Below are 57671 nucleotides of genomic sequence, written 5' to 3' on the forward strand. Positions count from 1 at the left end.
CGCGCCGCGCTGCACCTATGCGACGGAGCGCTGCCGCGTCGAAGCCCCGGAACTGACCATACACGGCGACGATCATGTGGTGGCTTGCCATGAGGTGGCGCGCGTGGCGGCGCAGCCAGCTCCGCAAGCCGCCTCCATTCCGGCGTCCAGCGCCGACCTGACCGGAGTTCAAGCATGAGCGCCCCTATGCAGCAGCCGGCATCGGCATCCACCGCGCCTTTGCTGGAAGTGCGCGACCTGAAGATGCACTACCCCGGCGCGGGCGGCTGGTTTCAGCCGCGCCGCAAGGTCATCCAGGCGGTGGACGGCGTGTCGTTCAATGTGGCGCGCGGAGAAACGCTGGCGCTTGTCGGCGAGTCGGGTTGCGGCAAGACGACGACGGGCAAATCCGTGCTGCGCCTGATCCAGCCGACGGCCGGATCGGTGAAGCTGGAAGGCGAAGAGATCCTGTCGTTGCGGCCGGAACAAATGCGCGACCGGCGGCGCGACATGCAGATCATCTTCCAGGACCCCTATGCGTCCTTGAATCCGCGTATGACGGCGGGCGACATCGTCGGCGAACCGCTGCGCAACTACCCGATGCCTGGCGCCCGTGCCCGGGTGGACGAACTGGCCTGGCTGTTCAGCAAGGTCGGCCTGCGCCCGGAATCCATGAAGAAGTTTCCGCACGAGTTCTCGGGCGGGCAGCGGCAGCGCATTGGTATTGCGCGGGCTTTGGCGCTGCGGCCCAAGCTGATCGTATGCGATGAGCCCGTGTCGGCGCTGGACGTGTCCGTGCAGGCGCAGGTGATCAACCTGCTGATGGATTTGCAGCAAGAGATGGGCATCGCGTACTTGTTCGTGGCGCACGACCTGGCCGTGGTGCGGCACATCAGCCATCGCGTCGCGGTGATGTACCTGGGCCGCATCGTCGAAGTGGCAGACCGCGACACCTTGTTTTCGCAACCCAGGCACCCGTACACCGAGATCCTGCTGTCGGCCGTGCCGGTGCCCAACCCGCACAAGCCGGCGCAACGCAAACTGCTGCAAGGCGATCCGCCCAGTCCCGCGAATCCGCCCAGTGGCTGTCGTTTCCATACGCGCTGTCCGCTGGCGCAACCGATCTGCCGTGAAACGCAACCGGCGCTGACCGAACGGCCCGTGGCATCGGGCGCTGGGCAGCAATGGGTGGCGTGCCACTTCCGATGAACGCGCCTGCATTGTTGGCGGGGCCCCTGTCGTCGTCGTCGACGGATATCGATCCGGTATTCGGCCAATCGATCGGGGCATTGCAGGCGGCGATGGCGGCGGGGAAACTCAGCGCCGTCGACCTGGTGCGTGCGTATCTGGCGCGCATTGCTGCCTACGACCAGCACGGTCCCGTGTTGAACGCGGTGCTGGCATTGAATCCGCGGGCCGAGGACGAGGCCCAAGTCTGCGATGCGCAGCGACGGCACGGCGCGCCGTTGGGTTTGCTGCATGGCGTTCCGATTCTTATCAAGGACAACATCGACGCTGTCGGCATGCCGGCCACGGCCGGATCGCGCGCGCTGGCGCAACGGCGGCCGGCGCAGGACGCCGACGTCGTGCGGCGCCTGCGCCAGGCGGGCGCCATCGTGTTGGGCAAGACCACGCTGCATGAACTGGCTTGCGGCATCACCAACGTGTCTTCCTTGTCCGGCCGTACCCGCAATGCCTATGACGCCGCGCGTGTGCCGGGCGGTTCCAGCGGCGGCAGCGCGGTGGCGGTGGCGGCAAGCTTCGCGGCGGCCGCGATCGGCAGCGACACCAGCGGTTCAATCCGCATTCCGGCGGCGTTCAACCAGGTGCTGGGCCTGCGCCCGACAGCCGGGCGCTGCAGCACGGCCGGTGTCGTGCCCTTGTCCCCCACGCTGGACACCGTGGGCCCGATGGCACGCTGCGCGGACGATCTGGCGCGGTTGTGGTCGGTGATGGCGGGCACGGACCGGGCAACGCCGGCCGCGCCGCGAGCGGGCACTGACTGGCGCGTCGGCACGCTGGATTCGCTCTTTGGAGACGATCCTGGCGAACGCGAAGTTTCAGCGCACGCGCGAACCGTCTTGACGCGTTGGCAGACGCAAGGGGTGCGGATTCAATCCGTGAATCTTCCCGTGGACGATGCGCGCTTGATGGCGGCCAACGTCACGGGCTACGAATTTCGCGATGCGCTCGCGGGCTGCCTGCATGACGCCGGCCTGCCCGTCCGCAGCCTGTCCGATATTCTGGACGGCGCCTACCCCCATCCGGAAGTGATGACCCTGCTGCGCGAGCGCGAGGCGCTGCGCGACCCCGACGGCAGCGTGCGCCAGGCTGTACTAGGGCGCGCGGCGGCGATCCGTGCCGAGGTGCTGGCGGCATTGGCATCCGGCTCGCTGGACCTGTTGGCCTATCCCAGCGTGCGCGGCGCGCCGGTGTTGCTGGGCGAACCGCAGCGCGGCGGCAATGGGCTGCTGGCGGCGGTGACCGGTTTGCCGGCCTTGAGCCTGCCCATCGGCTTCACGCAGAGCGGCATCCCGGTCGGGCTGGACTTGCTGGGTCCGGCGGGTAGCGAGCCGATGCTGTTGGACGCGGCCAGCGCGCTGGCGCGGTTATCTCAGCAGCCGCTCAGTCCCACTTCGCCGCCAATCCTTCGGGACTGACTTCGCGCCCATTGCGTTCCAACGCGGCAATCCGCGTCATATCCTCGTCGCTCAAGCGCAGTTGCTGGGCAAGCAAATTGCTGGCCAGGTTGTCGCGCTTTGTCGATGAAGGAATCACGGAATAGCCCAGTTGCAGCGCCCAGGCCAGCGCCACTTGCGCGGGCGTGGCGTTGTGGCGTTGGGCGATCTGCTGGATGACCGGGTCTTTCAGCACCTTGCCGTAGGCCAGCGTCATGTAAGACGTGACGTGGATGCCCTGTTCCTTCAGGAAGGCGGTCAGCGCGGTGTTTTGCAGATAGGGGCTGAGTTCGATCTGGTTGGTGGCGATGGCGTCAGCGCCCACGGCGGCGATGGCTGCACGGGTTTCGGCGATGGGGAAGTTCGAGATACCGATCTGGCGCGTCAGGCCTTGCGACTTGGCCTCGGCCAGCGCGCCCATGCATTCCGCGATCGACACGCCGTTGCCGGGCGCGGGCCAGTGGATCAGGGTCAGGTCGACGTAGTCGGTGCGCAGCTTGGCCAGGCTGTCTTTCAAGCTGGGTACAAGCTTGGCCTGCGCCATGTTGGGCACCCAGATTTTCGTGGTGATGAACAGGTCTGCGCGCGCCACGCCGGATTCGACGATGGCCTGGCCCACGTCGGCTTCGTTTTCGTAGATCTGCGCGGTGTCGATGGCGCGGTAGCCGACGTCCAGCGCGTTGCGCACCGAATCAATGACGACCTGACCTTGCAGGCGGAAGGTGCCGACGCCAAAAGCGGGAATGCTCATGTAAAACTCCGAATGGGGGGTGAAGATCCAGGCGGCAATGGCCTGGGAATGACGCCAGTGTGCCCGCCTGATCCTTGCTGAAAAAGCCCTGTATTGGCGAAAGACTTTTGATATAACGTCAAACATGAAAACGACGCTCGACGAAATGCAGGTCTTTATCGCCGTGGTGGACAGCGGGTCCATCACCGCTGCCGCCGACGTGCTGGGCCAGACCATTTCCGCCACCAGCCGCACGATGAGCCGGCTGGAAGAGAAGCTGCAAACCACGCTGATGCGGCGCACCACGCGCCGACTGGAGCTGACCGAAGAAGGCCGCGCCTATCTGGAGCAGGTGCGGCGCATCGTGGCGGCGGTCGAAGAAACCGAAGACCTGATGAATGTGCGGCGCAATCAGCCGGCCGGCCTGTTGCGCGTGGATGCCGCCTCGCCGTTCATGCTGCATGTGATTGCGCCGCTGGTGCCGGGCTACCGCAAGCGCTATCCGCAAGTGGAACTGGAGCTCAACAGCAACGAAGGCAATATCGATCTGTTGGAACGCCGCACCGACCTGGCCATCCGCATCGGGCGCCTGAAGGACTCGTCGTTGCACGCGGTGTTGCTGGGCCATAGCCGTGTGCGCGTGTTGGCCAGCCCGGCCTATCTGGCGCAACACGGAACGCCCAAGCGCGTGGCCGACTTGGCCACGCACACGCTGCTGGGCTTCAGCCAGCTGGACGCGCTGAACGAATGGCCGTTGCTGGATACCGACGGCCAAGCCTTGCACGTCAAGCCCGGCGTGCGCGCCCATAGCGGCGAAACGCTGCGGCAGTTGGCGCTGAATGCCGGGGGCATCGTCTGCCTGTCCGATTTCATGACGCGAGCCGACCGTGAATCGGGCGCCTTGCAGCAAGTGCTGCCGCGCCACACGCAAGATGTCAGGCAGCCGATCAATGCGGTGTACTACCGCAACACCGCGATCTCATCACGCATCAAATCGTTCATCGACTATGTGGTTGAAATGGTGGGGCCCAATGGATTCTCGGAGCCGGCCGGACGGTGAGAGATGTGTCTAATCGAGACATGGCAGCGGGCGCGACCAGGGGCAAACGTATACTGCCCCCGTTTTAATTCTGGATAGCCCCAAAACCATGAGCATCTTCTCCCGCTTCTTTGGCCGCAAGGAAGAATCCGCCGACGCTCGCGCGCTGGCCGCCAACCCCGCCATTGAAAACCCGCTGAGCTTGCAGGTGCTGTTCGCCGCGCCACTGGCGCTGAATGAGGACACCCTCAAGGCTGCGTTGAGCGCGTATCACCCGTCAATGAGCGAGGCCCGCGTCGAAATCGCGCCCGACATGCCGGAAGTGCTGGGCCTGGCGGGCTGGGGCGAGCACGTGGTGCGGCTGGTGGGTTTTGATGCGCCGTATCCCAAGGATTCATTGGAAGCCTGCGTGGCGCCGGCCCATTACCCTGGCACGGTCAAGGACGAAGTCCGCGCGCATGCCAGCCACATCATCCTGTACTACGCAGGGTTTGAAAAAGATCCGCTGGAGCAGTACGTGGCGCTGGCCGCCGTGGCCGGTGCGCTAACGGGATTCGGCGCCGTGGCGGTGTTGAATGAACACGCGCACACCTCGCTGCCGGCCGGCGTGTTCGATGCCGAGTCGCTGGGTGAAGAAAGCCTGGATCTGTTGCGCACGCTGCCGCTCACCATGCTGTATTGCGGCTTTGTGAAATATGAAGTGGAAGGCGTGGCGGGCGTGTGGATGCGCACGTATGGCGCCGACTGCTTCGGCCTGCCCGATTTTGCGGCGCTGGCCCGTGGCCATGATGAAGGCGAGTACTACTCGAACATGTTCAACAACATCATGGGCTACATGCTGGAAAGCGGCGCGGAACTGGCCGCCGGGCACACCATGCAGATCGGCGAAAACGCCTATATGAAACTGCGCGAGCCCGCCCAGGAAGAGTATTTCCTGGACGGTCCCGCGCAGGTGTTGGTTGCCGAGATCATCACGGCGGACGAGATCAACGCACCGCAATAATCGCACCGCCGCGAGCGGCCGGCCACACGCGCAGGCCCAACGCCAGGGCTGCCGCGCCGGTTGCCACCACCGTCACGCCGGTCCAGCCCCAATGCGCCAGCGCCAGGCTGCCCAGCGCGCCGCCAGCGGCCATGCCGATGAACACACCAGTCATCAGGATGGCGTTCAGGCGGCTGCGGGCGGCCGGGTCAATGCCATAGACGATGCTTTGATGCGCGATCAGCGAGGTCTGGATACCCAGGTCGAAGCCGATGGCGGCGCCGCCGATCAGCCACAGCGCGGCGTGCGGCGACAGGAACGGCAGGAAGATCATGGCGGCAAACGACACCATGGTCAGGCCCGCACCCAGGCTGGCCACGGCCTTCGGGCCACGGGTGTCGGCCACGCGGCCGGCCAGCGGCGCGGCCAAGGCGCCAGCGGCCCCCGCCAGGCCGAACGCACCCGCCGCACCGGCGCCCAGGTGAAACGGCGCGCCGTGCAGCATGACCGCCAGCGTCGACCAGAACGCGCTGAACCCCAGCGACAGCAAGCCCTGCGCGGTAGCCGCGCGGCGCAGACCCGGGTGTTGGCGCCACAGCGTGGCCAGCGAACCCAGCAACGCCGCGTACGACAACTGAGCCGTCGGCACGAAGCGCGGCAGGCCGCGCCACAGCGCCGCGCCCAAGGCCACGATGGCGACGGCGGCGGCCACGAACATGGCGCGCCAGCCGAATTGCTCGGCCACGAAACCGCTGACCACGCGTGACAGCAGAATGCCCAGCAGCAGGCCGGTCATGACGGTGCCGACGATCTTGCCGCGTTGCTCGGCGGGCGCCAGATGCGCGGCGGCGGGCACGATGTCTTGCGCCAAGGTGGCGGACACCCCCACCACGAAACTTGCCGCCAGCAGCACGCCGATGGACGGCGCCAGGGCGGCCGCCAGCAACGCCAGGCTGAGCACGGCGGCTTTGATCAGGATGATGCGCTTGCGGTCGTGGCGGTCGCCCAGCGGCGCCAGCATCAAGATGCCGAAGGCATAGCCTAGTTGGGTCAGGGTGGGTATCCAGCCCAGTGTTTCGGCGTTGGCGTGGATCTCGGCGCCCAGCACGCCCAGCATGGGTTGGCTGTAATACAGGGACGCAACCGACAGGCCGGCGCCGATCGCGAGAAGGAAGACCAGGCCACGAGACAGCGTGGCGGAGGCGGGGTGGGATGACATGATGAGGTGTCCGTAGGTTCGTGTACGAGGCAGATTCTGGGCGTCTGGACCATGTTTTGGTAGCCGGCGCGGCGGTACATCGGTTATACGGTTGGCGTATGAGCACCTCTGCCAAGACTGTCACATCCGCCGCCAATACCACGGCCGCCACCGCCGGCACCGACCGCCTGCTGCTGATTGAAACGTTCGTGCGTATCGTCGAAGCCGGCAGTTTGTCGGCCGCCGCCGCGCAATTGGGTGGCACGCAGCCCACCGTCAGCCGCCGCCTGCAATTGCTGGAACGATCAATGGGCGTGCGACTGTTGCAGCGGTCCACCCACGCCATCCGGCTGACCGAGGATGGGCAGCGCTGTTATGAACGCGCCAAAGAACTGCTGGCTACCTGGCAGTCGTTTGAAAGCGATGTGCGCGGCGCGGGCGATGAACCCATCGGCACCTTGCGCGTGGTGGCCCCGCATGCCTTCGGCCAGGACCAGTTCGTGGAGCCGCTGGCGCGCTACTTGCAGCAGTACCCGGCGATGCGCGTGGAATGGCTGCTGCATGACCGCATGCCTGACCTGATCGCCGAGAACGTGGATTGCGCCATTCGCGTGGGCGCCGTGACGGACCCGTCGGTGATCGCCGTGAAGCTGGGTGAAGTGCCGCGCATCGTTGTCGCATCGCCCGAACTGTTGCGCGGGGCGCCCGTGCCGCAACATCCGGACGCGCTGGCCTGCCTGCCCTGGCTGGCGCTGCGCACGTTCTATCGCACCGAGGTCAGCCTGACGCATTGCGAAACGGGCGCCACAGAACGCTTCGGCATTCATGCCCGCCTGTCCACCGACGGGCTGTACGCGTTGCGCAAGGCCGCCGTGCTGGGACTGGGCGTGGCGCTGGGGTCGGCATGGGTCATGCAGGACGATCTGGCCGCCGGCCGCTTGGTGCATGTGGCGCCGCAGTGGCGCGCTGACCCGCTGCCGGTGTCCCTGGTGTATGCGCCGTCGCGGTTTCAGCCGGCGCGGCTGCGCCGCTTTGTCGAGATCATGCGCGAGCACCTGCCGCTGGGGCTGGCGGGCGGCTGATGTGTCGCTGATGCGTCGCGGGCGGTGTTCTCATCCGGCGGCCTGGCGGGTGGGCCGCCGATACGCCGCCGCGGCCCGCGCGGCCGGACAGAAGGCGGCGCTTGTTTGCGCGGCGGCTGCCGCGTCAACGGCAAGGGGCGCATTGGCGCGCAGCAGTTCGGCCCGGCAGGGGCGGCCGTACAGCCAGCCTTGGCCGGTGGCTTCAGGCGCGCGTTCCAACACGTAGCGCGCCTGCTCTTCGGTTTCGATACCTTCGACAAGCACATAGATATTCAAACGGCGTGTCATCTCGAACACCGTGTCCAACACCGTGGCCGCCCAATCATTCGCGCTGACCCAGCGGATCAGCGTGCGGTCCAGCTTCAGGCCGTTGACGCGCCACGTGAGCAGATTGTTCAGGTTGGCATAGCCCGCGCCGAAGTCGTCGATGACCACGCGGAATCCCGCTTGAAGATGCTGGGCGATCAGCGTGCGCGGGTCCTCCACCACGAAGGCCAGCGACTCGGTGATCTCAAGCACGATCCTGTCGACCGGAATGTCGAACTCGCGCGCGGTATTCACCATGAACGTCACAAAGGAAGCGTCTTCGATATCGCGGGGCGTGACGTTGATGCTGCCATAGATACCGTCGGCTTCGCGCAGCCTGCCGCGCAGCTCGCTCAAGGCGGTGCGCACGACATGCCGCGTCAACTCGCGCCCCAGGCCGCTTGATTCCGCCCAGGCGAAAAACGTTTCGGGTGGGATGGGCCCCAGGGTTTCGTGCGTCCAGCGCGCCAAGGCCTCGACGCCGACCATGCGGCCCGAGGACATCTGCACCAGCGGCTGATACACCACATGAATATGGCCGCGCCGCATTGCACGCTTCAATCGACGGCGTACCCCGGGCGGCCCGATCGACCAGCGGTAGATCAGCAGACAGAGCAGCACCCCGCTGAAGACGCCACCCAGCGCGGGCAGCCACAGGTCCCACACCTGCCGCGCCGCGGCGTTGTCGCTGTCCGTGTCGGACGCAGGCGTGACCGCGCCCGCCGCCACGCCCAAAACGGCGCAGGTCAGGATAAGCAAGGAAAAGTACGGCAGGAAGGGCCGCAGGAACTGCTGAGAGATTGTCGTCATGGATGCGAACCAGGCGAAAAGATGTCCGGGATTTCGCGGCAAAAAAAACGGATGCCGCGCTTGAATGAAAGCTCGCATCGTGACCATCCGGACACCGTTGCAAGGCCGTGCCGATATGCGCCGACACGCCTTAACTAATTCGCGCTGAAGCGTTGGCTTGTTGCATCGTTAACGTTAATTTGCATTTGAATTACGGCGAATTCTGCGAACATCGCATCGCAAGCAATGATCGGTAATAGGCCGCCGAATCATTTGTGTATCCATCTGTTTGCCGCGCGTATACTCCGCAGCATGGCTCAGACTAGCCGCACGCTCGTGCGACTGGCCCGTTGACCAAAATGGCGAACGACATGCCAAGAGAATTCTCCGCCCGCTTAGGGACTGTGGAATCCGAACTTAGAGCGCTTTGGCTACAAGCTCAGGCCGGAGACGAAGCAGCGTATCGCGATGTGCTGGGCCGCATCGCACGTTTATTGCGAGCCTATTTGCGCAGACGCATGGCGGGCTGGCAGGATGATGTGGAAGACTTGGTGCAGGAATGCTTGTTGGCGCTGCATTTGCAGCGCGCCAGCTACGACCCGGCACAGCCGTTGTCGGCATGGGTATATGCAATCTCTCGTCACAAGCTGATTGACTTCTGGCGCCGCAATAGACGCTATGGTGCCCTTAACGATTCTATTGATGACGTAGATGAATTGCTGCTGGCTGGCGAGGCAATAGAACCGATGTCTCATGTGGATCTTGCCCGCTTGCTGAGCTTGTTGCCCGAGGCGCAGCGACGCGCCATCGAGCTGACGAAACTGGAAGGATTGAGCGTGGCGGAAGCGGCGGCACGAATCGGAATGACAGAGGGCGCCATTCGGGTTCAGGTGCACCGCGGGCTAAAGCGATTGAGCTTACTCGTCAAGGTGGTCATATAGTGAAAACCAAGGACTTCATCGATTTTCTGGCCACCGACGCCGGGCCCGCGCCAGCGTTCAATGTGTCTTTGAAGTTTCGTACCGCCTTGCTTGCCGGGCTGGCCGCCAGCCTGGGTATAGGAATGATGGCGAACGGCAACGCATCCCCCGCTATTTTGTGGGTGGTCCGTTGGTACAAGGTGGCGTATGCCTTGTCGATTCTTGCCTGCGGGTGGTTCATGGTCACGCAATTGGCCCGGCCGATATCGCGCATTGCCAAGCCGCTGTGGGCCTTGGCGCTGGTGGTGCTGGTGATGGCCGGCTTCGGTGTGTCGACCTGGGTGGCCGCGCCCGCGGATCAGGTTTCCGCGTTGTTCCTGGGGCAGACGTGGCAAGTCTGCTCATTGTTGATCCTGGCGTTTTCCTTGCCCGCATTGGCGGCGGCGCTATGGGCCTTGCGCACCTTGGCGCCCACGCGCTTGCGCCTGGCCGGCTTTGCCGCCGGCATCTTCGCGGGGGCGCAGGGAGCCTTGGGCTACGCGGTCATATGCCCCGAGGAATCATTCTTGTTCGTGGCGGTCTGGTATACGCTGGGCATCGCCTTGAGCGCTTTGCTTGGCATGCTGCTTGGACCGAAAGTGCTGCGCTGGTAGGCGCGTGTGGTGCGCGCAGCCTGGCGCATGCGCTCAAGGATGAATGCACGCATATCTTCACGGACCCTGTCGGGTCCGTTTTGTTTTGAGCGGGCTCGGTAACGAAACGGCGTGCCGCGTCGAATAAGAAGACATGCCGACGCACACGGGCCAGCCATGAATACCCAAGAATTCTTCAATGTGTTGACTCAGCATGCGGCAAGCACGTATCGGCCCGCATCGATCGGGGCGCGCGCATCGCTGACCTACAGCGCGTTCTGCGCCGCTGTGAAAGAACGCGCGGCCTGGTACGAAAAATTGTCGGTTCGGGTGTTGTTGACCCTGCAAGACAATGCGCCATGGGCCATCGTCGATGACGTGGCGGCCTTGATGGCGAACGTGGCGCATGTTCCGCTGCCACCGCTTGCCACGGACAGCTTGTTGATACGCGCCCTGGAACGCTGCGGCGTGGACACGGTGATTGCGCCGGCCGCCATGACCGCAAGGCTAGTCCGCTTGGGGCTGCGGCAGTCGGTCACGCTGTCCGGCGGCGATGGCCTGTTTGTGCGGCACGCGCCGGTGCCGCCACGCGAACTGCCGCCAGGCACCGCGAAGATCGTGTTCAACACCGACACCGACGACATGGGCAAGGGCATCTGCCTGGGCGCGAGCGCGCTGCTGTCAACGGCGGCTGCGGTAGCGGCTGCCTTGACTGATCGAGGAATCAAACGGCATTTGATGACCCGCCCCTTGGCAACGCTGCAAGAGTGTGTGATTGGGGTCTATGCAAGCTTGATCTCGGGCGCAACCTGCGTGGCCCTGCCGGGCAGCCATCTTGGGCTGGACGCGATGGGCGTGGACCCCCTGGCCTTGCATGAAGAACTTGAACACCATGGCGCGCAGAGCTTCCTGGCCACGCCACAGGCCCTGGTCGATTACGCGCTCTTTCTACAGGACCGGCGCGCGCGGGCGCCAGTGACGCTGCGCTGTGCGTTGATCGATGGCGCGGCGAACGAACTCGGCATGCGCCGGCTGTTCGAGGCGGCCGGCCTGCCTGTCGTGCCGACCTTCGCGGTGGCGCAAGCGGCGTCGGTGGTGACGATGCACATTGACGGCATGCGCCACGCGGGCTCGGCGGGCAAAGCCCTGCCGCACTTGCAGGTGCGCGCGTCCGAAAGCGGCGAACTTGAAGTCAAGGGTTCGGGGTTCCTGGGCTATGTCGACGAGCCGCCCTTTGTTGGTGAATGGCTGGCCACCGACAAGCACGGAGAGATTGACGACGACGGCCACGTGTACCTGCTGGATCGCGCGGGCCCCGCCATCGTCGCCACGTCGCGCATCGGTCCCGCGCAGGCTAATGCCGAACGCGCCTTGATGGATACCGCGCTGTTCATGCAGGCCGCCGTGTTCGTCAAGCCACGCGTCGGATGCTGCGCGGTGCTGTGGCCCATCGGGCCAACCCTGTCCGACGACGAAATACAGGCCGCCGTCGATCGCTGCAATGCGCGACTGGATGCGCGTTCGCATGTGATGCGCTGGACCCGCGCGAAGGCGCCGTTCTCATTCGTGTCAGGCTTGGCGACCTCGCGTGGTCGGCCTCGCCGCACGATGATCCTGCGTCTGCATGATCATGAGTTCAACGAGGCCATCGCCGAAGACGCCCGTCACGAAGTAGCGCGAGCCGGCATGTGACGGCATCGCCGGTCGCGCGCGTGCCACCACGCGCGTTGCCATTTCCCCTTGATGCAATTGCCCAACCCTTCGCAAGACTGTTGCGCAGGCGTGGCGCGGCTGGCGTTCGCACGCGCGATTTCAAACAGCGTCCAATCGCGAACTCGCGAACACTTGTGTCGATATCCCTAAACTCATTTCCTTAATTTACCGTTCTTAACTATTGACGCCGTAACTGGATGATCCGCGCGGTCGTACTTACAGCTATGGGCCATTTGAACGAGTCTTTCGAGCTGACTCCATACGAATGACCTTCAGGGTTTGGGTAGTTCAACCAGGCGATTGGGTGCGGCGGCCACGTCGTGGCGGCGCAGGCGGATTCAGTCAGGGACGCACGCGAGCGTGCGCGACAAGGGTAAAGAACATGAGCACCATCGTAAGCCTCTGCATCGGCGGCATGCGCCGGCCCAAGATAGAAAAGAAGGCCAGCTTGCACGCCCTGGCCGCTTCCATGGCGGCGGTATTGCTGGCTGGCTGCTCGGTGCAGCCCAAGCAATTCGAAGCCGCCGAAAACCGCGATCGCGCCATCGACCTGATCGCGCGTTCCACCGCCAACCAAGAACCCATCCTGGGCGCGGTGGACCTGTATGAAGCAATGGCGCGCGCCATCAAATACAACCTGGACGTGCGCGTCGAGATGATGGGCGTGGCCCTGGCGCAGCGTGAGCTGGACCTGAAGCACTACGACATGCTGCCGAAGTTTGTCGCGTCGCTTGACTACTCCGGGCGCGACAATTATTCGGGCGGCGCGAGCCAGTCCTTGCTGACCGGGCGGACCTCGCTTGAGCCGTCCACCTCGTCTGAAAAGAACGTGCTGCAAAGCAATCTGCAACTGAGCTGGGACGTGCTGGACTTCGGCCTGTCGTATGTGCGCGCCAAACAAGCGGCCGATCGGGTCAACATGGCCGAAGAGCGCAAGCGCAAGGTCATGAACCGCTTGATTGAAGACGTGCGCACCGCCTACTGGCGCGCCGTCAGCGCGGAACGTCTGCTGGGCAAGATCCGCGAATTGGAAACGGCCACGCAGACCGCGCTGGACCTGGCCGCCGAGCAAGACCGGCTGGGCCTGACCGCGCCGCTGGCTCCCTTGAGCTACCAGCGCGAAATGCTGGGTATTCGGCGCGACGTGCAGGCGCTGGGCAGGGAACTCGGCGTGGCCAAGCAGCAACTGGCCGCCTTGATGAATCTGCCGCCCAATACGCAATACACCATTGCGATACCGCCACCCATGGAAAGCAAGCGGTCGCTGGTGTTGCCCGGCATCGCCGATGACTCGGCCGCCTGGCTGCAAGTGGCGATCGAGAACCGGCCCGAGCTGCGTGAAGTGGCGTATCAATTGCGCGTCAACGGTCAGGAAGACACCGCCGCCTTGCTGCGCTCGCTGCCCAGCCTGAAGCTATTTGGCGGGGTGAACGCCAGCACCAACGACCTGCTCTACAACAGCAACTGGATCGGCTGGGGCGCGGTGGCCAGTTGGAATCTGCTGAACATCTTCCGCCTGCCCGCCGAGAAAGCGCAGATCAAGGCGGAAGGAGATCTGCTGGATCAGCGGCAACTGGCGCTGACCACCGCGGTGGCGACGCAGGTGGAAGTGAGCCGCGCGCGTTACGCGCTGCGCCAGGACGAGCTGGACACGGCGCGACGCTTCTACGACGTGCAGGCGCGCATCGAAGACCAGATCGATTCGGGCTTCAAGGCGGAAAAACTCAGCCGGCAATCCTTGATCCGCGAGCAGATGAATACCTTGGTCGCGCGGGTGCGTTATGACCTGGCGCTGGCGGATCTTCAAAACGCCTACGCCAACGTGTTCGCCTCGCTCGGTATCGACCCCGTTGACACAAACATGAGCACGTCTGACGCGGTGCCCACGCTGGCGGGCAAGCTGCGCGACATGTGGACAGCGCGCGACAACTTCGCCATCAACGAGCAGGACGCCCGCGTGGCGGTCGTTGCACCGACACGCTAACCCCTTTAGGCGGGATCCATCATGAACAAGCAAAGAAGTCTTGCGCCCTTGGCGGGCAGGGCCCGCCGTGTCTGGTTGACGCCCTTGTTGCTGGCTTGCGCCACGGCCTGGGCCGCCGAGCCCGACGTTGGCAGCGGTTCGGCGCGCGGAGTGCTGCGCGCCAGCGCCGAGGCCTCGCTGTCGTCATCGATCTCTGAAAAGATCCTCAGCATGCCGCTGCGCGAAGGCGAACGGTTCAAGCAGGGCGACGTGCTGGTCAGTTTCGATTGCCGTCGCCTGGAAGCCGAGTTGCGCGCCGCGCGCGCGGGCGCGGCGGTGGAAGCGCGCAACGCGAAAGTGCAATCCGAATTGCTGCGCATGGCGGCCACCGGCCGCGCCGACGCCGACATCGCGCGCTTCAAGCACCAGGAGCGCCAGGCGCAGGCCGATGTCATTCAGCAGCGCATGGTCGACTGCGAGGTCGTGGCGCCGTATGCGGGCAGCGTGGTGGAAACGCTGGCGCGGCTGGATGAAACGCCGCCGGCCAATGAAAAGCTGATCTCCATCGTGAGCGATGGCCCGATGGAACTGCATATGGTCGTGCCGTCCAAATGGCTGGTGTGGCTGAAGGAAGGTTCGGACCTGGACTTCATTGTTGATGAGACCGGCGACGTGTTGCCGGCAAAGGTGACGCGCGTGTCGGCGGCGGTGGACGCCGTCAGCCAGACCATCAAGGTGGTGGCGCGCGTGGAGGGGGCGCCCGCGAGCGTGCTGCCCGGCATGAGCGGACGCGCCACCTTGGAAGGCGCCACGGCCGCGCCGGGCACCCCGATGGCGTCGACGCCCGGGCCTGGACATGGAGTTGGACCGGGACCTGCAGCGGGCGCGGGTGCTCGCCCCGGGCCGGGCTCCGCCAGCAAGCTGCCCGTGCAGGCCGTCTACCACGTGCCGCCGGGCAGTGAAGGCCTGCCGCTTGCGATCACGCCCATCCCCGCGGCGACAAGCCAGGCCGTGCCCGGCGGATCGGTGCGCGTCGGCGCGCCGCCTTCCCGCAACGGCAGTGCCCGCTAAGGAGAGGCTTCCATGGCCCTTCATGTGGCGAGTTCCCGTAGTGGGCCGGCTGCCCCCGTGGCGTCAGGCGAGCCCGCGCGGCCCCGGCCCGCCGCGAATGCGCCGTCGGTGTCGCAGGCCGACCCGCAGAACAGCACGGGCGCGCAGCTGATCCGCCTGGAAGGCGAGTTGCGCCGCTGCGCCACGCGCGAGGCCTTGTGGCAGCACCTGGCCAATGAACCCATCGCGCTGCTGCCCTTTGGCCAGGCGCTGGTGTTTGACGGCACGCCCGGCGGCCGCTGGCGCGTGGCGGCCATTTCGGGCCTGGCAAGCGTGAACCGCGATGCGCCGCTGGTGCGCTGGTACGAGAACATGGTGACGGCCCTGTGCCGGCCTGGCGCGGATGCGCCCGATCCGCGCGCGCTGCGCACCTTCGATGCGCACGCCTATGCGGATCCCACGGATCCTTGCTCGGCGGACGCCGTGCTGACCTCGTTGCTGTGGGTGCCTTTGGCCGATGTGGGGCAGGCGCCTCGCGCCGGCTGGTTGCTGGCGCGCGACCAACCCTGGGAAGAAGCGCATCTGCGCCTGGCGGGCCGCTTGGGCGGCGCCTATGCCCACGGCCTGTCCGCCATCGCGGGCCGTGCGCGCCCCGTGGCCGGCTTACGTCGCCATCGTCCCAAGCTGGTTGGGGGGCTGGCGGTATTGGCGGCGGCGCTCGCCTTCGTCCATGTGCCGCTCACGACCTTGGCGCCGGTGGAGGTCACGCCGCAGGATCCCTTTGTGGTGACGGCGGCGCTGCCCGCCGTCGTGGAACGCATTCTGGTGCCGCCGGGTGCGCAGGTTGCGGCGGGCACGCCGCTGGTGCAGTTGGTGGATACGCAATTGCGTAGCGACTACGAGGTCGCCATCCAACGGGGTGAAGTGGCCCGCGCCAAGGTGTTCCGGCTGCAACAGGCCGCCGTGTCCGACCCCACCGCCAAGCGTGAGCTGGCCGTGGCGCAAAGCGAGGAATCGGTGGCGACGGCGGAACGCGACTATGCGCGCGCCATGTTGGCCAAGGCGGTGCTGCGCGCGCCGCAGGATGGCGTGGCGCTGTATGGCGACCCGCGCGACTGGCTGGGCCGACCGGTGGCCGTGGGTGAAGCCATCATGCGCGTGGCCGACCCCGGTCGGGTGCAATATCAACTGAAGGTGCCGGTGGCCGACTCGGTCAACTTGCAGGAGGGCGCGTCGGTGCGCGTGTTCCTGGATGCGGCTCCACTGGACCCGCTGGACGCGAAGATCGTGCGCGTGGCGTACCGCGCCGAAGCCGATGCGGCCGGCGTGTCCAGCTACACCGTGCTGGCGCGCGTCAACGACCCCACGGCCCCACCCGAACGCCTGGGCCTGCGCGGCACGGCACGGGTCTATGGCGAGCCGGTGTCCTTGTTCTATTACCTGTTGCGGCGGCCGATAACGGCGTTGCGTCAATGGACGGGAGTCTGACGCCATGGACGCCACCGCCCTGCTTGGCGACGACCCCGATGCCAGTGATGTCAGCCTGGACGCGCGCATCCTGCCGCCCCTGCGTCAGGACCTGCGCCTGATCCCGGATCAAGGCGGCGCGCGCGCGGGCGAATGGAGCGGCAACTGGCGTATTCATGACCCGGCCGCGCACCGCTTCTTCGCCATCGACCAGGATACGGTCGGCATGCTGGCCCAATGGCACCAGGGCACGGTGGGCGCGCTGCGGTTGGCGGTGGCGCGAAGCAGCGGCCGCACGCCCGACGAGCAGAAGATCCTGGGCCTGATCGAATTCCTGCAACGCCATGACCTGCTGGCGCCCGCCCCGGGCGAAACCTATGCGCGCGTGCGCCAGCAACGGGCGGCGCAAAAGCGATCGTTGGCGACACGCCTGCTGCACGGCTATCTGTTCTTCAAGGTGCCGCTGGCGCGCCCCGATGTCTTTCTGCGGCGCACCTTGCCGTGGGTAACGGTGTTCTTCTCGCGCCTCTTCTGGATCCTGGCTGCGTTGCTGGGCGTGTTGAGCCTGTACCTGGTGTCGCGCCAATGGGACACGTTCCTGAGCACCTTCCCCGACATGATCTCGGCCACGGGCCTGATCGCATTCGGCCTCAGCCTGGCCTTGGTGAAGACCTTGCACGAACTGGGCCATGGCTATACCGCCGTGCGCCTGGGATCGCGCGTTACCACCATGGGCGTGGCGTTCGTGGTGATGACGCCCATCCTCTACACCGACACGACCGACGCCTGGCGCTTGCCCCGGCGCCAGCGCGTCCTGATCGACAGCGCCGGCATGGCGGTGGAACTGCTGGTGGCGGTGCTGGCGACGCTGGCCTGGGTGTTCCTGCCCGACGGCGCCTGGCGCAACGTGGCCTTCGCGCTGGCCACCACCAGCTGGGTGCTGAGCTTGGCGGTCAACCTCAACCCGCTGATGCGCTTTGACGGCTACTACCTCTTCAGCGACCTGATCGGCATTCCCAGCCTGCAAGACCGATCATTTGCGATGGCGCGCTGGTGGATGCGGGAACGGCTCTTCGGCTACGGCGACGAGCAGCCCGAGCCCACCTACGGCTCGACGCGCACCTTGTTCATCGTCTTTGCCTACGCCACCTGGATCTATCGCTTCTTCCTGTTCCTGGCAATCGCCCTGCTGATCTATCACTACTTCTTCAAGATCCTGGGCATCTTCCTGTTCGTGGTCGAGATCGGCTGGTTCATCGCGCTGCCGATCTGGCGCGAAATGAAAGTGTGGGTACGCCGCCGCCACGAAGTGGGGCGGCAGGCGTTCGTGACGATGATGGTCGTGGCGATACTCGCGGCCGTGTTGCTGGTGCCCTTGCCCTACACCGTGCGCATCCCCGCCGTGCTGACCGCAACGGAGCAGGCGCCGGCGTTTGCGCCGCGCCCCGCGCGCCTGGAAGCCGTGCGCGTGCGCCAGGGCGAGACCGTGCGTGCCGGACAGATCCTGATGGCGCTGAGCGCGTCAGAGATCGAACAACAGTTGGACGCCGCGCGCGAGCGTGAACGGCTGCTGAACGAACGGCTGGACCGTCGCAGCGCCGACCGCAAGGATCTGTCCGAATCGCTGACGCTGACGCGCGAAGTCCAGTTGGAGCGCGACCGCATTGCGGGGTTGGAACGCGAGCGTGCCCGTCTGGCGGTGCGCGCGCCCATCGACGGCGTGGTGGTCGAGCTGGCGCTGGAACTGTCGCCCGGACGCTGGGTGGACGAGAAGACGCGCCTGGCCCTGATTGCCGCGCCCGACAGCCTGGAGGCGCGCGGCTACATCGATGCGGACGACTTGCATCGCATCCGTGAAGGCGACGCGGGCGAGTTCGTGGACGGGCAGCGCCTGATGCCCGCGCGCGCCATCCAGGTCTCGCGCGTGGGCGCGGCAGCCAACGACACATTGGACAACTGGGTGCTGACGTCCGCGCATGGCGGCGACGTGCCGGCGCGCCAGTTCGAAGGCCGGCTGCGCGCCGAACAGGCCGTGTTCGAAGTGGCCGGCGACGTGACCGACTTGTCCCGCCACACCCTGCCCTTGACCGAACTGCGCGGCGAAATGCAGATACGTGGTGAACCGATCAGCTTGGCCAGCCGCCTGGTGCGGCGCGTTGCAAGCGTGCTGTTGCGCGAGGCCGGCGCATGAGCACGAAGAAACATGAACGACGCGCCGTAGGCGTGTTGCATGAGTATTGGGGCGTTGCCACCGGCGGCGTCCAAGCGATCTCTGTGAGAGGTGTGCAGTGAAAAACAATTCCGCTTCGCGTTTCGGCAAGAAGACCCCGCAAGCCCTCGGCACTCGCACGTTGAGCTCGCGCCTCTTCCTCCAGGCCCTTGAACCCCGCGTCTTGCTGGATGCCGCCATGGCCCAGACCGCGCAGGACGTGGCGCAGGCGGTACCCGACGCGCCGCCCGCGGCCGAGACCCAGGCGCATGCCGAGCTGATCGCCGCCTTGGGCGCCGTGGAGCAGCACAAGGCGGCCGCCAGTGAACCGACGGAGCCGCGCAGCGAGGTCTATTTCATCGACCGCACCGTTGAGGAAGCGGACACGCTGGCGCAGTCGTTGCCGCCCGGCGCCGAGCTGCACTACATCGAGCCAGGGGTGGACGGCCTGCGCTTCATTGCCGACACACTCAATGGCCGCCAGGATGTGGACGCCATCCACATCCTGAGCCACGGCGAAGCGGGCATGCTGCAACTGGGCACGGCCACCTTGACGCTGGAATCCATGCAAGGCGAATATCGCGACGAGCTGATGCAGATCGGGGCGGCCCTGAGCGCCGACGCCGACGTGCTGCTTTATGGCTGCGACTTCGGCCAGGGCGAGGCCGGCGAAGCGGCGGTGCACACGCTGGCCGTGATCACCGGCGCCGACGTGGCCGCGTCCACGGACACCACCGGCGCGTTGGCGCTGGGCGGCGACTGGACGCTGGAACGCCAGAGCGGATCCGTCGAGGCCGTGGCCGTCTCGGCCCAGGATTGGAACTATGCGCTGGCGCCGCCTGTGCTGAACACGCTGTTGAATCTGAGCTACACCGGCGTCGAAGACGCGCCCGCGCCGGTTGGCGCGGTGGGGACAACGATTTCAGCGTATACGGCAGGCCTGAGCGACGTTGATCCGGGTGCGCTCAAGGGCATTGCGCTGACCGCCGCGAATGCCACCAACGGCACGTGGTGGTACACGTTGGACGGCGGCACCAACTGGACCGCGGTGGGCACCGTCAGCGGCACCAGCGCGCTGTTGTTGTCCGACACGCCGGATTCGCGCATCTACTTTCAGTCCAACACCAACTTCAATGGCAGCGCGGGCAATGCGCTGACGCTGCGCGGTTGGGACCAGAGCGCCGGCACAGCCGGCACCAAGGTCAATCCCACCACGATCACCGGCGCGGTATCGATCGCGTCGGACACGGTCGCGGTAACGGTCACGGCGGTCAATGACGCGCCGGTGCTTAACGTCGACACCCGCAACCTGTCGACCATCAACGAAGACTTGAACGCCAGCGTGCCCGCGCCCGCACCCACCGGCGGGGTGGGCACGTCGGTCAACAATTTCATCGAGTCGGTCTCCGACATCGACAGCGGATCGTTGACCGGCGTCGCCATCGTGGGCGCGGACACGGCCAACGGCACGTGGTGGTATTCGATCAACAACGGAACCACCTGGGCAGAGATGGGGACCTTGTCCGACAGCAACGCGCTGTTGCTCGTCAACAGTGGTGACTCGCACGTCTACTTCCGCCCCAGCGCCGACTACAACGGCACGGCCAGCCTGACCATCCGCGCCTGGGACCAGACCAGTGGCACGAACGGCGGCACGGCGGACGCCAGCGTCAACGGCGGCACCACGGCCTATTCCAGCGCCACGGGCGCCGTCAACATCATCGTCAATCCCATCGTGGACATCGTGGCCAACACCGCCACCACCGCCGAAGAGACGGCGGTGATCATCAACGTGCTGGCCAACGACACCTTCGAGAACAGCGGGCGCGCGGTCACGGCCATCAACGGCACCGCGATCACCGTGGGCGGCCCGGCCGTCAGCGTCGCCAATGGCTCGGTCGTGTTGAACGCCGACGGCACCATCACCTTCACCCCGGGGCTGGACTTCCCGGGCGCGGCCGCGTCCGCCAACACCGTCTTCACCTACACGGCAACCTCGGCCGGTGTCTCCGAGACCGCCAACGTCACGGTCACCGTGACGCAGGTGCAGGACGCCCCGCGCATTGATCTTGACGGCATGACGCTGGGCGCCGACTACAGCAATACCCTCGACGAAGGCACCGCCGCCATCGGCCGCCAGGTGTCCGTCACCGACCCCGAGAACAACAACCTGGCATCGATGACGATCAGCTTGTCGGGCGCCATGGCGGGCGACCTGCTGACGTTGGGCGGCACCGTCACCGGCATCACGGCCAGCTACAACAGCGGCACAGGCGTGCTGACGCTCAGCGGCAACACCACGCTGGCCAACTACCAGACCGCACTCGGCTTGGTCAATTTCAGCACCACGTCCGGCTCCACCGCCGCGCGCACCATTTCGGTACAGGCCACGTCGGCCCTCGCGCCCACCGCGTCCAATGTGGCGGTAAGCACCATCACGCCCATCGACACCGATGGGGACGGCGTAGCCAACACGGCCGATCTGGACGACGACAACGACGGCATCCTGGACAGTGTGGAGTCCCTGGCCACCACGCCGTCTCTGATCGACGGTTCGATGGAAGGCGCGTTGGGAGTCGCGCACACCGAGAATGAAAGCCTGAACTTCAGCATCGACGGCACCGGCTTCACGGACGCTGCGGCCACGCCAGACACCTGGAAGGGCACGTTCTCGCTGGCGGGTTCGGGCCAGTGGGCGGGCGCCATGAATGGCGTGCCCGGCGCGGCGGAGGGGCAGGTCTTCATGGCGATCTACAGCGGCTTCGTGGAAGAGGCCGCGCAAGTGATCATCCCCGCCTCCGCGGGCATCCAGGTGGGCGACGTGGTGCACATCTCGTTCCAGGAGATCTTCGGCGGCGTCAACGGCGAGACCATCCCGGGCATGGAGGCGTACTTCATCGTCACCGTGGACGGCGTGTCGTACAACGCCGATACCCTGACCTACAACGGCAACAACTTCAAGACCTGGTCCACCGGGGGCATCACCTTCACCGCCACGTCGACAGCGCCCGTGGTCGTGTTTTCCATTGGCCGACCCAATGGCGGTGACGGTGCGTATCTGGGCCTGGACGATGTGCGCGTCTACAAGGTCAGTTCGCTGACCGCTGCGCAGGACCGCGACGGCGACGGCCTGGTCGACCGCCTGGATCTGGACAGCGACAACGACGGCATCACCGACAATGTTGAAGCGCAAAGCACAGCCGGCTACCAGCCACCCAGCGGCCAGGGCATGGCCATGGTGGATGTGGATGACGACGGCCTGGACGATCGCTATGACGCCGACACCGTCAGCGTCAACCGGACCACGGAGGCCGCCAGCCTGGGCCTGACGCCAGTGGATTCCGACGCCGATGGCACCACCGACGTCTACGACGCCGACAGCGACAACGACGGCACGGCAGACGTGGCCGAACGCGGCGACGGCCAAGCCACGTCCGTCACCAGCACCACCGACACCGACCAGGATGGCCTGCTGGACATCTTTGAACACGGCACCGTCAACGACGGCTTCGATGTCCAGGACGGCAACGTCATCACCAGTGGCAGCGGCCTGAGCGCCGCGGTTACCGGCTTCACCCTGAGCGATAGCGACGGCGACATCTTGGCCGACGGCAGCAATGCCCAGGTCTTGAGCGCCGACCTTGACTGGCGCGACAACTTCGTCGGCGTGGCCCCGCCGGTGGCGCTGGCGGATTCCGCCACCGCCGTGGAAGACACGCCGCTGTCGGTATCGGCGGCGGCAGGCCTGCTGGCCAACGACACCTTCAACCGCGACGGCAGTCTTACCGCCGCCAGCTACGACAGCAACGCCGACGGTACGCCGGACACGGCGATCACCGTGGGAGCTGCGACCACGCTGCTGCGCAACGGCATCCCCACCGGCATCCTGACGCTGAACGCCGATGGCTCCTACACCTTCGCACCGGCCGCCAACTACGACGGCCTGGTGCCCTTGGTGCGCTACACCATCACCACCCCCGGCGGCAGTTCCAACGGCGACCTGTCGCTTGCCATCACGCCGGTCAATGACGCGCCGGTGCTGGCGGACACCAGCTTGACGGTCGTGGGGGTCATGCCGTCCAACGGCGCGCCAAGCAACCAGGTGGGCATCCTGATATCGGACCTGGTGGGCGGCGTCACGGACGCCGACACGGGCGCGGTCAAGGGCGTGGCCGTCACGGCCATCAACAGTTCGGGCACGCTTTACTACTCGCTGAACAATGGCGCCAACTGGACGCAGGTCACCACGTTGACCGAGGCCACGGCGCGCCTGTTGGCGGCCGATGGCGTAACGCGCCTGTACTTCCGGCCGAATACCGGCGTGGTGGGCAACGTGGCCGACGCGTTGACGTTCCGCGCCTGGGACCAGACCAGCGGCACCAATGGCGGGACGGGCGACGCCACGGTGAACGGCGCTGCGACGGCATACTCGGGCACGACAGACACCATCCTGATGCGCGCCAACACGGCGCCAGTGCTGGATACCTCGCTGGACCTGCTCTACACCGGGCTGGAAGATGCGCCCACGCGGACTGGCGCCGTGGGCGTGCTGGTTTCCCACTTCACGGCCGGCCTGAGCGATGCGGATGCGGGCGCGCTCAAGGGTGTTGCCATCATCAGCATCACGGGCACGCACGGCGACTGGTGGTACACGCTGGATGGCGGCACCACATGGACCGCGATGGGCTCGGTGTCGACCAGCAACGCCTTGCTGCTGCCCGACGATCCGAACGCGCGCATTTACTACGTGCCGGATCCTGGCTTCACGGGCGATGCGACCATCGAGATGTCGTTGCGCGGCTGGGACCAGAGTTCCGGCACGGCGGGCACCAAAGTCACTATCGGCACTTCCAATGCCTTCTCAAGCGCCAGTGACTCCGTCGAGGTCTTCATCACGAACGTCAATGACGCGCCGGTGCTCAACGTGGCCACGCGCAACCTGACGACCATCAACGAAGACTTGAACGCCAGCGTGCCCGCGCCCGTACCCACCGGCGCGGTCGGTACGTCGGTCAACAACTTCATCGGCTCGACGTCCGATGCGGACAGCGGTGCGCTGACGGGCGTCGCCATTGTGGGCGCGGACGCCACCAATGGCACGTGGTGGTATTCGATCAACAACGGCACGAACTGGACACAGATGAGCGCGGTGTCCGACACCAGCGCCTTGCTGCTCATCAACAGCAGCAATTCGCGCGTGTACTTCCGCCCCAACGCGGATTACAACGGCACGGCCCCACTGACGATCCGCGCCTGGGATCAGACCAGCGGTGCAAATGGCGCAACGGCCGACGCCAGCGTCAACGGCGGAGACACCGCCTTCTCCAGCATGACGGCGTCGGTCGGTCTGCTCATCAATGCCATCGCCGATATCGCGCCGGACACGCTGGTCAGCACCGAAGACACCGCGGTGATCATCAATGTGCTGGGCAACGATACCTTCGAGAACAGCGGCCGTTTCATTTCGGCCATCAATGGCACCGCGATCACCGCGGGCGGGGCCGCCGTCAGCGTGGCGAACGGGTCGGTGGTGTTGAACGTCGACGGCACGCTGACCTTCACGCCAAATGCCGATTACCCTGGAAATCTGGCGTCGGGCACCGTAAATTTCACGTACACCGTGACGTCCGGCGTGATGACCGAGACCGCCAACGTGATGATTACCGTGACGCAGGTGCAGGATGCGGCGCGCGTGGATCTGAATGGGGCGACGGCGGGTTTCGACCACAGCACGACTTACGATCAAACCACCATCAGCATTGGCAACCTGGTGTCTGTCACCGATCCCGAGAACCAAAACCTGAGCTCGATGACGATCACCTTGTCGGGCGCCACGGCGGCTGACGTCCTGGCGCTGGGCGGCGCCGCGCCCGGCATTACGGCCAACTACAACAGCGGCACGGGCGTGCTGACACTGACGGGCAACACCACGCTGGCCAATTACCAGACCGCGCTGGGCCTGGTCACGTTCACCACGACGTCCACTTCGGCCACCACGCGCACCATCTCGGTACAGGCCACGTCGGTGGCGTTTCCCACCGCGTCCAACGTGGCGGTCACCACCATCACGCTGCTTGATTCCGACGGCGATGGGGCGACCAATCTGGCCGACATCGACGACGACAACGACGGCATCCTGGATATCAACGAAAGCGGTGATACCGACGGCGACGGCATCGTCGACCGCCTGGATCTGGACAGCGACAACGACGGCATCACCGACAGTGTTGAAGCGCAAACCACCGCCGGCTACTTGCCGCCCAGCGGCCAGGGCGCGTCCATCGTCGACGTGGACCTGGACGGCCTGGACGACCGTTACGACGCCGACACCGTCAGCGCCAACCGGACCACGGCGGCGGCCAGCCTGGGCCTGACACCGGTGAACACCGACGGCGATGGTCTCGCGGACTATCGGGATACCGATAGCGACAACGACGGCGTGGCCGACGTGGCCGAACGCGGCGATGGCCAGCCCACCTCGGTCACCAGCACCACCGACACCGATCAGGACGGCTTGCTGGATATCTTTGAACACGGCACGCCCAACGATGGCTATGCCGTGCACGACGGCAACGTCGTCACCAGCGGATCGGGCCTGGCGACCACCGTCGTCAGCTTCAACCTGGGCGACACCGACGCGGATACGGCCATCGACGGCAGCAACGCCGTGCCGCTCACGCGCGATTTCGATTGGCGCGACGGCCTCAACAACCCCGCCATCGACTTGAATTCCACGGTGGGCGCGGCGGATGGCCTGATCACCTACAGCACGAGCCAGATCGGCGCCGGGGCCGCCGTGAACACGGCAGCCGCCACCGCCGACGTCTCGGACATTGGCGACACCGACATTCAACAATTGGCGATTTCCGTTTCCGGCGTGCAGGATGGCGCCAACGAAATCCTGACGCTGGGCGGAACCGGCTTTGCCCTGGACGCCACGGCAACCCAGACGGTGACCGTCGACAGCGTGGACTTGCTGATCAACTACACCGTGGCGGGCGGCTTCGTGATCACGCGCAGCGGTGGGGGGGTAATTGCCCACACCGTGCTGGACACGCTGGTGCGCGGCGCCACCTACGGCAACACGCTGTTGTCGGCTACAGCCGGCGCGCGCCTGTTTGGCTTCGTTGTGACGGACACCGGAGGCGCGACGTCCGCGTCGGCCGTGTCCACGGTGCAAGTCACCCCGGGCAACCGCCCGCCCGTGCCCGCCGACCCGGCGGTGGCGGGACAGACTTTTGACCCGGTCACCGGCAACTATGCCGTCAGCGCCACCGAGGACACCGCCTTCAATGGCCAGGTCACGGCCACCGACGCCGACAACGACACGCTGACCTACGCAGTGTCGACGCAACCGCTGCATGGCACGGTGGTGATCGATGCCACGACGGGCATGTACACGTACACCCCCGCCGTGGACTACAACGGCAGCGACAGCTTCGTGGTAACGGTGTCGGACGGCTTCAGCAGCACGGTGGCGTCCAGCGTCAACCTGACGGTGGCGGCGGTGGCGGATATCGCCAACGACACGATCACGACCAATGAAGACACCACGGCCAATATCGCGGTGAGCGGCAACGATAACTTCGATGACGCCGGGTATGTGATTACGGCCATCGACGGCATTGCGGTCGTGGTGGACACGCCGGTCGGGGTCGCCAATGGTACCGTCACGCTGAAAGCCGACGGTACCCTGGACTTCACACCGACGCCCAACTACAACGGCTTGGCCAGTTTCACGTACACCGTGACGTCGGCCGGTACGGTGGAGACGGCAACCGTCTCGGTGACCGTGACGGCGGTGGCGGATGCGCCGATGATCGTGGACCCGGCGGTGCCCGGACAGACCTTCGATCCGGCGACCGGCAACTATGCGATCAGCCTGAACGAAGACGGGGCATTCGCTGGCCAGGTCTCGGCGGTGGATGGCGACGGCGATACGCTGGTTTACGGCGTTGACACCCCCGCGACGCACGGTTCGGTGACGGTGGATTCGGCAACGGGTGCCTACACCTACACGCCGACGGCGGACTACTACGGCAGCGACAGCTTTGTCATCAGCATCGATGACGGCGCGGGCAATGTGATCCTGTCGACGGTCACTGTGACGGTGGCGGCGGTGGTGGATATCGCCGACGACACGGTCACGACGAATGAAGACACGACGGTCAATATCGCCGTAGTCGGCAATGACAGCTTCGAGAACGCCGGACGCACGATCACCGCCATTGACGGCATGGCGGCGGTGGTGGGAACGCCGGTCGTGGTTGCCAACGGCTCGGTCACGCTGAAGGCAGACGGCACCTTGGACTTCACGCCGGCTGCGAACTACAACGGTTCGACCAGCTTCACCTACACCGTGGCGTCCGGCGGGGTGGTGGAGACGGCATCGGTCACGGTGACCGTCACTGCGGTGGCGGATGCGCCGATGACGATGGACCCGGCGGTACCTGGTCAAACCTTTGATCCTGCCACGGGCAACTATGCAATCAGTCTGAACGAGGACGGAGCGTTCACTGGCCAGGTCTCGGCGGTTGATGGCGATGGCGACACCCTGACTTATGGGTTGGATACGCCGGCAACGCATGGCATGGTGACGGTGGACCCGGCAACGGGCACGTACACCTACACGCCCACGGCGGATTACTACGGCAGCGACAGCTTCATCATCAGCATCGACGACGGCGAAGGCAACGTGACGCAGTCGACGGTAAGCGTCACGGTCGCGGCAGTGGTGGATATCGTCAACGACACGATCACGACGGACGAGGACACCCCGGTCAATATCGTGGTGGTCGGCAACGACAGCTTCGAGAATGCGGGTCGCGCCATTACGGCCATTGACGGCAACGCAGTCGTGGTCGGTACGCCGGTCGCGGTTGCCAACGGCGCGGTGACGCTGAAGGCCGACGGCACCTTGGATTTCGCGCCGGCTGCGAACTACAACGGTTCGACCAGTTTCACGTACACCGTGACATCTGGCGGCGCGGTGGAGACAGCAACGGTCACGGTGACCGTCACCGCAGTGGCGGATGTACCTGTGACGGTCGACCCGGCGGTCCCGGGCCAGGTCTTTGACGCGGCCACGGGCAACTACGCGATCAGTCTGAACGAAGACGCTGTCTTCAACGGCCAGGTCTCGGCGGTTGATGGCGATGGTGACACCCTGACTTATGGGGTGGATACTCCGGCAACGCACGGCATGGTCACGGTTGACCCGGCAACGGGCGCGTACACCTACACGCCCACGGCGGACTACTACGGCAGCGACAGCTTCATCATCAGCATCGACGACGGCGCGGGCAACTTCGTCCTGTCGACGGTGAGTGTCACGGTCGCGGCGGTGGTGGATATCACCGACGACACGATTACGACCAATGAGGACACGACGGTCAACATCGCCGTCGTCGGCAACGACAGCTTCGAGAATGCGGGTCACGCCATCACAGCCATCGACGGCATGGCGGTGGTGGTGGGTGCGCCGGTCGTGGTTGCCAACGGCTCGGTCACGCTGAAGGCAGACGGCACCTTGGACTTCGCCCCGGCTGCGAACTACAACGGCCTGACCAGCTTCACGTACACCGTGACGTCTGGTGGTGTGGTTGAGATGGCAATGGTCACGGTCACCGTCACTGCCGTGGCGGATGCACCGATGACGGTGGACCCGGCAGTGCCTGGCCAAACCTTTGATCCGGCCACGGGCAACTATGCGATCAGCCTGAACGAGGACGGAGCGTTCACTGGCCAGGTCTCGGCGGTTGATGGCGACGGAGATACGCTGGCTTATGGGGTGGATACCCCGGCCACGCACGGCATGGTGACGGTGGATCCGGTGACGGGCGAGTACACCTACACACCCACGGCGGATTACTACGGCAGCGACAGCTTCATCATCAGCATCGACGACGGCGCGGGCAACATCAGCTTGTCGACCGTGACGGTGACCGTGGTAGCCGTGGCGGATATCACCGACGACACGATCACGACCGACGAGGACACGACGGTCAATATCGTCGTGGTCGGCAACGACAGCTTCGAGAACGCCGGACGCACGATCACGGCCATTGACGGCAACGCGGTGGTGGTGGGCACGCCGGTCTTGGTCAGCAATGGTTCCGTAACGCTGAAGGTCGACGGCACCTTGGACTTCGCGCCGACAGCTAATTACAACGGTTCGACCAGCTTTACCTACACCGTGACGTCTGGCGGCGCGGTGGAGACGGCATCCGTCACGGTCACTGTCACGGCAGTGGCCGATGCACCGATGACGGTCGACCCGGCAGTCCCCGGCCAGGTCTTTGACCCGGCCACAGGCAACTATGCAATCAGCCTGAATGAGGATGGAGCCTTCACTGGCCAGGTCTCGGCAGTTGATGGCGACGGCGATACGCTGACCTACAGCGTGTCCGCAGCTGCCACGCATGGCATGGTGACAGTCGATCCGACAACGGGTGCCTACACCTACACGCCCACGGCGGATTACTACGGCAGCGACAGCTTCATCATCAGCATCGACGACGGCGCGGGCAACATCAGCTTGTCGGCCGTGACGGTGACCGTGGTAGCCGTGGTGGATATCACCGACGACACGATCACGACCAATGAAGACATGACGGTCAATATCGCCGTAGTCGGCAACGACAGCTTCGAGAACGTCGGACGCGCCATCACCGCCATCGACGGCATCGCAGTGGTGGTGGGTGCGCCGGTCCTGGTGAACAACGGTTCTGTGACGCTGAAGGCCGACGGCACCTTGGACTTCGCTCCGGCAGCTAATTACAACGGTTCGACCAGCTTCACCTACACCGTGACGTCTGGTGGTGTGGTGGAGACGGCAACGGTCACGGTCACCGTCACTGCCGTGGCGGATGCGCCGATGACGGTGGACCCGGCGGTCCCCGGTCAAACCTTTGATCCTGCCACGGGCAACTACGCGATCAGCCTGAACGAGGACGCTGTCTTCAACGGCCAGGTCTCGGCGGTTGATGGCGACGGAGACTCGCTGGCTTATGGGGTGGATACCCCGGCCACGCACGGCGTCGTCACGGTGGACCCGGCGACGGGTGCCTACACCTACACGCCGACGGCCGACTACTACGGCGCCGACAGCTTTGTTATCAGCATCGACGACGGCGCGGGCAATATCATCCTCTCCACGGTCAGCGTGACTGTCGCGGCAGTGGTGGATATCACCGACGACACGATCACGACCAATGAAGACACGACGGTCAACATCGCCGTGGTCGGCAACGACAGCTTCGAGAACGCCGTGCGCAGCATCACGGCCATCGACGGCAATGCCATCTTGGTGGGCATACCGGTTGCGGTCGCGAACGGTTCAGTCACGCTGAAGGCCGACGGCACCTTGGACTTTGCGCCGACAGCCAACTACAACGGCTCGACCAGTTTCACCTACACCGTGACATCTGGCGGTGCGGTGGAGACGTCAACGGTCACGGTGACCGTCACGGCAGTGGCCGATGCACCGATGACGGTCGACCCGGCAGTCCCCGGCCAGGTCTTTGACCCGGCCACAGGCAACTATGCAATCAGCCTGAACGAAGACGCTATCTTCAACGGCCAGGTCTCGGCAGTGGATGGCGACGGCGATCCGCTGACCTACAGCGTATCCTCGGCTGCCACGCACGGCATGGTGACAGTCGATCCAACAACGGGTGCCTACACCTACACGCCCACGGCCGACTACTACGGTGCCGACAGTTTCATCATCAGTATTGATGACGGCGAAGGTAACGTGACGCAGTCGACGGTGAGTGTCACGGTCGCGGCCGTGGTGGATATCACCGACGACACGATCACCACCAACGAAGACACGACAGTCAACATCCCGGTGATCGGCAACGACAGCTTCGAGAACGCCGGACGCAGCGTCACCGCTATCGACGGCATTGCGGCTACGGTGGGGGTGCCTGTCCTGGTCAGCAACGGTTCTGTGACCTTGAAGGCCGACGGCACTTTGGATTTCGCGCCGGCTGCGAACTACAACGGTTCGACCAGCTTCACGTACACCGTGACATCTGGCGGCGCGGATGAGACGGCAACCGTTACGGTCACCGTCACTGCGGTGGCGGATGCACCGATGACGGTGGACCCGGCGGTACCCGGTCAAACCTTTGACCCGGCCACCGGCAACTATGAAATCAGCCTGAACGAGGATGCTGTCTTCAATGGCCAGGTCTCGGCGGTTGATGGCGACGGCGACACGCTGACCTACAGCGTATCCTCGGCTGCCACGCACGGCATGGTGACAGTCGATCCGGCAACGGGCGCCTACACCTACACGCCCACGGCGGACTACTACGGCAGCGATAGCTTCATCATCAGCATCGACGATGGCGAAGGCAACGTGACGCAGTCGACGGTAAGTGTCACGGTGGCGGCCGTGGTGGATATCACCGACGACACGATCACGACGAATGAGGACACGACGGTCAACATCGCCGTAGTCGGGAACGACAGCTTCGAGAACGCCGGACGCATCATCTCGGCCATTGACGGCAACGCAGTCATGGTCGGTACGCCGGTCGCGGTTGCCAACGGTTCGGTCACGCTGAAGGCCGATGGCACCTTGGACTTCACACCCGCCACCGATTTCAACGGCCCGACCAGCTTCACCTACACCGTGACGTCTGGCGGGGCCGTGGAGACGGCAACCGTTACGGTGACCGTCACTGCCGTGGCGGATGTGCCGGTGACGGTCGACCCAGCGGTCCCGGGCCAGGTCTTTGACCCTGCCACGGGCAACTACGCGATCAGTCTGAACGAAGACGCTGTCTTCAACGGCCAGGTCTCGGCGGTTGACGGCGACGGTGACACGCTGGCTTATGGGGTGGATGCCCCGGCCACGCACGGCGTGGTCACGGTGGATCCGGTGACGGGCGCGTACACCTACACCCCGACTTCCGACTACTACGGCAGCGACAGCTTCGTCATCAGCATCGAAGACGGCGCGGGCAACATCAGCTTGTCGACGGTGACGGTGGCCGTGGCCGCCGTGGTGGATATCGTCAACGACACGATCACGACCAATGAGGACACGACGGTCAACATTGCCGCAGTCGGCAACGACAGTTTCGAGAACGCGGGTCACGCCATCACGGCCATTGACGGCATTGCGGTGGTGGTGGGCACGCCGGTCCTGGTTGCCAACGGTTCGGTCACCTTGAAAGCCGACGGCACCTTGGACTTCACGCCGGCAACGGACTACAACGGTTCGACCAGCTTTACGTACACCGTGACATCCGGCGGGGCCGTGGAGACCGCAACCGTCACGGTCACCGTCACGGCGGTGGCGGATGCGCCGATAGCGGTGGATCCTGCGATCCCCGGCCAAGTCTTTGACCCGGCCACCGGCAACTACGCGGTCAGTCTGAACGAAGACGCGGTCTTCAACGGTCAGGTTTCGGCGGTTGATGGCGACGGCGATACGCTGACCTACAGCGTATCCTCGGCTGCCACGCATGGCATGGTGACAGTCGATCCGGCAACGGGTTCCTACACCTACACGCCCACGGCGGATTACTACGGCAGCGACAGCTTCATCATCAGCATCGACGATGGCGCAGGCAACGTGACGCAGTCGACGGTAAGCGTCACGGTCTCGGCAGTGGTGGATATCACCGACGACACGATCACGACGAATGAGGACACGACGGTCAACATCGCCGTAGTCGGGAACGACAGCTTCGAGAACGCCGGACGCATCATCACGGCCATCGACGGTAACGCAGTCATGGTCGGTACGCCGGTTGCGGTTGCCAACGGTTCGGTAACGCTGAAGGCCGATGGAACCTTGGACTTCGCCCCGGCTGCGAACTACAACGGTTTGACCAGCTTCACGTACACCGTGACGTCTGGCGGCGCGGTGGAGACGGCAAGCGTCACGATTACCGTGACTGCCGTGGCTGACGTGCCCGTGACGGTGGATCCGGCTGTGCCTGGCCAGACCTTTGACCCGGCCACGGGCAACTACGCAATCAGCCTGAACGAGGACGGAGCGTTCACTGGCCAAGTCTCGGCGGTGGATGGCGATGGAGACACGCTGCTGTATTCGGTGAACAGCGCTGCGACGCATGGCATGGTGACGGTGGACCCGGCAACGGGCGCGTACACGTATACGCCGACGGCGGATTACACCGGTAGCGATAGCTTCATCATCAGCATTGATGACGGCGAAGGCAACGTGACGCAGTCGACGGTAAGTGTCACGGTTGCGGCGGTGGCGGATATCACCGACGACGCGATCACGACCAATGAGGACACGACGGTCAACATCGCCGTGTTCGGCAACGACAGTTTCGAGAACGCGGGTCACGCCATCACGGCCATCGACGGCATTGCAGTGGTGGTGGGCGCGCCGGTCTTGGTCGCGAACGGTTCGGTCACGCTGAAGGCCGACGGCACCTTGGATTTCACGCCGGCAACGGACTACAACGGTTCGACCAGCTTCACGTACACCGTGACGTCTGGCGGCGCGGTGGAGACGGCAACCGTCACGGTTACGGTCACGGCGGTGGCGGATGCGCCGATAGCGGTGGATCCAGCGGTCCCCGGCCAAGTCTTTGATCCGGCCACGGGCAACTATGCAATCAGCCTGAATGAGGACGCTGTCTTCAGTGGCCAGGTCTCGGCAGTGGATGGCGACGGCGATACGCTGGTCTACAGCGTATCCGCAGTCGCCACGCACGGCATGGTCACCGTCGATGCAGTGACCGGCGCGTACACCTACACGCCAACGGCCGACTACTACGGTGCCGACAGCTTCATCATCAGCATCGATGACGGCGAAGGCAACGTGACGCAGTCGACGGTGAGTGTCACGGTCGCTGCGGTGGTGGATATCACCGACGACACGATCACGACCAATGAAGACACGACGGTCAACATCGCCGTAGTCGGCAACGACAGCTTCGAGAATGCGGGTCACGCCATCACGGCCATCGACGGCATGGCGGTGGTGGTGGGCACGCCGGTCTTGGTCAGCAATGGTTCCGTAACGTTGAAGGCCGACGGCACCTTGGACTTCGCTCCGGCAGCTAATTACAACGGTTCGACCAGCTTCACCTACGCCGTGACGTCTGGCGGCGCGCTGGAGATGGCAACCGTTACGGTCACCGTCACGGCCGTGGCGGATGTGCCGGTGACGGTCGACCCAGCGGTCCCGGGCCAGGTCTTTGACCCTGCCACGGGCAACTACGCGATCAGCCTGAACGAGGATGAGGCCTTCAATGGCCAGGTTTCGGCGGTGGATGGCGATGGAGACACGCTGCTGTATTCGGTGAACAGCGCCGCGACGCACGGCGTGGTCACGGTGGACCCGGTGACGGGCGCCTACACCTACACACCGACGGCCGACTACTACGGCAGCGACAGCTTCGTCATCAGCATCGACGACGGCAACGGCAATGTGAGCTTGTCGACGGTGGATGTCACGGTCTCGGCCGTGGTGGATATCGTCAACGACACGATCACGACCAATGAAGACACGACGGTCAACATCGCCGTGGTCGGCAACGACAGCTTCGAGAACGCGGGTCACGCCATCACGGCCATCGACGGCAATGCCATCCTGGTGGGCACGCCGGTCGCCGTCATGAACGGTTCGGTCACGCTGAAAGCCGATGGCACCTTGGACTTCGCGCCCTCGGCCGACTTCAACGGTTCGACCAGCTTCACGTACACCGTGACGTCTGGCGGCGCGGTGGAGACGGCAACCGTTACGGTGACCGTCACGGCGGTGGCGGATGTACCGGTGACGGTCGACTCGGCAGTTCCCGGTCAAACCTTTGACCCGGCCACGGGCAACTACGCGGTCAGTCTGAACGAGGACGCTGTCTTCAACGGCCAGGTCTCGGCGGTTGATGGCGACGGCGATACGCTGACCTACGGCGTATCCGCAACTGCCACGCACGGCATGGTGACAGTCGATCCGGCAACGGGTGCCTACACCTACACGCCCACGGCGGACTACACCGGTGCCGACAGCTTCATCATCAGTATCGACGACGGCGCAGGCAACGTAACGCAGTCGACGGTAAGCGTCACGGTCTCGGCGGTGGTGGATATCACCAGCGACACGATCACGACCGCCGAGGACACGACGGTCAACATCCCGGTGTTCGGCAACGACAGTTTCGAGAACGCCGGGCGCAGCATCACGGCCATTGATGGCAATGCAGTCGTGGTCGGTACGCCGGTCGCAGTCACCAACGGCTCGGTCACGCTGAAGGCCGATGGCACCTTGGACTTCACGCCGACCACGGATTTCAACGGCCCGGCCAGCTTCACGTACACCGTGACGTCTGGCGGCGCGGTGGAGACGGCATCGGTCACGGTGACCGTCACCGCAGTGGCGGATGCGCCGATGACGGTGGATCCGGTAGTACCTGGTCAAACCTTTGACCCTGCCACGGGCAACTACGCAATCAGCCTGAACGAGGACGCAGTCTTCAATGGCCAGGTGTCGGCGGTGGATGGTGACGGTGACACGCTGACCTACAGCGTATCCTCGACAGCCACGCGCGGCATGGTGACGGTGGATTCGGCAACGGGTGCGTATACCTACACGCCTGCTTCCGATTACTACGGTGCCGACAGCTTCATCATCAGCATCGACGACGGCATGGGCAGCATCAGCCTGTCGACGGTGACGGTGACCGTGGCCGCCGTGGCGGATATTGCCGACGACACGATCACGACGAATGAGGACACGACGGTCAACATCGCCGTGTTCGGCAACGACAGCTTCGAGAACGCCGGACGCAGCATCACGGCTATCGACGGCAATGCCATCATGGTGGGCACGCCGGTCGCGGTTGCCAACGGTTCGGTCACGTTGAAGGCCGATGGCACCTTGGACTTCACGCCCGCCACCGATTTCAACGGCCCGACCAGCTTCACGTACACGGTGACGTCTGGCGGGGCCGTGGAGACGGCAACGGTTACGGTGACCGTGACGGCGGTGGCGGATGCGCCGGTGACGGTGGATCCGGCAGTGCCTGGTCAAACCTTTGACCCGGCCACAGGCAACTACACAATCAGCCTGAATGAGGACGCTGTCTTCAATGGCCAGGTTTCGGCAGTGGATGGCGACGGCGATACGCTGGTCTACAGCGTATCCGCAGCTGCCACGCAGGGGATGGTGACGGTTGATCCGGTAACGGGTGCCTACACCTATACGCCGACGGCCGACTACTACGGTGCCGACAGCTTCATCATCAGCATCGATGATGGCGCGGGCAACATCAGCCTGTCGACCGTGACGGTGACCGTGGCCGCCGTGGTGGATATCACCAGCGACACGATCACGACCAATGAAGACACCCCGGTCAACATCGCCGTAGTGGGCAACGACAGCTTCGAGAACGCCGGACGCAGCATCACGGCCATCGACGGCAACGCAGTCATTGTCGGTACGCCGGTCGCGGTTGCCAACGGTTCGGTCACGCTGAAAGCCGATGGCACCTTGGACTTCGCACCCTCGGCCGACTTCAACGGTTCGACCAGCTTCACCTACACCGTGACGTCTGGCGGGGCGGTGGAGACGGCATCGGTCACGGTGACCGTCACCGCGGTGGCGGATGCGCCGATGGCGGTGGATCCGGTAGTACCTGGTCAAACCTTTGACCCGGCCACGGGCAACTACGCAATCAGCCTGAACGAGGACGGGGCCTTCAATGGCCAAGTCTCGGCGGTGGATGGCGATGGAGACACGCTGCTGTATTCGGTGAACAGCGCTGCGACGCACGGCATGGTGACGGTGGACCCGGCAACGGGCGCGTACACGTATACGCCGACGGCCGACTACTACGGCAGCGATAGCTTCATCATCAGCATTGATGACGTCGAAGGCAACGTGACGCAGTCGACGGTAAGCGTCACGGTCGCGGCAGTGGTGGATATCCTCAACGACACGGTCACGACCAATGAGGACACGATGGTCAACATCGCCGTGGTTGGCAACGACAGCTTCGAGAACGCTGGACGCACCATCACTGCCATCGACGGCACTGCCATCTTGGTGGGCACGCCGGTTGCAGTCGCCAACGGATCGGTCACGTTGAAGGCCGATGGCACCATCGACTTCACGCCGACTACGGACTTCAACGGCCCGACCAGCTTCACGTACACCGTGACCTCTGGCGGTGCGGTCGAGACGGCAACCGTCACGGTGACCGTCACGGCGGTGGCGGATGCGCCGGTGACGGTCGACCCGGCAGTACCTGGTCAAACCTTTGACCCTGCCACGGGCAACTACGCGATCAGCCTGAACGAGGACGCTGTCTTCAGTGGCCAGGTCTCGGCGGTTGATGGCGACGGTGACACCTTGATTTATGGCGTAAGCACCCCGGCGCTGCATGGCATGGTGACGGTTGATCCGGCAACGGGCGCGTACACCTACACGCCGACGGCCGACTACTACGGTGCCGACAGCTTCATCATCAGCATGGACGACGGCACGGGCAACATCAGCTTGTCGACGGTGACGGTGACGGTGGCCGCCGTGGTGGACATCACCAGCGACACGATCACGACCAATGAAGACACGACGGTCAACGTCGCGGTGGTCGGCAACGACACGTTCGAAAACGCGGGCTTCGTCATCACGGCCATCGATGGCAACGCAGTCGTGGTCGGTACGCCAATCGTGGTGGCCAACGGTTCGGTCACGTTGAAGGCCGATGGCACCTTGGACTTCGCGCCCACGGCCAACTACAACGGTTCGACCAGCTTCACCTACACCGTGACGTCTGGCGGCGCGGTCGAGACGGCGACCGTGACGGTCACAGTGACCGCCGTGGCGGATGTGCCGATGATGGTGGACCCGGCGGTGCCCGGTCAGACGTTTGACCCCGCCACGGGCAATTACGCGGTCAGCGCCGTTGAAGACACGGCCTTCAATGGCCAGGTCTCGGCGGCGGATGGCGACGGCGATACGCTGGTCTACAGCGTATCTTCGGCGGCCATGCACGGCATGGTGACGGTTGATCCGGCAACGGGGGCGTACACCTACACGCCAACGGGCGACTACTACGGTGCCGACAGCTTCATCATCAGCATCGATGACGGCCAAGGCAACGTGACGCAGTCGACGGTAAGCGTCACGGTGGCGGCAGTAGTGGACATTGCCAACGACACGGTCACGACCAACGAAGACACAGCGGTCAACATCGCGGTGTTCGGCAACGACAGCTTCGAGAACGCCGGGCGCAGCATCACGGCCATCGACGGCAACGCCATCGTGGTGGGTACGCCGTTGGCAGTCGCCAACGGGTCGGTCACCCTGAAGGCGGACGGCACCCTGGACTTCCTGCCGGGCTCGCACTTCCACGGTTCAACCAGCTTCACCTATACCGTGACGTCCGGTGGCGTCACCGAGACCGCTACGGCCACGATCAACGTCACTGCGATCAACGATGTACCCATCTTGGTGGACGTCAGGATTGGCGGCCAGGTGTTGAATCCCGTCACGGGTGAGTACGGCGTGCCGACAACGGAAGACACATCGGTCGCTGGACGTGTGGAGGCGTTGGACTCGGACGGCGAGCCGCTCCAGTACACGGTGACCACCTTGCCGGCCCACGGCGCGGTGACGCTGAATGCCGCTACCGGAGACTACGTCTATACGGCCATCGGTGATTTCCACGGCAACGACCGCTTCGTGGTGACGATTACCGATGGCAGCGGAGGCTTGGTGCAAACGGTGGTGAATGTGACCGTCGGGGCAATCGTGGACATCGACCACGATACGGTGACGACCAACGAAGACACGACCGTGAATATCGCGGTGCAGGCCAACAACACGTTCGAGAACGCCGGGCACGTCATCACGGCTATCGATGGGTCGGCGGTGGTGGTGGGAACGCCGGTCGCGGTCGCCAACGGCCTGGTGACACTGCGCGCCAATGGCACCTTGGACTTCGCGCCTTCGACCAACTACAACGGCACCACGACCTTCACCTACACCGTCACCTCGGGTGGCGTGACCGAGACGGCGAACGTTACCGTGAACGTGACGGCGGTGAACGACAGCCCGGTCGTACCGGCGGTGGCCGTGAGCCTGCCGCTGGGCGGCGGCGGCCTGGAGGTGTCGGCGGATGGGGGCTTGCTGGCCGGCGCGTCGGACGTCGATGGCGACCCCTTGCGCGTGACCGAGGTCAGTGTGGATGGCGTGCCGGGCAGCACGCCGGCCGGCTCGCCCCTGGCGATTCCGGGGGGAGGCACGTTGTTGGTCAGGCCCGACGGCAGCTACGTCTTCACCCCGTCCACGGGCTTCACGGGCGAACTGGTGGTGCGTTACCGCGTCAGCGACGGCAATGGCGGGTTCACGGAATCGACCTTCACGCTGCGCAATTCGACGCCGTTGTTCGTGGAGCAGGAAAACTTCCTGTTCGTTCCGCAGTCAGGGGCAGGCGAGTCGAACATAGGCGGCAACGCCGGCTTGTCGGCAAGCGAGGTGAGTTCGGTGTTGATCAACGCCGTGAACCGGCTCGGATCGCTGAACGGCACCGCGGACCTTCCGCAATCGGGTGGCGCCGTGTTGCGGGCGGTCAATGGCGTCAACAGCCTGGACCATCTGGGAACCTTCGATGCCTTGGGCGCGGTGCTGCAAGCCGTCAACGATATCTCGCCGCTGAACGGCAGCGGCGATATGGGCGCGCGGGGCGGCTTGCATCAGCTGCTGGGCGCCGGCCTGGGCGGCGGATGGGGCGACAGCCAGGCGGTGTTGTCGACGCTGCCGCTGGGTGGCGGCTTGCAACTGGACTTGATGGGGCGCGGCGATCAGTTGCTCTTCGTCATCAACGGGGGCGACGGCAAGGCGGACATGGGCATCACGCTGGCCAACGGCGCGGCATTGCCGGCCTGGGTGCAGGCGGATGGGCGTGGCGTCGTGTTGATCAATCGGCCGGCTGGCGTGGAAACACTCAGCCTGCGCCTGACGTCCAGGTCAGGGCCGAATGCCGGCGTTGACCGGGTGATCACGATCGACTTCCTGTCGGGCACGATGCGCGAGCAGCGCGCCCCGGGGGACTCGTTGCCGCGTCCGCAGACCGCGCCTGACCGCACGCCGGGCGCGGCGGCCGCCGCACCGGTGCGGCTGGCGGGCACGCCGTTTTCGGTGCAGTTGGAACAAGCGGCGCGGCAGCACGATGTGGAGGACATCGCCTTGATGGACCTGCTGGACTAAGCGCTTGATGCAGGCAGGAATGCCCGGGCAAAACAAGGGCCAGGGCAAACGCCGGGCGGGCGGGGGGCGACTTCCGCCCGCCTTGCCGCCTGGGCCTCAAGCGGCGTGGGCGGGCCGGTGGCTCAGATGGCTTTGAAGGTCTTCAGGTGAATGCTGGTTTCGGTGGCCGAGATGCCCTTCAGGGTGCGCAGCCGGTCCAGCACTTCAGACAATTGATCGATGGTGGGCACACGCAGTTCCGCCAGCAGATCCCAGCGCCCGTTCGTGTCATGCAGGCCAGCCACGGCGGGTTCGCCCATCAGCAGGTTCACGATCTTGCGGGTTTCGTGGCCTTCCACGGCGATGCTTATCCACGCCACGATGTCATCGGTTTCTGCTTCGGGGCGCAGGCGCACGGTATAACCAACGATGATGCCCCGCTCTTCCAGCTTGCGGATGCGGTTGTCGATGGTGCCGCGCGATACGTCCAGTTTCTTGGCCAGGGTGGCGATTGACAGGCGGGCATTCGCGCGCAGCAGTCCAAGCAGATTCTGGTCTAGCGTGTCCATTGCGAAAAGTGCTAATCATGGCTGTCGGAATGCCAGAATCTTAGCGTTTCGTATGGAATATTGTCACTATGAATTGATTTGGGCATCAGCCAGAATTTCCTTTCCATCACTTGGGGAGAAAAAAATGACGACACTGCTCACAACATCGGACGTTGCCAACATCATGGCCTTGCAAGGCCCGCGCAAGGTGTTTACCGAACTGCTCGACTACGTACTGGCCGATTTTTTGCGATGGCAGGAATTCGACAAATGCGCGCGCGTCGCCAGTCACTCCCCCACCGGCGTCATCGAACTGATGCCCACCGCCGACCACGAGCTCTACAGCTTCAAGTTCGTCAACGGCCACCCCAATAATCCGCATGCCGGCCTGTCCACCGTGATGGCCTTTGGCGCGTTGGCCCAGGTCAACACCGGCGAGCCGCTGCTGATCAGCGAACTGACGCTGACCACCGCCTTGCGCACCGCCGTCACCTCCGCCCTGGCCGCAAGGGCGTTGGCGCGGCCCGATTCTCGGTCGATGGCCCTGATCGGCAACGGCGCGCAGGCCGAGTTCCAGGCGCTGGCTTTCCACTATGTGCTGGGCATCGACACGCTGCACGTGTACGACGTGGACCCGGACGCCACCCGCAAGCTGCAATCGAACCTGGCCGCCGCCGCGCCGGCCTTAGCGGTGCTGGTCTTCGACGGTGCCGCCCAGGCCGTCAAGGGCGTGGACATCGTCACCACCGTCACGGCCGACAAGGCCTACGCCACCATTCTGAGCGCCGACATGGTCGAGCCAGGCATGCACATCAATGCCTTGGGCGGAGACTGCCCGGGCAAGACCGAGCTGCATGCCGACGTGCTGAAGCAGGGCCCTGTTTTTGTTGAGTACGAACCGCAGACCCGCATTGAAGGCGACCTGCAGCAGATGCCCGCGGATTTTCCGGTAACGGAGTTGTGGCGCGTGCTGACGGGCCAGGCGGCCGGACGCCAAAGCGCGTCCCAGGTGACCATCTTCGATTCAGTCGGGTTTGCGCTGGAGGATTTCTCGGCCCTGCGTTGGTTGCGCGACAGCGCTGCCCGGCTGGGCGTGGGCACCCGCATTGAAGTGGCGCCGCAATTGCACGACCCCAAGAACCTGTTCGACGTGGTGCTTGCGGCAACCCGCGTCACGACAGGTGGCGCGGGTTGAAGGCTTGGCTCCCCCTACGCCCGTGTGGGCGCCTGGGTCGGTGGCGTGCCCTCATGGAACATGCCTTTCAACTGCGACCGCAGCTCGGGTGAGTCGGCGTGCTTGTGTACGGTGGTGGCGTGCTGCACGGCGGCTTCCAGCAGTTCGTCGTCGCTATCCGCGGCCAGGGCCACCGAGCAGTTCATGTCACTGGGGTACTCACGGCAATCGATGTATTTGCGGGTCATGACGTTCTCCCTGCGCAGCGCCCGGGGGCGGCTTGCGCGATGGAATTTCCGACGCGCTGCATACTGGGACATCGGGCGGGATGGCGCGTCGCAGCGCACCCGATGATGTCAAAAGTATAGGTCTGGCGCAGCCGTGGCGTAGCGGGAAAATGCGGGGTCGGCCCCTGTATTCATGCCGCCCCGCCATCCTTAGACCGGGTCGTTCGTTGGCGTGTCGTGCAAGATCGGCCGGCCCAGCAGATAGCCCTGGAAATGCGAGCAGCCCTCTTGGGTCAAGCGCGCCAGTTGTGCCGCGGTCTCCACGCCTTCGGCGGTGGTGGGAATGTCCAGGCTGCGGCCGATGCCGTTGATGGCGCGGATAATGGCCAGCGCTTCCTTGCTGGATTCAACGTCCTGCGTGAACGACTTGTCGATCTTGATCTTGTCGAAGTCGAACGACCGCAGATAGCCCAGCGATGAATAGCCCGTGCCGAAGTCGTCCAGCGCCACCTTCACGCCCAGCGCTTTCAGGCGGTTCAGCGTGGTCAGATTGGCGGCGGAATTCGCCAGCAGCACCGATTCGGTAATTTCCAATTCCAGCCGCCGTGCGGGCAGGCCAGAGTTCGACAGGGCCGATTCCACCAGCGACACCAGCGCGCTGTTGGTGAACTGGGTGGCCGACAGGTTGACCGCCACGGTTTCGTGGTCGTCCCAGCGCATGGCTTGCGCGCAAGCTTCGTGCAGGGCAAAGGCGCCCAGCTCGTGGATCAGCCCGGTTTCTTCGGCGATGGGAATGAAGTCGTCGGGCATGATCAGACCCTTCACCGGATGCTGCCAGCGCATCAGCGCCTCGCGACCCACGATGCGGACGTGGCTGACATCCATGATGGGCTGGTAATGCAATTGAAACTGCTGCTCCATGATGGCCTGGCGCAGGTCCATCTCGATTTCATGGCGCTTAAGGGCGGCGGCTTCCATCTCGGGTTCGAAAAACGCCAGGCGGTTGCGGCCGTTGCGCTTGGCTTCGTACAGTGCCATGTCGGCGTAGCGCAGCAGGTGGTCGGCCGTGCAGTCCGTCGTTTCCGCCAGGGCGATGCCGATGCTGACGGTAACGGGCACGGTATGGCCGTCCACCTCGAAAGGCTGGCGCACCGCCTCGATCAAGCGGTCGGCCAGCTTGCGCACGTCTTCCTGTTGGCCGATGTTGGGCAGCACCACGGCGAACTCGTCGCCACCCAGGCGGGCCAGCGTGTCCTGTTCGCGCAGCGCCTTGGGCAGGCGCTTGGCCAGCAGGCGCAGCAGTTCGTCGCCGCAAGGGTGGCCCAGCGTATCGTTCACGCTCTTGAAGTTGTCCAGGTCCAGGCAGAGTACGGCGGTGCGGCGGTCGCCCACGCGGTTCTGCAGGGCCTTGAGCAGCTGTTCGCGAAACAGCCGGCGGTTGGGCATGCCGGTCAAGGTGTCGTGGTGCGCCATGTAGCGCACTTGCGCGTGCGCCGCGTTTTCGTCGGTGACGTCGTCGGAGATCAAGAGCGCGTAGCGCGAGCGCGGGTCGCTGCTGTGGAATACCCGCGTGCGCGTGCGCAAGGTGCGCAGGCCGCGCGCGGTCTGCAATTCTTCTTCCGCTTCGCGCAGCGCGCCATCCGAACGCAGGGCGTCGTGGGTCAGGCGGTCGAAAAATTCGCAGACGGGCGCGGGCAGGCATTGCTGCGCGGTCTTGCCCAACATGTCGGCGCGCGTGGCGCCGAACGTCGCCTCGGCCTGGCGGTTGGCCAGCAGGATATTGCGCGACACGGCATCCAGCACCAGCACGCATGACGGAATGTGCGACACCACGGCTTCCAGAAAGCTCGACAGCGACGTCAGCTCGGTGTTGTAGTGCTCGGCCAGTTCCTTGGCGCGGACAAGCTGTTGTTCGCGTTCCCGCCGTTCGGTGATGTCGCGCGTGACCTTGGCAAAGCCAAGCAGCTCGCCCTGATCGTCGTGGATGGCGTCGATGACGACATTCGCCCAGAACAACGTGCCGTCCTTGCGCACCCGCCATCCTTCCGCCTCGAAGCGTCCTTGTTCGCGGGCGGTGGCCAGCCCGCGCTGCGGCAGGCCGGACGCCTGGTCTGCTGCGCTATAGAAGCAGGCGAAGTGCTTGCCGACGATTTCTTCCTGCGTGTAGCCCTTGGCGCGTTGCGCCCCGGCGTTCCAGTTGGCGACGGTGCCGTCCGGGTGCAGCATGTAGATGGCGTAGTCGATGACACCTTGCACAAGGTGCCGGTACATGACGTCGGAATTATCGATGATCATTGGGAGGTGACGGGAGCCGGACCCGCCGCAGGGTCGTCGCGCCAGCACGTGTGCTTGCATTGCGTTCCTGCCGGCGTGGGCCGTCCCGCGAAAAGACGAAGGGATATACGGCTTTACGTCGTATGGCGCGCAATAGTTAAGCCGAGCACATGAAAAGGCGCAAATCTATCGAATGATGTCGCGCAAACACAATTCATTGCGTTCGCCTGGGCGGCGGCGGGGGGCAGCGCTGGCGCGGCTTAGAGCTTGACCCGCTGTTTGAGCGCTTGCGCGATCATGCCGATGTCGATGTCTTTGCCCGGGTTCTTCTGGCAAAAGTCGTACAGCACCGCCACGTAGGCATTGCCCAGCAGCTTGGTGATGGCGCCGGCGGTGGTGGCGGCAATGGTGCCGCCCACGGCGCTGCCCGCGCCGGGAATGAACTTCAGCATGCCCGACACCACCGACCGGCCGATCAGCGTGGCCGCCGAGGCGCCCAGCGTGGAGGTCACCAGCGTGGTGATGGCGGTGGTGTCCAGCTCCATGCCGAAGGTGATGCCGATCTTGGCGATCATGCCGACCTGGATCGGCACCAGCGCGAAGGCGTCGGAAAACGGAATGGGCGCGGCGGCGGCGGAAGCCGCCAGGCCGGCGGCCACGTTGACCTCTATCTCAGCCCGCTTTTTTTTTACTTCCAGGGCCTTCTTGTTGCGGGTGGACAGCGCGTTGGCGTAGGCGCGCTGCTGCGCCTCGGGAATGTGTTCAGCCGTGACTTCGATCAGCTTGTCCAGGCCCATCGGCGGCAGTTCCGCGTCCAGTTCCTCGATCCATTCCGGCAGCGCCCGCACCGCCACCACCTGCTTGGCGCGCGGCAGCAGGGCGCGCGCCTGGTCCACGAAGGGGCTGTTCTTGCGCGCCTTGGTCAGCACCACCACCACGGGAATGCCGGCGTTGGCCAGCATGTCGGCAAGCTCGATCTCGGCGTCTTCCACGCGATGGCTGCTGTCCTGGATGCACAGCCAGGCCACGTGCAGGTGCTTGTCCTGGTCGTCGGACGCCGAGCGTTCCTGGATCAGATCCGCCAACTGCTGGCGCGAGCGCGCGTAGTCGCCCACTTCCAGTCCGCGTGTGTCGATGATGGTCAGCGGGTGGCCGGCCCTGGTGTATTCCTGGGTGGTCTGGGTGACGGGCTTGCCCGCGCCGGTCTTGGCCAGTTCGCCCCGGAACACCGCGTTGATCAATGTGCTTTTGCCCACCCCGGTCTTGCCCGCGATCAGGATGTTCACGCGGCCCGCGCCGCGCGTGGCCGTGCTGATGGCGTCGGCGATGGCGTCCTGCAAGGCGGGGGAGTCGGGGCGGAGAGGCGGCATGGCGGTGGGCGCTAAGGCGGGGGATTGAGCAACGATATCAGATGCGTCCGACATTCGCGCCAATGGCGATATTTTCGGCACGGCTTGAACGAAGATCCGGGTTGCCTGATAAGTCCGGCGTGCAGGCAGGCACGCCGGATTCAAAACAACCATTGCTGCCGTGGCTGGTGAGGAGACTTCGGACATGATTTTGGACATCGCCGTGATCGCGATTTACCTGGCGGGCATGCTGCTGCTGGGCTGGTATGGCATGCGGCGCGCGAAGACGCATGAAGATTATCTGGTGGCGGGCCGCAATCTGGGGCCGGGCCTGTACATGGGCACCATGGCGGCCACGGTGCTGGGCGGCGCCAGCACGGTGGGCACGGTGCGGCTGGGGTACACGTACGGCCTGTCGGGGTTCTGGCTATGCGGGACGCTGGGCCTGGGCATCATCGTGCTGAACCGGGTGCTGGCCAAGCCCTTGCTGAAGCTGCGCATCTTTACCGTGACGCAGATCCTTGAACGCCGGTTCAGCGCCGGCGCCAAGCACGTCAGCGCCCTGGTGATGATGGCCTATGCGCTGATGCTGGCGGCGACCTCCGTCATCGCCATCGGCACGGTGATGGAAGTGCTGTTCGACCTGCCGTTCTGGGTGGCGGTGGTGGTGGGCGGCGGGGTCGTCGCGGTGTATTCCGCGTTGGGCGGCATGTGGTCGCTGACGCTGACCGACATCGTTCAGTTCGTCATCAAGACGGTTGGGCTGATGTTCGTGTTGCTGCCCATCTGCCTGATGCGGGTCGGGGGCTGGGACGAGTTGGTCGCCCGCCTGCCCGCCGCCAGCTTCGACCTGACCACCATCGGCTGGAGCACCATCATCACGTACTTCGTCATTTACTTCCTGGGCATCCTGATCGGCCAGGAAATATGGCAGCGTGTGTTCACCGCCCGCGACGAACGCGTGGCCCGCGTGGCGGGCACCGCCGCCGGCCTGTACTGCATTGTCTACGGCCTGGTTGGCGCCTTGATCGGCATGACGGCCCAGGTGCTGCTTCCCGGTCTGGAGAACGCCAACAACGCCTTCGCGGCCATCGTGCAATCGCAGTTGCCGGACGGCATACGCGGGCTGGTCATCGCCGCGGCGTTGGCGGCCATGATGTCTACCGCCAGCGCCACGATGCTGGCCACGGCCACCGTGCTGGCGGAAGACCTGCTGCCGGCCTTGCGCGGGGGGCGGCCCTTCAAGGACCTGCGCGCGCATCGCGTGATCACGTTGTTGGCGGCACTGTCGGCGGTGGGTATCGCGCTGGTGGTCGACGACGTCCTCAGCGCGCTGACCTGCGCCTACAACCTGCTGGTGGGCGGCATGCTGGTGCCCTTGTTGGGCGCCATCTACTGGCGCCGCGCGACCACCGCCGGAGCCATTGCCAGCATGTTGCTGGGCTGCGCCGCGGCCATCGTCTTCATGGTCAAGGACGGCCTGGCGGCCAACTCGCCGATCTATGCGGCATTGGCCGCCAGCGCGCTCAGCTTCGTGCTGATCAGCCTGATGGGCCGCGCCAGCGAACCCTCTCGGCACCCCGTGGTGTCGCCGGCAGATGCCGACTGATCCGCGCCGACGAATTCCATCCCTATCCAGGAGCAACCCATGAGCTTTACCCCGGAACGCCTTGCGGCGCTGCGCGCCCGCTTCGGCGGCGACAACGAAGCCGCCATCCACGACGCCCACTTTCGGGCGGTAGCCGCAAACATCATCGACAACAGCGGCACGCGCAGCGCGCCCTATGCGGGCATGCCCACCTTGCTGGACGCGCCTGCCCGATACATCGACTGGCAGTCGCCTGATTTCGGCGCCCTGCAAGTGGCGCTGGCCGGTGTGCCGATGGACCTGGGCGCCAGCAACCGCAGCGGTTGCCGCTTCGGGCCGCGCGCATTGCGCGCCATTGAACGGGTGGGCCCGTATAACCACGTGTTGCGCTGTACCCCCACGCGCGACCTGCGCGTAGCCGATATTGGCGACGTGCCCATGCGCAGCCGCTTCAGCCTGGAGCAGTCGCACGAAGACATCGAACGCGCCTATGCCCAGATTCTTGCGGCGGGCGTCATCCCCGTGTCGGTGGGCGGCGACCACTCCGTCACGCTGCCGATCCTGCGAGCCCTTGGCCGGCGTCAGCCGGTATCGCTGATTCACTTTGACGCGCATTGCGATACGGGCGGGCCATTTGATGGCAGCCGCTTCCACCATGGCGGCCCGTTTCGCCAGGCGGTGCTGGACGGCGTGCTGGACCCTACCCGCACCATACAGATCGGCATTCGAGGGTCGGCGGAATACCTGTGGGAATTTTCGTATGAATCCGGCATGACGGTGATCCACGCGGAAGACATCGGGCGGATGGGCGTGCCCGCGGTCATTGCCCGGGCGCTGGACGTCGTGGGCGACACGCCCGTGTACGTCTCGTTCGATATCGATTGCCTGGATCCTGCCTTCGCGCCCGGCACGGGCACACCAGAGGTCGGGGGCGTGACGGTGCGCGAAGCGCAGGAAATATTGCGCGGCCTGGCAGGCATCGACATCATCGGTGGCGACGTGGTCGAAGTGGCGCCCGCCTATGACGCCACGGCCAACACCGCGCATGCGGGGGCGCAGATGCTTTTCGAGATTCTCAGCTTGATCAGTGTCCGGCATGCGGGCTGAGCACATCGGGTGGCGGTGCCCGTCAACGGGGACGGGTCGCCGCGTCCGGGAGAAGCTTGCAATCGCCTTTCGCTTTGGCGCAAATGGTAATGGAAGGTACAAGCGCGGCAAATGCCCCGTCATGGAAGCCTGGTATCAGCGGCAGGGTGACCATGCACGGAAATGGTGCTGATTCGGGGCAAGCGACGGTGCTTATTCCGCTATGTGGGAAGCAGCGCTCACGCAGGGCTTGCGTGGAAAAATGGGGCGCGAAGGCGTCCTTTCCACGCTGTTACATCTCAAATGTTTCGAACTTCCTGAGACGGGAATCGGCTGCGTAGAATCAGCGCCTCGCAAGGTTTCGCCGCGCTTTCAGCGGCACCATTCATGACCCGGTTTGCCCTCGTTCCTCGTCTGCTCCGCTCGCGCCCCTTGACCAAGGGCTTTCGCTATCTGTACCGCTATACCCGCGACGGCGCCTATCGGCACAACGAAACGCTTTGGCCGCTGGTGAAGGTACGCCGCGATGGTCGCGAACGGCTGGTGGCGTGCGACCTGGTCGGCGTGCGTGGCCCGGCGACGCTGCCCATGGCGCAGGTGCCGCAGGACATACCGGGCGACGCGCATCTGATTCTTAGCGGCCCCTCGGTTGCCCAGATCGACTACGCGCGGTGCCGTCTGGGCACTGTCATGGGCGTGAATGGCTCCATCGCGCTGCGGCGCGCGCACCCGACATTGCGCTTTCATTACTACGCGATGCTGGATGCGGGCTTCGTCAAGCGCCGGCGCGATCTGGTGGCCGACGTGCTGTCGCAAGACCTGCTGCTGTTCGTCACGCCCGAGGTGTATCGGTGGATCTCGTTCCTGTTCGATGCGAAGACCGTCGGCTGCCGCATCGCGCTGTTCGAAGAAGTGCATCAGCGTGCACTGCAGGCGCGCGCGCAGCCGCACGAGCTTGAAACCCAGTTGGCCGACGATGCCGAGCTGGTGCTGTTCGACGCCCACCACCCGCAGCACGCGCACGGCTTCAGCCTGAACCCGGCGCGCGGGCTTTTCGGGGGCGGCACCGTCGCGTATACCGCTTTGCAATTGCTGGCGTGGATGGGCGCGCGCACCTTGTACTTGCATGGACTAGACCTGACCGCCACGGCGGGTCCGCGTTTCTATGAACACCCCGGCGCGCAATTGGCCACCGCGCTGGACCGGCAATTTGCCGGGCACATCGAACCCGCGTTCCGCCAGGCCAGCCGCCTGCTGACCGAGCGTGGCGTCAAGGTCTACAACCTGTCCACCGACAGCCGCCTGGGCGACGACGTGTTTGAAAAGCGCCATTGGAGCTGTTTGCTCAATCAAGGGGAATCACCGCCATCCCCGCAACGGCTTGCAGGTCTGTCATGATGAAAATTCTCTACACCAACTTCCACCAGGGCGATGGCGGCGGGCACACGACCTACGTCATGTCCCTGGCGCGCATGCTGCGCCAACGCGCCCAGATCACGGTTGCCGCGCCACGCGGCAGCCGCCTGCTGGCCGAAGCGGATGCCTTGCCCGGCGTGCATTCGATTGACCTGGAGTTCAAAGGCCGACCGTTTCAGCAATTAGGCGCCTTGCATCGCCTGCGCACGCTGCTGCGCAAGGAGCGGTTTGACGTCATCCACGTGAACGGCTCCGCCGACCACCGCCTGTGCATGTTGGCCGCTGTGGGCATGGGGGCCAAGCGCCCGTTCATCGTCTACACGCAGCACAACGACCGCAGCGGCAAGAGCCTGGGCGTACGCGTGCGGGCCAAGTGGGGCACCAACCGCGTCATCTGCGTCTGCGGCCATACGTTCGGGCGCATGAAGGAATCGGTTTTCCGCGACGAAGACCTGCGCGTGGTGCATAACGGCGTGGACACCCAGAAGTACCAGCCGGCTACCCCGGAACAAGCGGCGCAGGCGCGCGCCGCGCTGCTGCCCGAAGGCATGCGGCGCCGCTTTGTGATCGGCAGCAACGCGGGCACCGCGTCCTATAAGAATTGGCTGGACATGGTGACGGCCGTGTCGCTCTTGCCCGAGCATCAGCGTGATCAGGTCGTGATCCTGATCGCCGGCAAGGAACCCGATGCCGCGCAGCGTCAGCGTGTGGCTGATCTGGCCATGACGCATCAGGTGGTGTTCACCGGGCTGCTCGACGATGTCCGCCCGGTCCTGGCCGCGCTGGATGTGGGTTTTGTCTTGTCGTCCCGGCTGGAGACGATTTCATTTGCCTGCCGCGAAATGATGGCGGCCGGCAAGCCGGTCATCGTCAGCAAGATGGGTGGGCTGACCGAGAACGTCACCGACGGTCGCAACGGCTGGGTGGTGACGCCGGGTTCGGTGAGCAATGTGATGGCGACGGTGTCCACCATCCTGAACGACCGCGGCGTGGTGTTGAAGATGGGCGAGGAGGCCCGCAACACCGCGCTGCGAGAGTTCTCACTGGCGCAGTTTGTCGGGCAGACCGAACTGGTGTACCTGGAGGGCAGGACGCCCGCCCGTCACTTCGGCCTGACGTCCTGATCGCGGTCTTGCGGGTGTCATGAAAAAAGGTCCGGCGCAGGAAATGCGTCGGACCTTCTTTGATACCGCGACGGGCCAGGAACTTAGAAGTGAATCACCGTGCGGATCGACTTGCCTTCATGCATCAGGTCGAAGGCTTCGTTGATGCGTTCCAAAGGCAGCGTGTGCGTTACGAACGGGTCCAGGTCGATCTTGCCGCTCATGGCGTCTTCGACCATGCCCGGCAGTTGCGTGCGGCCCTTCACGCCACCGAATGCCGAGCCGCGCCACACGCGGCCGGTGACCAGCTGGAACGGGCGCGTGCTGATTTCCTGGCCCGCGCCGGCCACGCCGATGATGATGCTTTCGCCCCAACCCTTGTGGCAGCATTCCAGCGCCGCGCGCATCACGTGCACGTTGCCGATGCACTCGAACGAGAAGTCCACGCCGCCATCGGTGAGTTCGACGATGACGTCCTGAATGGGCTTGTCGTAGTCCTTGGGGTTGATGCAGTCGGTGGCGCCCATGGCGCTGGCCAGCACGAACTTGTTCGGGTTGGTGTCCACGGCGATGATGCGGCCGGCCTTGGCCTGCACCGCGCCCTGAATCACGGCCAGGCCGATGCCGCCCAGGCCGAACACGGCGACGGTATCGCCTTCCTTGACCTTGGCGGTGTTGTGCACGGCGCCCAGGCCGGTGGTGACGCCACAGCCCAGCAGGCAGACTTTTTCATGCGGGGCGGCGGGGTTGATCTTGGCCAGCGAGATCTCGTTGACGACCGAGTATTCGCTGAAGGTCGAGCAGCCCATGTAGTGATAGAGCGGCTTGCCTTCGTAGCTGAAGCGCGAGGTGCCGTCGGGCATCACACCCTTGCCCTGGGTGGCGCGCACCTTCTGGCACAGGTTGGTCTTGCCGGACAGGCAGAACTTGCACTCGCGGCATTCGGCCGTGTAGAGCGGAATGACGTGGTCGCCGGGTTTCAGGGACGTGACGCCTTCGCCCACTTCCACGACGATGCCCGCGCCTTCGTGGCCCAGCACGGCGGGGAACAGGCCTTCGGGGTCGTCACCGCTCAGGGTGAAGGCGTCGGTATGGCAGACGCCGGTGTGGGTGATCTGCACCAGCACCTCGCCGCGCTGCGGGGGCGCGACGTCAATTTCAACGATTTCCAGCGGCTTGCCGGGTTCGAATGCGACTGCTGCGCGTGATTTCATAGTTGGGCTCCACGAATGTCGGGGGAATTACTTCAAATAGGAACGGACGATGCGCATCAGCTGATCAACCTCGGCTTCAGCGTTGATCCCGGTGTGTTGCGGCCCGCCCTGGGCGGATTGCAGAAAGGTTTCCCGGAGATGGCTTTCCAGCACTTCGGCCATCAGGCCGGTGGCGGCGCCGCGCAAGGCGGCCAGTTGCTGTAGCAGCGCCCCGCATTCCGTGCCCTCGTTGACCGCGCGTTCCAATGCTAACGCCTGCCCCTGGATACGGCGCAAGCGGGTGACGACGCGTTTTTTTTCTTCCGGCGAATGCGGCACGGCAGGCTCCGAAAACGATACAGGGGGGGAGTATACGAAAACCGTCGGGCAATTCGCAAGACATATGTACCTGTCTATACTGGAGGCCGATTTTTTCACTGCGCCTTGGGGGTTGCCCCAGCGGCGCCCACCCAGGATGCTTCCGTGGCTTCTCCTCCCCCCCAATTGCCCGTTCAGACCCATTCCCTGCCGGCGCCCCTGTATGCACAGGTCAAGCAGATGATCGCCCAGCAGATCCGCACCGGCGCCTGGCCCGCGCATTACCGCGTGCCATCGGAAAGCGAACTGGTCGACGAATTGGGGTTCAGCCGCATGACGATCAATCGTGCGCTGCGCGAGCTGACCGCCGAAGGCCTGCTGGTGCGGATGCAGGGCGTGGGCACGTTCGTGGCGCAGCCCAAGGCGCGTTCGGCGCTGTTTGCGGTGAACAACATCGCGGATGAGATCGCGGCGCGTAATCATCGGCATCACAGCCGCGTGGTGCGCCTGGCAGAAGAACCGGCCGGGCCCGAGCAGGCCCAGGCGCTGGAATTGCGCGCGGGCGAGCCCGTGTTCCATTCCGTGATCGTGCATTTTGAAGACGACGTGCCGATCCAGTTGGAAGACCGTTACGTCAATGTGCGCTTGGCGCCCGACTACCTGAAGCAGGATTTCACCCAGCACACCCCCTACGAATACCTGACGCGCGTGGCGCCGCTTAGCGAGGGCGAGCACGTGGTCGAGGCCATATTGGCCAAGCCGCGTGAATGCCAGTTGTTGCAAATCGAGCGCAACGAACCGTGTTTGCTGATCCGCCGTCGCACTTGGTCGGGCGAGCGCGCGGTGACGCTTGCGCGTCTGATCCACCCCGGGTCGCGTCACCGCCTGGAAGGCAAGTTCACGACATGACACCGCGCAACATCCGTTTGTATCGCGCCGCCGATTACCCGCGCATGCCGTGGAAGAACGGCGGTGGCATCACGCAAGAGGTCGCCCGCAATCCGGGCGGCAGCAACGCTGCGTTTGATTGGCGCCTGTCGATTGCCGAAGTGGCGCAGGACGGCGGGTTTTCGGCGTTCGATGGCTATCAGCGGATCATCACCGTGCTGGAAGGGGCGGGGATTCAGTTGACGATCGAAGGACACGAGCAGGCGCCGTTAATACCCCGTGAGGCGTATGCATTCCCGGGCGATGCGCGGGTGCATTGCCGTTTGCTGAACGGGCCGGTCCGGGATTTCAATTTGATCTATGCGCCTGGCCGCTATCAGGCACGGCTGCAATGGATATCGGCATCCTGCGTGTTCCATAGCGCCGCGCCCGATGTGCTGGTGCTGAACGCGGGTACTGAGTTGGTGGCGCAGGTGAATGGCGAAAGCCACACGCTGCACGCGCGGTACGACTGCCTGCACAGCCATGGCCAGGCAGGCCTGACGGAGTACCGCCTGCAAGGCAACATCGACGCCTGCATGATAGAGCTGACCCCACAAGGCACGTAGGATGGGTGAAGCGCGAACGAACAGCGGCAAGAACCCGACTGCGCATCGCGCGTAACCCATCAGACGGCGGCGGTGCTGTGACCAGCTTCGTGCAGAACCCAACGGTGCTGTGGCGGATCTTGTCCAGAACGTGGCGGTGCTGTGGCGGATATTGTTGCGAGCCCTTGCGCTGCTTGATGGGTTTCGCGCGTTGGGGTGTTTTGGTTCTTGCGTTGACCGGCGCGCGCTGCACCCATCCTACGTCGCATCGCGTGATCGTAGGATGGGTGAAGCGCGAACGAATAGCGGCAAGAACCCGACTGCGGATCGCGCGTAACCCATCAGACGGCGGTGGTGCTGTGACCAGCTTCGTGCAGAACCCAACGGTGCTGTGGCGGATCTTGTTGCGAGCCCTTGCGCTGCTTGATGGGTTTCGCGCGTTGGGGTGTTTTGGTTCTTGCGTTGACCGGTGCGCGCTGCACCCATCCTACGTTGCATCGCGTGATCGTAGGATGGGTGCAGCGCGAACGAATAGCGGCAAGAACCCGACTGCGGATCGCGCGGAACCCATCAGGCAACCGTCCCCTGACAACCATCCATCCATTCGGGTATTCCCCTACCAAAAATCCACTCACCTAGGCTTGTATATACAACCATAGGCATCCTATGATGCGGGCAACCGCTGCGTGGGGAACTTCGCGGCAGAACCGATCAAGGAGACTCTCTTGGACCAATCGAACCGATACCGCGATGTCGTGATTCGCGCCGCGCGTGGCAATAAACTGACGGCCAAGAGCTGGCTGACCGAAGCGCCGTTGCGCATGTTGATGAACAACCTCGACCCCGACGTCGCCGAAAATCCCAAGGAACTGGTCGTGTACGGCGGTATCGGCCGTGCCGCGCGCAACTGGGATTGCTATGACAAGATCGTTGAGTCGCTCACCAAGCTGAACGACGATGAAACCCTGCTGGTGCAGTCGGGCAAGCCGGTCGGCGTGTTCAAGACCCATGCCAACGCGCCGCGCGTGCTGATCGCCAACTCCAACCTGGTGCCGCACTGGGCCACCTGGGAACACTTCAACGAACTGGACGCCAAGGGCCTGGCCATGTACGGCCAGATGACGGCGGGCAGTTGGATCTACATCGGCAGCCAGGGCATCGTGCAGGGCACCTACGAAACCTTTGTGGAAGCTGGCCGCCAGCACTATGGCGGCAATCTGACCGGCCGCTGGGTGCTGACCGCGGGCCTGGGCGGCATGGGCGGCGCGCAGCCGCTGGCCGCCACCTTGGCTGGCGCATGTTCTCTGAACATTGAATGTCAGCAGGCCAGCATCGACTTCCGCCTGCGCACCCGCTATGTGGACGAACAGGCCACCGACCTGGACGACGCACTGGCGCGCATTGCCACGTACACCAAGGAAGGCCGCGCCGTATCCATCGCGCTGTGCGGCAACGCCGCCGACATCCTGCCCGAACTGGTGCGCCGTGGCGTCAAACCCGACATGGTCACCGACCAGACCAGCGCGCACGACCCGCTTAACGGCTATCTGCCCGCCGGCTGGACCTGGCCGGAATACCGCGAGCGCGCCAAGCGCGAGCCCGCCGTCGTCGTCAAGGCCGCCAAGCAATCGATGGCCGTCCACGTGCAAGCCATGCTGGCCTTCAAGCGCCAGGGCATTCCCACTTTCGACTACGGCAACAACATCCGCCAGATGGCCAAGGAAGAAGGCGTGGCCGACGCCTTTGACTTCCCCGGCTTTGTGCCCGCCTACATCCGCCCGCTGTTCTGCCGAGGCGTGGGTCCGTTCCGCTGGGCCGCACTGTCCGGCGACCCGCAAGACATCTACAAGACCGACGCCAAGGTCAAGGAACTGATTCCGGACGACGCACACCTGCATCACTGGCTGACCATGGCGCGCGAGCGCATCAGCTTCCAGGGCTTGCCCGCGCGCATCTGCTGGGTGGGTCTGGGCCAACGCGCCAAGCTGGGCCTGGCCTTCAATGAAATGGTCCGCTCGGGCGAACTGTCCGCGCCGGTCGTCATTGGCCGCGACCATCTGGATTCCGGCTCGGTCGCCAGCCCCAACCGCGAAACCGAATCCATGCGCGACGGCTCGGACGCCGTGTCCGACTGGCCGCTGCTGAACGCCTTGCTGAACACCGCCAGCGGCGCCACCTGGGTGTCGCTGCACCATGGCGGTGGCGTGGGCATGGGGTTCTCGCAGCACTCCGGCATGGTCGTGGTGTGCGATGGCACCGACGAGGCCGCCGAGCGCATCGCCCGCGTGCTGACCAACGACCCGGCCACGGGCGTGATGCGGCATGCGGACGCGGGTTACGACATCGCCATCGACTGCGCGAAAGAGCAGGGCTTGAACCTGCCCATGGTCACGGGCCAGCGCTAAGGCCACACTCAATCCTATTCCGCGATACGCGGATTGCGGCGCACGTGCCCGCATGACGGCCGGCCTGACCACCCCATTGCAAGACGCCGACGCACCGGCGCAGGAGAAAAAAATGGAATTGCACTTGAAACCCGGCCACCTGACCTTGGCCGATTTGCGGCGCGTCTACCGCGAGCCGGTCCGGCTGACGCTGGATGCGGGCGCGGCGGACGCCATCGACGCCAGCGTGGCCACCGTCGAACGGCTGATTGCCGAGGGCCGCACGGTGTATGGCATCAACACGGGCTTTGGCTTGCTGGCGTCCACCAAGATCGCGCGCGAAGACCTCGAAGCACTGCAAAGTTCGCTGGTGCGCTCGCACGCGGCGGGCGTGGGCGAACCCCTGGATGACGCCATGGTGCGGCTGATCATGGTCTTGAAGATCAACAGCCTGGCGCGCGGCTATTCCGGTATTCGCCGCCACGTCATCGACAGCCTGATCGCGATGGTGAACGCGGGTGTTTATCCGCATATTCCGCTTAAAGGGTCGGTGGGCGCCTCGGGCGACCTGGCGCCGTTGGCGCATATGTCCATCGTGCTGCTGGGCGAAAGCCGCGCCCGCCATCAAGGCGAGTGGCTGCCCGCGCAGGAAGCGTTGGCGCGCGCCGGCCTGGTGCCGTTGACGTTGGCGGCCAAGGAAGGGCTGGCGTTGTTGAACGGCACGCAGGTGTCCACGGCCTATGCCTTGCGCGGCTTGTTCGACGCCGAAGACATGATGGCCGCCGGGCTGGTGTGCGGCAGCCTCAGCGTGGAAGCCATGCTGGGTTCGCGCGTGCCCTTCGATGCACGCATTCACGCCGCGCGCGGCCAGCCGGGCCAGATCGCCGTGGCCGGCGTTTATCGCGACCTGCTGGGCCAGGACAGCGAAGTTGGCCATTCGCACGCCGATTGCGAAAAGGTGCAAGACCCGTACTCCCTGCGCTGCCAGCCCCAGGTAATGGGCGCCTGCCTGACGCAGATCCGCCACGCGGCGCATGTGCTGCAAATTGAATCCAACGCCGTATCCGACAACCCGCTGGTGTTCGTGTCCCAGGGCGACGTGATCTCGGGCGGCAACTTCCATGCCGAACCCGTGGCCATGGTGGCGGACAACCTGGCGCTGGCGCTGGCCGAGATCGGCGCGCTGTCTGAACGACGTATCGCGTTGATGATGGACAAGCACATGTCGCAGTTGCCGCCGTTCCTGGTCGCAAAGGGTGGCGTGAATTCGGGCTTCATGATTGCCCAGGTGACCGCCGCCGCGCTGGCCAGCGACAACAAGGCGCTGGCGCATCCGGCCAGCGTGGACAGCATGCCCACGTCGGCCAACCAGGAAGACCATGTATCGATGGCGCCCAACGCCGGCAAGCGGCTCTGGGCCATGGCCGACAACGTGCGCGACATCCTGGCCATCGAATGGCTGGGCGCCTGCCAGGGGCTGGACTTCCGCGTAGGCTTGAAGACCTCGCCCCAGCTTGAACAGGCGCGCCGCGTGCTGCGCGAGCAAGTGCCGCACTACGAAGAAGACCGCTTCTTCGCGCCGGATATCGCCGCGGCCAGCAGCCTGATATCG

The 57671-nt window shown here is 64.9% G+C and carries 32 protein-coding genes (2 of these 32 only partly in view); 23 read left to right on the top strand and 9 right to left on the bottom strand.

Features of this window, described 5'->3' with window-relative positions; translation table 11 throughout:
• The 3 genes in view from ELS24_RS01545 to ELS24_RS01555 are tightly spaced (each overlapping or abutting the next) and all read left to right on the top strand, a layout consistent with a single transcriptional unit that may run on beyond the window.
• A protein-coding gene (locus ELS24_RS01545) for an ABC transporter ATP-binding protein (protein WP_127183208.1) crosses the window boundary here: on the top strand, positions 1 to 178 show its final stretch. 896 nt of this gene lie to the left of the window's left edge; only the last 178 of its 1074 coding nucleotides appear in the window; the start codon falls outside the window, past its left edge; its stop codon occupies positions 176 to 178.
• The gene (locus ELS24_RS01550) at positions 175 to 1188 is read left to right on the top strand and encodes an ABC transporter ATP-binding protein (protein WP_050449932.1); all 1014 of its coding nucleotides are present in this window, start codon (positions 175 to 177) and stop codon (positions 1186 to 1188) included. The genes ELS24_RS01545 and ELS24_RS01550 overlap by 4 nt, the downstream gene beginning before the upstream one ends.
• Positions 1185 to 2639: an amidase gene (locus ELS24_RS01555; protein ID WP_164741197.1), complete on the top strand. Its 1455-nt coding sequence runs from the start codon at positions 1185 to 1187 to the stop codon at positions 2637 to 2639. Before ELS24_RS01550 ends, ELS24_RS01555 begins: the two co-directional genes overlap by 4 nt.
• Here the strand turns inward: ELS24_RS01555 and dkgB are convergent.
• On the bottom strand, positions 2605 to 3408 hold the full coding sequence (gene dkgB / locus ELS24_RS01560) for a 2,5-didehydrogluconate reductase DkgB (protein ID WP_127183210.1): 804 nt from the start codon (positions 3406 to 3408) through the stop codon (positions 2605 to 2607). The two genes, ELS24_RS01555 and dkgB, sit on opposite strands and share 35 nt — an antisense overlap.
• A 124-nt stretch (positions 3409 to 3532) precedes the next feature.
• Between dkgB and ELS24_RS01565 the strand changes: the two genes are divergently transcribed.
• Both ELS24_RS01565 and ELS24_RS01570 read left to right on the top strand, forming a co-directional pair.
• A complete protein-coding gene (locus tag ELS24_RS01565; RefSeq protein ID WP_050449928.1) occupies positions 3533 to 4447 on the top strand; it encodes a LysR substrate-binding domain-containing protein in 915 nt (304 codons plus the stop codon).
• Between the two features lie 88 nt (positions 4448 to 4535).
• On the top strand, positions 4536 to 5429 hold the full coding sequence (locus ELS24_RS01570) for a DUF4261 domain-containing protein (protein ID WP_050449927.1): 894 nt from the start codon (positions 4536 to 4538) through the stop codon (positions 5427 to 5429).
• On the opposite strand, the gene ELS24_RS01575 is transcribed toward ELS24_RS01570, so the two are convergent.
• The gene (locus tag ELS24_RS01575; protein WP_127183211.1) at positions 5413 to 6627 is read right to left on the bottom strand and encodes an MFS transporter; all 1215 of its coding nucleotides are present in this window, start codon (positions 6625 to 6627) and stop codon (positions 5413 to 5415) included. The genes ELS24_RS01570 and ELS24_RS01575 overlap by 17 nt on opposite strands.
• Positions 6628 to 6725: 98 nt before the next feature.
• Between ELS24_RS01575 and ELS24_RS01580 the strand changes: the two genes are divergently transcribed.
• Positions 6726 to 7688, top strand: coding sequence for a LysR family transcriptional regulator (locus ELS24_RS01580; RefSeq protein ID WP_050446854.1), 963 nt, complete (start codon positions 6726 to 6728; stop codon positions 7686 to 7688).
• Positions 7689 to 7718: 30 nt separating this feature from the next.
• Here the strand turns inward: ELS24_RS01580 and ELS24_RS01585 are convergent, their stop codons facing one another.
• Complete coding sequence (locus tag ELS24_RS01585; RefSeq protein WP_164741198.1) at positions 7719 to 8804, bottom strand: EAL domain-containing protein; 1086 nt, start codon at positions 8802 to 8804, stop codon at positions 7719 to 7721.
• 350 nt (positions 8805 to 9154) lie between these two features.
• On the opposite strand from ELS24_RS01585, the gene ELS24_RS01590 reads away from it, so the two are divergent.
• The 8 genes from ELS24_RS01590 to ELS24_RS01625 all read left to right on the top strand — a co-directional run bounded on the left by ELS24_RS01590 (position 9155) and on the right by ELS24_RS01625 (position 39945).
• Entirely contained in the window at positions 9155 to 9724 is a 570-nt protein-coding gene (locus tag ELS24_RS01590; protein WP_230694748.1) for a sigma-70 family RNA polymerase sigma factor, read from the top strand.
• The gene (locus tag ELS24_RS01595; protein ID WP_164741199.1) at positions 9724 to 10356 is read left to right on the top strand and encodes a DUF1109 domain-containing protein; all 633 of its coding nucleotides are present in this window, start codon (positions 9724 to 9726) and stop codon (positions 10354 to 10356) included. The genes ELS24_RS01590 and ELS24_RS01595 overlap by 1 nt, the downstream gene beginning before the upstream one ends.
• Positions 10357 to 10512: 156 nt before the next feature.
• Complete coding sequence (locus ELS24_RS01600) at positions 10513 to 12027, top strand: AMP-binding protein (RefSeq protein WP_127183214.1); 1515 nt, start codon at positions 10513 to 10515, stop codon at positions 12025 to 12027.
• 403 nt (positions 12028 to 12430) lie between these two features.
• A complete protein-coding gene (locus ELS24_RS01605) occupies positions 12431 to 14032 on the top strand; it encodes a TolC family protein (protein WP_240669417.1) in 1602 nt (533 codons plus the stop codon).
• A 21-nt stretch (positions 14033 to 14053) separates the two neighbouring features.
• On the top strand, positions 14054 to 15082 hold the full coding sequence (locus ELS24_RS01610; protein ID WP_127183215.1) for an efflux RND transporter periplasmic adaptor subunit: 1029 nt from the start codon (positions 14054 to 14056) through the stop codon (positions 15080 to 15082).
• Positions 15083 to 15094: 12 nt separating this feature from the next.
• On the top strand, positions 15095 to 16549 hold the full coding sequence (locus tag ELS24_RS01615; protein ID WP_083447364.1) for an efflux RND transporter periplasmic adaptor subunit: 1455 nt from the start codon (positions 15095 to 15097) through the stop codon (positions 16547 to 16549).
• A 4-nt stretch (positions 16550 to 16553) separates the two neighbouring features.
• Positions 16554 to 18719 carry an HlyD family efflux transporter periplasmic adaptor subunit gene (locus ELS24_RS01620; protein WP_127183216.1) on the top strand — a complete coding sequence of 722 codons (2166 nt, stop codon included), beginning with the start codon at positions 16554 to 16556 and terminating at the stop codon, positions 18717 to 18719.
• A 97-nt stretch (positions 18720 to 18816) separates the two neighbouring features.
• Positions 18817 to 39945: a tandem-95 repeat protein gene (locus ELS24_RS01625; RefSeq protein ID WP_127183217.1), complete on the top strand. Its 21129-nt coding sequence runs from the start codon at positions 18817 to 18819 to the stop codon at positions 39943 to 39945.
• 122 nt (positions 39946 to 40067) lie between these two features.
• Here ELS24_RS01625 and ELS24_RS01630 read toward each other — a convergent pair whose 3' ends face one another.
• A complete protein-coding gene (locus ELS24_RS01630) occupies positions 40068 to 40493 on the bottom strand; it encodes an Lrp/AsnC family transcriptional regulator (protein ID WP_050446844.1) in 426 nt (141 codons plus the stop codon).
• A gap of 124 nt (positions 40494 to 40617) precedes the next feature.
• Here ELS24_RS01630 and ELS24_RS01635 point away from each other — a divergent pair, with 124 nt between their 5' ends.
• Positions 40618 to 41667, top strand: coding sequence for an ornithine cyclodeaminase (locus ELS24_RS01635; RefSeq protein ID WP_127183218.1), 1050 nt, complete (start codon positions 40618 to 40620; stop codon positions 41665 to 41667).
• A gap of 14 nt (positions 41668 to 41681) precedes the next feature.
• Here the strand turns inward: ELS24_RS01635 and ELS24_RS01640 are convergent, their stop codons facing one another.
• The 3 genes from ELS24_RS01640 to ELS24_RS01650 all read right to left on the bottom strand — a co-directional run bounded on the left by ELS24_RS01640 (position 41682) and on the right by ELS24_RS01650 (position 45517).
• Complete coding sequence (locus tag ELS24_RS01640; protein ID WP_127183219.1) at positions 41682 to 41894, bottom strand: DUF1059 domain-containing protein; 213 nt, start codon at positions 41892 to 41894, stop codon at positions 41682 to 41684.
• Between the two features lie 189 nt (positions 41895 to 42083).
• The gene (locus ELS24_RS01645; RefSeq protein ID WP_083447363.1) at positions 42084 to 44168 is read right to left on the bottom strand and encodes a putative bifunctional diguanylate cyclase/phosphodiesterase; all 2085 of its coding nucleotides are present in this window, start codon (positions 44166 to 44168) and stop codon (positions 42084 to 42086) included.
• A 239-nt stretch (positions 44169 to 44407) separates the two neighbouring features.
• Entirely contained in the window at positions 44408 to 45517 is a 1110-nt protein-coding gene (locus tag ELS24_RS01650; protein WP_127183220.1) for a YcjF family protein, read from the bottom strand.
• Positions 45518 to 45701: 184 nt separating this feature from the next.
• Here ELS24_RS01650 and ELS24_RS01655 point away from each other — a divergent pair, with 184 nt between their 5' ends.
• From ELS24_RS01655 to ELS24_RS01670, 4 genes are all read left to right on the top strand, one after another.
• Positions 45702 to 47105, top strand: coding sequence for a sodium:solute symporter (locus tag ELS24_RS01655; protein WP_127183221.1), 1404 nt, complete (start codon positions 45702 to 45704; stop codon positions 47103 to 47105).
• A gap of 39 nt (positions 47106 to 47144) precedes the next feature.
• Positions 47145 to 48191, top strand: coding sequence for an agmatinase (gene speB, locus ELS24_RS01660; protein WP_127183222.1), 1047 nt, complete (start codon positions 47145 to 47147; stop codon positions 48189 to 48191).
• 366 nt (positions 48192 to 48557) lie between these two features.
• Positions 48558 to 49568 (top strand): hypothetical protein, encoded by a 1011-nt coding sequence (locus ELS24_RS01665; protein WP_127183223.1) that lies wholly within the window; start codon positions 48558 to 48560, stop codon positions 49566 to 49568.
• Positions 49568 to 50710 (top strand): glycosyltransferase, encoded by a 1143-nt coding sequence (locus ELS24_RS01670; RefSeq protein ID WP_127186220.1) that lies wholly within the window; start codon positions 49568 to 49570, stop codon positions 50708 to 50710. The genes ELS24_RS01665 and ELS24_RS01670 overlap by 1 nt, the downstream gene beginning before the upstream one ends.
• Positions 50711 to 50793: 83 nt before the next feature.
• On the opposite strand, the gene ELS24_RS01675 is transcribed toward ELS24_RS01670, so the two are convergent.
• Positions 50794 to 51903, bottom strand: coding sequence for an S-(hydroxymethyl)glutathione dehydrogenase/class III alcohol dehydrogenase (locus tag ELS24_RS01675; protein ID WP_050446837.1), 1110 nt, complete (start codon positions 51901 to 51903; stop codon positions 50794 to 50796).
• 27 nt (positions 51904 to 51930) lie between these two features.
• Positions 51931 to 52221: a metal/formaldehyde-sensitive transcriptional repressor gene (locus tag ELS24_RS01680; RefSeq protein ID WP_050446836.1), complete on the bottom strand. Its 291-nt coding sequence runs from the start codon at positions 52219 to 52221 to the stop codon at positions 51931 to 51933.
• Between the two features lie 144 nt (positions 52222 to 52365).
• Here ELS24_RS01680 and hutC point away from each other — a divergent pair, with 144 nt between their 5' ends.
• From hutC to hutH, 4 genes are all read left to right on the top strand, one after another.
• Positions 52366 to 53109, top strand: coding sequence for a histidine utilization repressor (gene hutC, locus ELS24_RS01685; protein ID WP_240669418.1), 744 nt, complete (start codon positions 52366 to 52368; stop codon positions 53107 to 53109).
• Positions 53106 to 53696 (top strand): HutD/Ves family protein, encoded by a 591-nt coding sequence (locus ELS24_RS01690; RefSeq protein ID WP_127183224.1) that lies wholly within the window; start codon positions 53106 to 53108, stop codon positions 53694 to 53696. Before hutC ends, ELS24_RS01690 begins: the two co-directional genes overlap by 4 nt.
• Positions 53697 to 54400: 704 nt before the next feature.
• Positions 54401 to 56080 carry a urocanate hydratase gene (hutU, locus tag ELS24_RS01695; protein ID WP_127183225.1) on the top strand — a complete coding sequence of 560 codons (1680 nt, stop codon included), beginning with the start codon at positions 54401 to 54403 and terminating at the stop codon, positions 56078 to 56080.
• 112 nt (positions 56081 to 56192) lie between these two features.
• Positions 56193 to 57671: the 5' portion of a histidine ammonia-lyase gene (hutH, locus tag ELS24_RS01700; RefSeq protein ID WP_050446865.1), read on the top strand. Its footprint extends 51 nt past the window's final position; only the first 1479 of its 1530 coding nucleotides appear in the window; its start codon is at positions 56193 to 56195; its stop codon lies off the right edge, out of view.

It is taken from the genome of Achromobacter spanius (assembly GCF_003994415.1).
GTDB classification, from domain to species: Bacteria; Pseudomonadota; Gammaproteobacteria; order Burkholderiales; family Burkholderiaceae_B; genus Achromobacter; species Achromobacter spanius_C.

Bases quoted from the DNA above. Each gene is read 5' to 3' on its own strand.
- ELS24_RS01550 (WP_050449932.1), top strand. From the start codon at position 175: ATGAGCGCCCCTATGCAGCAGCCGGCATCGGCATCCACCGCGCCTTTG.
- ELS24_RS01555 (WP_164741197.1), top strand. From the start codon at position 1,185: ATGAACGCGCCTGCATTGTTGGCGGGGCCCCTGTCGTCGTCGTCGACG.
- dkgB (WP_127183210.1), bottom strand. From the start codon at position 3,408: ATGAGCATTCCCGCTTTTGGCGTCGGCACCTTCCGCCTGCAAGGTCAG.
- ELS24_RS01565 (WP_050449928.1), top strand. From the start codon at position 3,533: ATGAAAACGACGCTCGACGAAATGCAGGTCTTTATCGCCGTGGTGGAC.
- ELS24_RS01570 (WP_050449927.1), top strand. From the start codon at position 4,536: ATGAGCATCTTCTCCCGCTTCTTTGGCCGCAAGGAAGAATCCGCCGAC.
- ELS24_RS01575 (WP_127183211.1), bottom strand. From the start codon at position 6,627: ATGTCATCCCACCCCGCCTCCGCCACGCTGTCTCGTGGCCTGGTCTTC.
- ELS24_RS01580 (WP_050446854.1), top strand. From the start codon at position 6,726: ATGAGCACCTCTGCCAAGACTGTCACATCCGCCGCCAATACCACGGCC.
- ELS24_RS01585 (WP_164741198.1), bottom strand. From the start codon at position 8,804: ATGACGACAATCTCTCAGCAGTTCCTGCGGCCCTTCCTGCCGTACTTT.
- ELS24_RS01590 (WP_230694748.1), top strand. From the start codon at position 9,155: ATGCCAAGAGAATTCTCCGCCCGCTTAGGGACTGTGGAATCCGAACTT.
- ELS24_RS01600 (WP_127183214.1), top strand. From the start codon at position 10,513: ATGAATACCCAAGAATTCTTCAATGTGTTGACTCAGCATGCGGCAAGC.
- ELS24_RS01605 (WP_240669417.1), top strand. From the start codon at position 12,431: ATGAGCACCATCGTAAGCCTCTGCATCGGCGGCATGCGCCGGCCCAAG.
- ELS24_RS01610 (WP_127183215.1), top strand. From the start codon at position 14,054: ATGAACAAGCAAAGAAGTCTTGCGCCCTTGGCGGGCAGGGCCCGCCGT.
- ELS24_RS01615 (WP_083447364.1), top strand. From the start codon at position 15,095: ATGGCCCTTCATGTGGCGAGTTCCCGTAGTGGGCCGGCTGCCCCCGTG.
- ELS24_RS01620 (WP_127183216.1), top strand. From the start codon at position 16,554: ATGGACGCCACCGCCCTGCTTGGCGACGACCCCGATGCCAGTGATGTC.
- ELS24_RS01630 (WP_050446844.1), bottom strand. From the start codon at position 40,493: ATGGACACGCTAGACCAGAATCTGCTTGGACTGCTGCGCGCGAATGCC.
- ELS24_RS01635 (WP_127183218.1), top strand. From the start codon at position 40,618: ATGACGACACTGCTCACAACATCGGACGTTGCCAACATCATGGCCTTG.
- ELS24_RS01640 (WP_127183219.1), bottom strand. From the start codon at position 41,894: ATGACCCGCAAATACATCGATTGCCGTGAGTACCCCAGTGACATGAAC.
- ELS24_RS01645 (WP_083447363.1), bottom strand. From the start codon at position 44,168: ATGATCATCGATAATTCCGACGTCATGTACCGGCACCTTGTGCAAGGT.
- ELS24_RS01650 (WP_127183220.1), bottom strand. From the start codon at position 45,517: ATGCCGCCTCTCCGCCCCGACTCCCCCGCCTTGCAGGACGCCATCGCC.
- ELS24_RS01655 (WP_127183221.1), top strand. From the start codon at position 45,702: ATGATTTTGGACATCGCCGTGATCGCGATTTACCTGGCGGGCATGCTG.
- speB (WP_127183222.1), top strand. From the start codon at position 47,145: ATGAGCTTTACCCCGGAACGCCTTGCGGCGCTGCGCGCCCGCTTCGGC.
- ELS24_RS01665 (WP_127183223.1), top strand. From the start codon at position 48,558: ATGACCCGGTTTGCCCTCGTTCCTCGTCTGCTCCGCTCGCGCCCCTTG.
- ELS24_RS01670 (WP_127186220.1), top strand. From the start codon at position 49,568: ATGAAAATTCTCTACACCAACTTCCACCAGGGCGATGGCGGCGGGCAC.
- ELS24_RS01675 (WP_050446837.1), bottom strand. From the start codon at position 51,903: ATGAAATCACGCGCAGCAGTCGCATTCGAACCCGGCAAGCCGCTGGAA.
- ELS24_RS01690 (WP_127183224.1), top strand. From the start codon at position 53,106: ATGACACCGCGCAACATCCGTTTGTATCGCGCCGCCGATTACCCGCGC.